Consider the following 57,671-nt stretch of genomic DNA (forward strand, 5'->3'; position numbering starts at 1 on the left):
ACTTTGTCTCTTCCGTAGAAAGCATACAGATACAAAGAGGTGTGGGCACCTCTACGAATGGGGCTGCTGCTTTTGGGGCGACTGTCAATATCCAGACGAGCATCCTGAATCCTCTGCCTTATGCCATTATTGATAACAGTTACGGCTCCTTTAATACCTGGAAGCATACGGTAAAAGCCGGCACCGGCCTCATCAACGAAAAGTTTGCTGTCGATGCCCGTCTCTCCAAAATTAGCTCCGACGGCTATATTGACCGTGCTTTTTCCGACCTTAAATCATTTTATGTATCAGGCGGCTACTATGGCGAACGCACCCTTATAAAAGCAAATGTATTTAGCGGGCAGGAGCAAACCTACCAGGCATGGTATGGCACCCCCGAAGAACTCCTTGAAACGGACCGAACTTATAATTACTATACGTACGAGAACGAAACTGATAACTATCAGCAGGACCATTACCAGTTGCTGCTGGCCCATGACCTACTTCCGGAGCTTACGCTCAACGGCGCGCTTCACTATACCCGCGGCCGGGGCTACTACGAACAGTACCGGGAAGATGATGATTTTGCCGATTACCCCCCCTTCGGCATTGATTCTCTGCTGATAGGCTCTGAACAAGACACCATTTACACCACCGACCTGATTCGCCGCCGCTGGCTCGATAACCACTTTTACGGCGCTACCTGGTCGGCCGATTATGAGCCTTCCGACCGCTGGCAGTTCGTGCTGGGAGGAGGCTGGAACCGCTACCTGGGCGACCACTTTGGCGAAATTATCTGGTCGCAATATGCAGGCCATAGCAATATCCGCGACCGTTACTACGACAATACCGCTGAAAAGAAAGACCTGAATGTATACCTGAAAAGTTTTTACCAGCTTACCGAACAGCTTCACCTCTTCCTCGACCTGCAGGAACGCCTGATAACTTATCAATATGCAGGCATTGACAACGACCTCCGTACGATAAGAGGAGACTTCAACTACCAATTCTTTAATCCGAAGGTGGGCTTCACCTATGCCTTTGGTCCTCTCGACCGACTTTATGCCTCCTATGCCAAAGGCAGCCGGGAGCCTGTCAGGAATGACTTTATAGACGCCCCGGAGGGAACCATACCCAAGGCAGAAAAGCTACATAATATCGAATTCGGCTATAGCAGAAGAAGTGAGCACTACGCCTTTACGGCTAACTACTACCTGATGAACTATAAAAATCAGCTTGTTTTGACTGGTGAGCTGAATGATGTGGGCTCCAGCATCCGCACTAACGTAGACGACAGCTACCGGACCGGGATTGAACTGCAGGCCGAACTCCGCCCGGAATCCTGGCTTGAAATTGCCGCTAATGCTACTTTTAGCCGCAACAGAATCAGGAACTTTACCGAAGTACTTTACAACTATCTGGCAGATGGCTCCAGCGAAATTATTTACAATGATTTTGAAGAAACCACCATCTCCTTCTCTCCTTCCATTGTAGCAGGAGGAATTATTAGTGTCCGCCCATGGCGGTGGCTCGAATTAAGTATGTTGCCAAAGTATGTGGGCAAACAGTACCTCGACAATACCCAGAGCAACTCCAGAGCCCTGGAGGCCTACTTTGTAAACGACATGCGGCTCACCGCCACCTTCCGCCCTGGATTTGTAAAAGAGCTGAATGCCGGTTTACTGGTCAACAACGTATTCAACCACCTGTACGAGTCAAACGGGTATACCTATGGTTATGGGTACGAAGGAGATGTTAGCTATTATAATTATTTTTATCCGCAGGCCGGAGCTAATTTCCTGCTAAACCTTTCCGTGAAGCTGTAAATTAGCCGGAAGATTGTAAAAAGCCTTTTGTTTCGACAAAAGGCTTTTTAAGTTTCCACTTTGAACTATTCAGCCAGACTTTGTACTTTTAAGATACGATAGTATATTGGAAGAACTTCAGGATTCCTTACAGATGGCAAAAAAATTTGTGCCCTTCAACGAACTCTCCATGTACCCGAATGTACTGGTAGTCGACTGCTTTCATCCCGATGGGCTGGTGCTCTCGCATTGGCGGGGGGCCCCTAAAATAGAAGAGGTACATGACGATACCAGCACAGGAATTGTTTTAAATGCCCTGGAGCAGCAATTGCCTGAGCTTGAACAGTACCAGTATGTTACCAATAACCATTTTGATATTGATGGCTTTTTAGGAGTATGGAGCCTTTGCAACCCATCATTGGCCCTGCAGCACCAACAGCTGCTCAGAAAAATGGCCCTTGTGGGCGACTTTAGGGAGCTAACTCTTGAAACAGCCGAAGATCATCTCGCTCTTCAGCTGGTCTGCTGGATAAACTATGTAGAAAAGGAACGCTTTTACGCCCCTTTTGCCTCTTATGCACCGGGAAAAAATGAAATCAGACTTTGTATAAGTAAGTATCAGTTCTTCCTGCAGCAATTCGAAAAGGCACTTAAAAATCCGGAGGATTACAAACACGACTGGCAGGAGGAGTATGAGCAGGTACTGGCGGGCATGGAAGCGCTCCGGCAGCCTAGCAGCCATATTGAATTACGGGAAAACATCCGCCTGCTGATAGTTCAAACACCTGAACCGCTCCATTACTACGCCCTCTTCAGCCAAAGCGCCGGGGCCGATATGGTTCTTTCCCTTTACAATAACCAGCGCTACGAACTGGAGTACAAGTACACTACCTGGATAGACTGTACCCGCAAATGCTTTCCCCGCATCGACCTGCAGCCACTGGCCAACCAGCTAAACCGACAGGAAGATTCCCCCTACCTCTGGCGAAGCGATAAAATCACCGATACCGGCCCCATTCTACGGCTAACGGAAGAAAAGCTATCGAAGGAACAGCGCTTCGACCATCCCCTTAACAGAACGATATACTCCTCCAGTATTGCCCCTGATGAGCTGATAAAGATCGTTCGCAGGTATTTCGAACAGGTTTATCAGGAGGTTCCGCTAAAGTCCCGCTGGAAGTGGGAGGAAATCCGGCAACTGAACCAGAATTTACAAATGAAGAACTGAGCTATGTCGAGCCACCACGTTGTTCGGGAGGCACAGGAGCCTGCGCTACTTATCCTCACTTCAAATACACTTTCTTTAACACAATTGGGCCCTTTGCTGGAATGGAGTCCTACACTGGTCGTTAATTCCGCAGCCTTTCAGGCTTTGAATACGCAGGGAATCAAAGCAGATGTGTTAGTAGCGGGCGCGGAGCAGCAGGCGCTGCTTAGCCAGGAAATTGAACAGCAGGCGCCCCTTCAGCTCATTAACCTTGCACCGGAGGAAGCACCTTTACTTCCCGCGCTCCGCTACCTGGCTGAAAAGCAGCACCGGGCGGTTAATATTTATGCAGAAGCTGAAGAAGAACTACAGGAGCTATTGTCATTGCTAAACAAGCAACAGCTTATAAAAGATGTAGTGGTAATTTACGGGCAGGAGCGGTACTGCCTTTGCCGTTCGGGCGCCTATACAAAATGGTATACGGCAGGGGAAACAGTACGCCTGCACCCCGAGAGTTCCTGCCAGTTTTCTACCAAAGGGCTGGAGCCACCGTTGGAGCAAAGTATTCTTACCGGAACAGAAAAATTCAGGACAAAAGCGGCTACCAGTATTCAAATAGAGGCAGATGGTCCTTTCTGGCTCATCGAAGAACTATAACAACTCTACTCGCGCCACCGCGCCTCTACCATCCGGGGCTTCCCCTGCAGGTCCTGGTGGATAGCAATATCACTAAACCCCTGCTTTTCCAGCATTTCTACCACTTCTTTGCCACAACTTTCATTGATTTCGAAGTAAAGCCTGCCTCCTTTTTTTAATTGTTTCCTGGCCAGGCAGGCAATGCACCGGTAAAACAGGAGCGGATCTTCATCTTCCACGAAGAGGGCGACTGCCGGCTCCCAGTCTAATACATTTGCCTTCATCAGGGAAGCTTCCTTCCGCATCACATAGGGAGGATTACTTACGATAATATCCAGCGAAGGAAGGGTTGTGGGGTAATCTTCAAGAATATTACATTCTATAAACTCGGCTTCAGCACCTAACCGGCGGGCGTTTTCCTCCGCCAGCAGCAGGGCATCGGCACTTACATCTATGGCATATACCTTCGGGCCAGGCAGTTCTAATGCGAGCGTTGTAGCAATACAGCCACTTCCTGTACCAATATCGAGCAGCTTTAAGTCTTGTTTACTCCCGTACTGGCCGCAAATAAGCTGTACCAGCTCCTCTGTTTCAGGTCGTGGGATAAGCACCGCACGATTAACTTTGAAGCTCCTGCCATAAAAAGGTGCCTCTCCCAGCACGTACTGTATAGGTTCTCCTTTTTCCAGTCGCCGCAAAACATCTTCAAGTTGCTCTTTCGCCTCCGGCACTAGTTGCAGGGGTGCATCCATTATAACATCCATTCTTTTCTTCCCAAACAAACCTTCCAATAGCCAGTAAGCCTGCGGACTCGCTTCTTCGGCCCCCACCGCAGACTGCAGGCGGTTCAATATTTGCTGGTAAACCGCTTTAACAGATGTTTTCTCCATATCAGGCATAAGTACAAAGGTAAAGATTCTTCCGAACTTAAAACCTGCCAGGCCCTCCTGCCCTGCACTGCCTTTAAATATTCTTTGATAAAAGAATGGCAAAACTGGGGTACAGATAAAAATTAAGCGTTATTAACGAAAACCTATGTAAAAATTTTAAAGCACCTTCATTAACTTTACACCATGGAGGCAGATGTACTTTTTATGCAACGGGCTTTGGATCTCGCCCGCAATGGCCTCGGCCGTGTAAGCCCAAACCCGATGGTGGGCTGTGTAATCGTGCACCAGGGCCGCATTATTGGGGAAGGATGGCACCAGCAATATGGAGGGCCTCATGCAGAGGTAAATGCCATCCGCAGCGTAACCGACCAGGATCTGCTTCCTGAAAGTACCGCCTACGTAAGCCTGGAGCCCTGTTCTCACTGGGGCAAAACGCCTCCCTGCGCCAATCTGCTTATTGAAAAAGGCATAAAGGAAGTGGTTGTATGCAACACCGATTCGAACCCTTTAGTGGCAGGCGGTGGCCTCCAGCTCTTAACAGAGGCAGGAACACTGGTGCGCTGGGGTATACTGGAGGAAGAAGGTCGCCTGCTGAACCGCCGCTTTTTTACTTTTATTGAAAAAAAGCGACCCTACATTATCCTGAAATGGGCTCAGACGGTCGATGGCTATATGGCCCGGCCTAACTTCGACAGCAAGTGGATCAGTAACCCTTCGGCCCGAAAGCTGGTGCACCAATGGCGCGCCGAAGAAGATGCCATTATGGTGGGTCGGCAAACGGTGCAGTATGATAACCCGCAGCTAAATGTGCGCAGCTGGCCGGTACAGGGGCAAAATCCGCTCCGCATCATTATCGACCGGCAGCTGCAGCTGGAGCGGCATTACCATGTATTTGACCGGCAGCAGCCTACCCGCTGTTATAATTTAAAAGAGAACGCCAGGGAAGAAAACCTGGCTTTCATCCGCCTCAACGAGGCACACTTTCTGGAAGAAATGATGCAGGACCTGCACCAGGGGGGAATACAATCTGTCATTGTCGAAGGTGGTCCCCAATTGCTGGAGCTCCTGCTGGCAAAGGGATTGTGGGACGAAAGCCGTATCTTTACCGCACCCAAAACCTTTGGCGAAGGTTTCTATGCCCCCCGGCCTAAAGGAAAACTATGGAAAAGCCAGCTCGTTTTCGAAGACCGGCTCGATGTTTTCCTGAACAGCTGAGAATTTAGGAGGGAGACTGAAGACGTGAGATAGGGGACAATGGACAATAGATTTATTTGCCTGTGAACCATAAATCAGGAGCTTCATAAAGCCCTGTTCTACATAACCACCTGGCATTAGCCACCACCGAACAACTATCAACAAATAACCAACAACGAAAAAATAAAATGGCTGAAAATTTAATCATATCAGAATCTGCAAATAAACAGGAACGTTACGAGAGCCTGATTCCGCAAATTGAAGCACTCATTACCGGCGAAACAGATGTAATTGCCAACCTTTCGAATATTGCCGCCGCCCTCCGGTACGGCATGGGCTTTTTTTGGGTAGGCTTTTACCTTGTAAAGGACGAGCAATTGGTGCTGGGGCCATTTCAGGGACCTGTTGCCTGTACGCGTATCAATAAAGGAAAGGGCGTTTGTGGTACTTCATGGGCCGAGAAACGAACTGTTTTAGTACCGGATGTGGATGCTTTCCCGGGGCATATCGCCTGCAGCTCAGACTCTAAATCGGAAATTGTGCTGCCAGCTTTTAAAAATGGAGAAGTTGCGCTCATTCTTGATGTGGATAGCGACCAGCTGAATGATTTTGATGAGCAGGATCAGCAGCAGCTGGAAAAGCTGATGCGGATAATTGAACGCTTTTTATAGTCTTCCTCTTCCTGCTACAGGAGCTTAATTGTAATAGGAGGACAAACATTTAGCGGGAAATCGGTATTTAGCTGTTTAGGAAGCTGCTATTGCGCAGCTCCTTAAACTATCCGGAAATATGCCACATACCCGCCCCCTCGAAAACATTCTTTTTGTTGCCATCCAGACTGTACCGCAGGCAGCACAGCTGAAAGACCTTAATCCTCGACTACAGCAGGCATGGCGACAAAAGGCCGTTCAGCTGGAAGCTGAAGAAGATAGCCCCGAAGCACTTTATGCTTCCCAGGCCGGCCTTTATGCCGAGTTTGGCAAGATCATCAATATCTCCGTCGGCTATTTTCACCGGCCGGAGCCGGAAGGGGACCTTGAGCTTAGGGTAAAAGCAATGAATGATGCAGAGGATGAAAGAAAAGTGCTGGAGGAGTTTATAAAACTATTGCAGGACCGTTTTGACCAGAATAGCCTCCGCCTGTGTGCCCATAACGGCAAAGAATTTGATTTTCCTTATCTCTGTCGGCGAATGCTGGTTCATTGTGTTCCTATTCCGCCGGTGCTCAGTTTTGCCGGCAAAAAGCCCTGGGAAGTCCCCCACCTCGATACGATGGAAATGTGGATGTTTGGTAACCGGAAATACCTGGTAGGACTGGAAACTCTCGCTGCTATCTTCGATATTCCGACGAATGAAAGCCAGCTTCGGGGCTCGGAAGTAAAGGATGTTTTTTATGAAGAGAAAGACCTGCAGCAAATCATTAGCCGGGGACAGCAGGATGTAATTACCACCGCACAGGTATTCATGCGCTACCGCTGTAGTCCGCTATTGAGCGACAAACAAATTGTACTGGTATAAAATATTAATCTCCTATTCCTACAAGATATTCAATTTGTTCCAGCACCTGCTTCCGGAGGGCAGGGGTAAAAGGTTGGTATTTATATCGCTCATACCAGCCAAGATAAAAACTATACAGCAGCTCGCCCTTCAGGTCTATTTCCTTTACACCAAAACCAAGCCCGTTAAAGATATGTCGGGTGGAGTCAATTCGCTCCTCTTCAATATCAGCGAGAAGGGTAGCCAGTTTACCATCCTTTTGTGCCTGCTTTCTTAAATAGAAGAGAAAATCATGGAGCGAACGATCGGCAAATACCATATCCACCAGCTTTTCCAGTCTTGCTTTATAGGATAATTTGGCAAATGATTCTATAATGCGGGTTGTTTTAACCTTTCGCCAGTACTCCACCATTCGGTACAGGAAATATTCTTCATCTTTAAAAAGACGATAAAACTCCGTGCTGCTCCGGCCTAAAGCCCGACTGAGCATCGCTGCCTCCATGTGTGGATTCCCTTCCTTCGAAAACAACTCTACACCTACTTTCAGCCAATCTTCCGACAGGCTTCCAGGCTCTTCCCGAACATTTTTCACCATCTTTTTATTTTGTGCAAAGCTACAGCTACCAGAGCTATTAATTAGCCTGAAGGCTATGGACTTTAAGCCTAAAACAGTAAATTATTCAAGTTAATTCTGCTAATTTTTACATTAATGCTTTTTAAGTGCTTTTATTATCAGAAGCTTATTGTTTCTTTTTTTCCTATTTGATTACATTCATGCTACTTTGAAGGGGCAAGTCCTATATTTGTAGTAACATTATAATATTATAATAGAAAAGAACACCTTCGAGCCATTCATGCATTTCCCTACCGACCTGCCCGACCGTCCACAGGAGCCTTTATTAGAAGTAAAGGGCCTGCAAACGCAGTTTCATACCAGGGCAGGGGTTGTTCGGGCGGTCGATGGAGTAAGTTTTACAGTTAATAAAGGCGAGGCTATTGGTATTGTTGGCGAGTCGGGCTCTGGCAAATCAGTCAGCGCTCTTTCCATCATGCGGCTCGTCGACCAGCCCGGCTCTATAGTTGGTGGCAGCATTAATTTTCACTCCAAACAATTGGGCGAGGTTGATCTGGTTCGCCTCCCATCGCCCCGGATGCGCCAGATCAGGGGAAATGAAATTTCCATGATCTTCCAGGAGCCGATGAGTTCGCTCAACCCGGTGTACACCTGCGGCGACCAGGTAATGGAGTCGATACTCCTTCACCAGCAGGTAAATGGTAAAGTGGCAAAAGAGCGGACGCTTGAGCTGTTCCGCAGAGTAAGACTACCTCAGCCGGAGCTGGCGTTTAACTCTTACCCGCACCAGCTATCAGGGGGGCAAAAGCAGCGGGTCATGATTGCCATGGCTCTCTCCTGCAACCCCCAGCTCCTTATTGCCGATGAGCCCACCACAGCCCTGGACGTAACGGTGCAGTCTAACATTCTGAAGTTATTTGCCGAATTCCGGCAGGAGCTGCAAACTTCGGTTATATTTATTACCCACGACCTGGGCGTAATTGCCGAGGTGGCCGACCGGGTGCTGGTAATGTACCAGGGAAAGATTGTGGAAGAAGGTCCTATCTGGGATATTTTCTCCAATCCGCAGCACCCCTATACCAAAGGTTTGCTCGCCTGCCGCCCAAGGCTTGACATGAAGCTGAAGGTACTGCCGACCGTATCGGATTTTATGGGGATGGATGCCGAAGGTGCACTTACAGAGAAAAAATCGCAAAAGTATAACTCTGTCGGCGAAGCCTTACTGTTTAATGTCCAGAGCCAGGCCGAAATTGAGCAGCATCAGCAGGCATTGCTTCAAAAGCCACCGATTATGGAAGTGCGAAACCTTAAAACCTATTTTACTGATGGCGGCAGCTGGTTTAGCCGCAAGCAGGAAATCGTTAAGGCGGTAGATGATGTGAGCTTTGAAGTGTACCCCGGCGAAACACTGGGGCTGGTAGGAGAATCGGGCTGCGGGAAAACCACGCTGGGCCGAAGTCTGCTGCGCTTAATTGAGCCCACTGCCGGCGATATTTATTTTGAAGGACAGCGCATTAATGAACTGAAGGAGAAGGAAATGCGCCGGCTCAGAAGCGAAATGCAAATTGTTTTCCAGGACCCCTACGCCTCTCTGAACCCGCGCCATACAATTGGAAGGGCCATCATGGAGCCTATGAAGATTCATGGCGTACTGGCAAACGAGCAGCAGCGCAAAGAAAAGGTGATGTACCTGCTGGAAAGAGTAAACCTGAAGCCCGACTATTTTAACCGATACCCACACGAATTTTCAGGCGGTCAGCGACAACGGATTTGCATTGCCCGAACATTAGCGCTGGAGCCGAAGTTTATTATTTGCGATGAGTCCGTATCAGCGCTCGATGTTTCCGTGCAGGCGCAGGTGCTAAACCTCCTGAATGAGCTAAAACAGGACTTCGGGCTCACCTATATTTTTATTTCCCACGACCTGTCGGTCATTAAGTTTATCGCTGACAGGGTGTTGGTAATGAATAACGGCCGGCTGGTAGAAGCCGGCTATCCTGAACAACTATATGAAAACCCTCAGGAAGCCTATACTAAAACCCTGATTGAGGCAATTCCTCATGGCCACCTGGAAGATATCCGGAAGGCCCAGCTGGCCCGCAAACTGGCCCAGCGAAAAATGGGAGGCTAAAATTTTTTATGATTATATGAGCAAAAAGAAAAAATTATCAAAAAAGGCTTCTTCAGTTCCCAAGGCAGAAGTAGCAACAATGAAGGAAAGAATTCAGCAACTGCTGGAAAAGAACCAAACCCGCCCCATCAGCACCAAGCACATTATCCAGAAGCTGGACCTGCAGACAAAGAATGCCAGAGCAACCATGGAGGCTGCCCTTCATAAACTGGTAAAGGCCGATGAGGTTGAATTAACGTCCGACGGCCGCTACCGCAGCACCGCACAACCCGACGAGATAACCGGCAAGGTCGATTTTGTGAATCCCCGCTTTGCCTATATCATCTCCGAAGAGCTGGAGCAGGATGCGATGGTCAATGCCAATAAGCTGAAATTCGCCCTCGATGGCGATACCGTGCGGGTTCGGCTGTATGGCAGCAAAAGCAGCGAAAAGCGGCTCGAAGGCGAGGTGATAGAAATTATTGAGCGCGCCCGCGAAGAGTTTGTGGGGCGCATCCAGCTTTCTCCCCGCTTTGCCTTTGTAATACCCGACAGCCGCAAAATGCACCACGACATTTTCGTTCCCAACGACCAGATTGCCGGGGCCAGGAACAACGAGAAAGTAATCGTCCGCATTACTGAATGGCCGGGCAAAAGCAAAAACCCCGAAGGTAAGGTGGTGCGGGTATTAGGGAAAGCCGGAGAAAACGAAGCAGAAATCCATTCGATTATGGCCGAGTTCGACCTGCCCTTCGAATTCCCGAAGGGTGTGGAAACACAGGCCAAACGCATCAGCGAAAATATTACCGACGAAGAAATAGCTAAACGCCGCGATTTCCGGCAGGTAACTACCCTTACCGTCGACCCGTTCGATGCCAAAGATTTTGACGACGCCCTTTCGCTTCGCCTGCTCGAGAACGGCCACTACGAAATAGGTATCCACATTGCTGATGTATCGCAGTATGTAGGGGTTGGCACCGTACTCGATAAAGAAGCCATTGAACGCGCTACCTCTGTGTACCTGGTCGACCGCACCATTCCAATGCTGCCCGAAAGGCTGTCGAACGAGCTTTGCTCCCTGCGGCCTAATGAAGATAAACTGACCTTTTCGGCTGTTTTCGAGATGGACCAGAATGCACAGATTATTTCTGAATGGTTTGGCCGCACCATTATCCACTCCGACCGCCGCTTTACTTACGAAGAAGCTCAGGAGCGGATAGAAAGTCTGCAGGGCGACTTTGCCCGGGAGCTGACTATTCTTAACACCCTGGCGCTAAAAATGCGGGCCGAGCGCTTTTCGCGCGGGGCCATCAATTTCGAAACCACCGAAGTAAAATTCAGGCTCGACGAAAAAGGAAAGCCACTGGAAGTTATTCCAAAGGTGCGAAAAGATGCCCATAAAATGATTGAGGAATGGATGCTGCTGACCAACAAGCGGGTGGCGGAGTTCATCTACAACAAGGGCAAATCACGAAAAACCAGCCCAACCTTCGTTTATCGTACCCACGATTCGCCCAAGGCAGAAAAATTAGAAGCCTTCTCGGTTTTTGCCCGTAAATTCGGCCACCAGCTCAGCACCGAAGAAGAAGCTATTTCGGCCTCCCTGAATAAGCTGCTAACCGATGTGGAAGGTAAGCCGGAGCAGAATGTGCTGGAGACCCTGGCCATCCGCAGTATGGCCAAAGCCAAGTATACGACGGAGCCTGACGGCCACTTTGGCCTGGCCTTTAAGCACTATACCCACTTTACCTCTCCCATCCGCCGCTATCCCGATATGATGGTGCACCGCCTGTTACAGCATTACCTCGACGGTGGCAAATCGGCCGGTAAGGAAAAGTATGAAAAGCTCTGCCAGCATAGCAGCGAGCGGGAGAAGCGTGCCGCCGATGCCGAACGTGCTTCCATTAAGTACAAGCAGGTTGAATTTATGCAACTGCAGGAAGATAAAGTATTCGAAGGCGTAGTATCCGGCGTAACTGAATGGGGCATATATGTAGAGATTGTAGAAACCAAATGCGAAGGCATGGTGCGCCTCTCGGACATGAAGGACGATTACTACGAATATGACGAGCAAAATTACCGGATCATTGGCAAAAGCAATAAAAAGATGATTACTTTGGGCGATAAAGTAAAGGTGCGGGTAACGAATACTGATATCGATCGCCGCACCATCGATCTGGAGTTTGCTAAAGAATAATATGAAGGACCCCTACCTCCACGGCCTGGTAGATACCATTAACAGGGAAATTGCCCATTACACTTTCGGTGAAGATCCGGCAGAGCTGTATGAGCCCATCCGTTATATGATGGCACTGGGCGGTAAGCGCCTCCGCCCGGTGCTTACCCTTTTAGGGCATTCACTCTGGAAAGAAGATACGGCAAACGCCCTTAAACCTGCGCTTGCCGTAGAGGTATTCCATAATTTCACACTCATGCACGACGATATTATGGACCAGGCGCCCCTCAGGCGCGGCGAGCCTACGGTGCATGAAAAGTGGAATGCCAATATTGCTATTTTGAGCGGCGATGTAATGCTGGTAAAGGCTTATGAATTGCTGTTAAATGCCCAGCCGGCTATTTTAAAAAGCGTACTGCAAAAATTTAACCAGTGCGCGGCCGAGGTATGTGAAGGGCAGCAGTTCGACATGAACTTCGAAAGCCGCCAGCAGGTAAGCCAGGAAGAGTACCTGAACATGATACGGTTAAAAACGGCCGTGCTGCTGGGCTTTAGCCTCGAGCTGGGCGCCATGCTGGCCGGTGCCTCTGAGGCTGAAAGTGCACAACTTTATCAGTTTGGCACCAACATAGGCATAGGCTTTCAGCTCCAGGACGACCTACTGGATGTATATGCCGATAAGGAAAAGTTTGGCAAACAGGTGGGGGGAGATATTCTTTCCAACAAAAAAACCTTTTTGCTGATTAATGCCCTTGAAAGAGCAGAAGGCGCCACCGCTACTCAGCTCCAAAGCTGGCTGCAAAAAACCAGCTATGAACCGGAAGAAAAAGTAGCTGCCATTACTGCTATTTATGAGCAATTAGGTATACGTGCACTTACCGAGGCCAAAATGAATGAATATTTTGAGCAGGCTTTTAGCCTCCTCGACCAACTCGAGCTGCCCGAAGAGCGAAAAAAGAGGCTCCTCAGCTTTACCCACCAACTTATAATGCGCGACAAATAATGACCACCCTTTTTCTTATTGTCTTTACTTCTGCCATTAGTATTATTGCCTGGCAAAAGCCTGCACTGCAGGAGAAGCTGCTCTTCCATCCCTACAGTGTAAAGCATCGGAGCGAGTACTTTCGTTTTATTACAGGAGGCTTTGTTCACAGCGGCTGGGTGCACCTTTTCTTTAATATGTTTACTCTCTACTTTTTCGGGGCCAACATAGAATATCTTTTTAATAGTATGTTTGGTCCCGAAGGATTTGCCTACCTGCTCACCCTATTCCTGATTGGCGTAATTGTATCGGATATTCCTACTTTTCTGAAATATAAAGACCGACCGCACTACCGCTCACTTGGCGCATCGGGTGGCGTAGCCTCCGTTATTTTCTGCAGCATCATGTTCTTTCCGGTAGAGCCACTCTGCCTCTATGGCATCCTGTGTATCCCGGGTTTTATCCTGGGGCCGCTTTTCCTGATTTACTCCTACTACCAGGGCAAGAAAATGGCCGACAATATTAACCACGATGCCCACTTCTATGGCGCACTCTTCGGCATTGCCTTCAGTATTTTTGTAGATGCAGGAGTAATTGGAAATTTCTTTCAGCAGGTTATTCATTATCAGTTTTAACCCGCTTCGCTTTCCGATCTTTCAGAAAGAGGCTACTGTTGCCATTCCGTTGTTTTTCGGCGTGCTCTGCACTAGGCAGGTAAACAATAAAGGTACTCCCGAGTCCCAGTTGACTCTTTAAGTTTATATACCCTCCCAGCCGTTCAACGATACTACTAACGATGTATAGGCCCAGTCCGCTGCCTGTTGACTTTTCATGGCCCCGGAAATACATTTCATAGATCCGGTCCCGAATGCTTTCGCTGATACCAGGGCCATTATCGGCTACCGACAGCATAATGCCCTGCGCCTGCGCCTTTACCTCTATGGTTATTTTCGGCTCATTATTATTGCGAAATTTAACGCTGTTATCGAGCAGGTAAAACAGGAGACTCCTTACCAGCTTCTCATCACTGTTAAAAGGCTCTTCAAGCTGAATTTTATTTTCCACCTTCAGCTGGTATTTATGGAAGTCTGCCTCAAAGGCACTGCACACCTGCTCCACGAGCGATCGCATACAAACAGGGCCTATGCTCAGGTCTTCCTGCTTAATTTTAGTGATGGCAATTAATTCATTTAACACAAATTCAAGGTGGCGGGTACGCTCCTCGAGCAGCCGGATATAATGGAGTGAAAAATCTTCTTTCACTTCAATGGCAGCGATATTCAACAGGCCGCTTAAGGTCGCTACCGGGCCACGTAAATTATGGCTGGCTTTGTACATAAAGGTCATCAGCTCCTGGTGCACCTTCTCCGAACGGAGCTCTGCCATTTTACGGTCAGTAACCGGATAGGCGATGGTCATATAACGGTGTACTCCATTAAACTCATCCTGCACCGGCACCACGGCCAGGTCCACCCAAAAAAGGCTGCCATCCTTTGCCTGGTTACATACCTCACCTCTCCATACTTCGCCACTTCGCACCGTTTTATACAGCCTCCTGAAAAAAGCGTCGGAATGGTAGCCGGACTTTATCATACTATGGCTATTCCCCAGCAGTTCTTCCCTGCTGTAGCCGCTTACTTCACAAAATTTAGAATTTACATCCAGGATAATACCATCGATGTCGGTTACCGACAGCAGCGCACTCCGGTCGAGGGCTTTTTTGTAGTGGATTAGCTCATTGTTAATGCGAAGGCGCTCCTTCTCGACCTTCACCAGGCGGGTAACATCACTGGCCATTACGAGCTTTGCAGGCTTTTGCTGGTACTCTATTGACTGCACCATCAGGTCGAGATACAGTATCTTACCACTGGAGGAAACAAACTGGCGCACCCCCTGGCCTTCATCTCCCTCCTTGCCTAGAAAACTCCAGGGAGTATGCTGCCTGTCCAAAGCAGGAATTTCTTCGGGTAAAACTTCTTGTGGGGCTGCAGAAAACTCAAATAGCTGAAGTGCAGATTGGTTCATAAAGAGCACCTTTTGCTCTTCGTTGCTAATCCACATGGGCTGCGGACTTTCTTCATACAATCTGCGGAAATTAGTTTCGCTTTTTTGCCACTGCCCTAAACTTTGCTCCATCTTCTCCTGGTAGCGCTGCAGTAAAAAAAACAGCAAAGCAGCCGTTACTATTATAAAGAAGAAGCCCTTCATCATCTCCACATCCAGGTAATCAGACGGGCCTGCAAGGCGATAGAGCAATTCGCCGGAGAGATAAACCCACAACAGCCCCAGGAGCGCAAATACAGCTACTATTTTTTTAGGGTCTGGTAGATCTATCTTCATATACGCTGGTTGCTGGGCTATACTTTTTCGGGACTGCCCCTCCTGCTAAGGGATACGGCCTGCTTATACAACAAAAAAATAGCTTCCCGCTTTTAAGTTACCTCAAAAAATTTATTCTCTAAATAATAAAACAATGTTATTTTACAGAATAACCTACTAGCCAGGCGGTTTCCGCTAGCTTTATAACTATGACTCCTGAAGTACTTTTATACTGTTGTGGGATTACAACATCCACAAATGAACTTTGTTATGAAAAGAAGCTATGCCGACTCCGGCAAAAAGAGAGGATAAAAGAAAAGCACAACATAGATGAACTATGCTGTGCTTCTAATATATGCTATCCTGCTCAGAGAGCAGCTGCCTTAAGCTTCTATTGGATCAACAGAAACGTATGAGCGGCCGTTGGTTGTCTTCTTGAAGGTTACAGTTCCAGTGGTTAGAGCAAAAAGGGTATGGTCTTTACCAATACCTACATTTTCGCCAGGATGGTGCTGTGTACCTCTCTGGCGTACAATAATGTTTCCGGCAATGGCATGCTGGCCACCGAAAATCTTTACACCAAGTCTTTTACTGTGCGACTCACGACCGTTACGGGAACTACCTGCGCCTTTCTTGTGTGCCATAGTATTAAATAGTTTTTTAGTTGTTAGTGATGAGTTGCTGGCTAAATTAAACCAACACCGCCAACTACTTTGAAATTTTTTCGATTAAAACTTTAGTAAATTCCTGGCGGTGACCATTCTTCTTTCTGTAGCCTTTTCTGCGCTTCTTCTTGAAGACTATTACCTTATCACCCTTCAGGTGTCCGAGTATTTTACCCGATACCTTGGCACCCGCTACTGCAGGGGCACCTACCTCGACATCCTGGCCATTGCCTATCAGCAATACCTGGTCGAATTCTACGGAAGCGCCTTCTTCGCCCTCCATCTTTGGAGCATAAACGAATTGGTCTTGCGTTACTTTGAACTGCTTTCCTAGTATGTCAACTATTGCGTACATTGAAATATTTATTATACGGTCTATGATTTATAGAACCGCAAAAGTAGAAAATATTTCACTAATATCAAAATCATGTAAGAATGCCTGTCCATCAAACCAAAATGGTGCCAAACTTATACACAGGCCGTTGTGAATAAAAAGTGGCAAAAAAAAATAGGCCTTTTCATTCTCTTACAGGCTGATATATAGAGGGTTACGAAAGTAGAACAAAACCAATATTTCAAAAAAAATTATTCATGTAACTTTCTGCTTAACAAGCAGTTAATATAGTGTACTTACACAAACGCTTAAAGCATGTGGATTACTTTAAAGGAAAAACAAGACGTTGTAAATGACCGTTAGTTTTTTAATATTTGTAAACACACCCCCACAAAATTCCAGGGGCCTTTTTCCGGATCGCTAGCTCTATTTGTTGCCATACAAACAGCCATCCGCTCCACGTAATATTTATTAATAAAATAAAAGGAAACATGAGCCGTAAAGCCGAAGCAGAAGAACCCATTCTGAAAGAAAATAAAGACCGCTTTGTTCTTTTTCCAATTCAGCATAACGACATCTGGGAGTTTTATAAAAAAGCAGAGGCAAGCTTCTGGACGGCCGAGGAAATTGACCTGAGCCAGGACATGAGCGACTGGGAAAATAATATGAATGACGGCGAGCGCCACTTCATCTCCCACGTACTCGCTTTCTTTGCCGCTTCCGACGGCATTGTAAATGAAAACCTGGCCGAAAATTTTGTATCGGAAGTGCAGTACACCGAAGCCAAATTCTTTTATGGTTTCCAGATTGCCATGGAGAACATCCACTCCGAAACCTACTCGCTCCTTATCGATACTTATGTTAAAGACGGCAAGGAAAAAGATCGCCTCTTCAAAGCTATCGAAACCATGCCCTGCGTGGCTAAAAAAGCCGAATGGGCCCTCCGCTGGATAGACGAAGGCTCTTTTGCCGAGCGCCTCGTGGCTTTTGCCGCAGTGGAAGGTATTTTCTTCAGCGGCTCTTTCTGCTCACTCTTCTGGCTTAAAAAACGTGGACTCATGCCGGGCCTTACCTTCTCTAACGAACTTATTTCGCGCGACGAAGGCCTGCACTGCGACTTTGCCTGCCACCTCTACACCAAGCACCTCAACCACCAGCTTCCTAAAGAAACCGTGGTGTCAATTATTAAAGATGCGGTGGAAATAGAAAAAGAATTTGTAACGGATGCATTGCCTGTGGGTCTGATTGGCATGAATGCCGAGCTTATGTGCCAGTACATTGAATTTGTGGCCGACCGTTTGCTCGGGGAGCTCGACTGCCCGAAACAATATGGCTCTAAAAACCCCTTCGACTTTATGGAGATGATTTCCCTGCAGGGAAAAACCAACTTCTTTGAGAAGAGGGTAGCCGAATACCAGAAAGCTGGTGTAATGAAGAATGAGGAAGACGGTGATAAGCCCAAGTTTTCCCTCGACGAAGATTTTTAGTCCCTGACGGGTAGTCCCCGATGGGTAGTCCAGGGGGCCGAAGGGCCACCTATGGAATTCCGGACTGGCAACCATTTTTTCGGCTTGCCGGAAGCCTGCACCTTCAGGTGTATATTTTAAAAGTACAAGACCAACACCTTAAAACCTTTACAAATGTTTGTTATAAAACGCGACGGAAGACGAGAATCGGTAAAGTTCGACAAAGTAACTGCCCGAGTGGAAAAACTGTGCTACGGGCTCGACACCCATTACGTTGATCCGGTAGATGTTGCCAAAAAGGTCATCAACGGCATTTATGATGGTGTAACCACTCAACAGCTCGACAACCTTGCTGCCGAAACAGCGGCCAGCATGACCACCCGCCACCCCGATTACGCCCTCCTGGCAGCTCGTATTGCCATTTCTAACCTGCATAAAACTACCAGCAAGTCCTTCACCAACACCATGAAGCGGCTCTACACCTATGTAGACCCTAAAACCGGTGAAAATGCTTCGCTCATCTCTAAGGAAACCTATGGCGTAATTAAAAAGCACGCGGCCCTGCTCGATTCTACCATTATTTACGACCGCGACTTTAGCTACGACTACTTCGGCTACAAAACGCTGGAGCGCTCGTACCTGATGAAGCTCGATGGTAAAATCGTGGAACGTCCGCAGCATATGCTCATGCGTGTTGCCATTGGTATACACGGCGAAGATATTGAGGCCGCCATTGAAACTTACCACCTGCTAAGCGAAAAGTGGTTTACCCACGCCACGCCTACGCTCTTTAACGCCGGTACGCCCAAGCCTCAGCTTTCGAGCTGTTTCCTGCTGACCATGAAGGAAGACAGCATCGACGGTATATACGATACCCTTAAGCAGTGTGCTAAAATCTCACAGTCTGCCGGTGGTATTGGCCTGAGCATGCATAACATTCGCGCAACAGGCTCTTATATTAAAGGCACCAACGGCACCTCCAATGGCCTGGTACCCATGATTCGCGTATTCAACGATACTGCCCGCTATGTAGACCAGGGCGGCGGTAAGCGTAAAGGCGCTTTTGCCATGTACCTCGAACCATGGCATGCCGATGTGTTCGACTTCCTGGAGCTGAAAAAGAACCACGGTAAAGAAGAAATGCGTGCCCGCGACCTCTTCTACGCCCTCTGGATTTCCGACCTCTTTATGAAGCGCGTGGAGAGCAATGAAATGTGGTCGCTCTTCTGCCCTAACGAAGCACCCGGCCTTGCCGACTGCTATGGCGATGAGTTTGAAAAGCTGTACGAAAAGTATGAGCGCGAAGGTCGCTATCGTAAGCAGGTAAAAGCGCAGGACCTGTGGTTCGAAATTCTTGAATCGCAAATCGAAACGGGCGTGCCATACATGCTGTATAAAGACCATGCCAACCGCAAGAGCAATCAGAAGAACCTCGGTACCATTAAGAGCTCTAACCTCTGTACCGAAATTATGGAGTACACCGCTCCGGACGAGGTAGCCGTATGTAACCTGGCTTCTATTGCCCTTCCGAAGTTTGTGACCGAAGGTGAAAATGGTAAGCTGTACTTCGACCATAAAAAGCTGTATGACATTACCTATGTAGCCACCAAAAACCTGAACAAGGTTATTGACATCAACTATTACCCGGTACCGGAAGCGCGCAACTCCAACATGCGCCACCGCCCCATTGGTTTAGGCGTACAGGGCTTAGCCGATGCCTTTATCATGCTGCGCATGCCATTCGAATCGGAAGAAGCCAAGCGCCTGAACGAGGACATCTTCGAAACAATTTATTATGCGGCCATGACGGCCTCCAAAGACCTGGCGATAAAAGAAGGACCTTACGAGACCTTCAAAGGCTCTCCGGTAAGCAAGGGCATTTTCCAGTTCGATATGTGGGGTGTAACACCTAAAAGCAATCGCTGGGACTGGACTGCATTGAAGCAGGAAGTTCGCAAGCATGGCGTTCGTAACTCTCTGCTGGTAGCGCCAATGCCAACGGCCTCTACTTCGCAGATACTGGGGAACAACGAATGCTTCGAGCCCTATACTACCAACATTTATACCCGCCGTACCCTTTCCGGTGAATTTATCGTGGTGAATAAGCACCTGATGAAAGACCTGATTAAGCTTGGCCTGTGGGATGACAACATGAAGAACCGTCTGATTGAAGCAAATGGCTCCATTCAGGGTATTCCTCAGATTCCGCAGAACATCAAGGATATTTACCGTACGGTTTGGGAAATTTCGCAGAAAACCATTCTTGAAATGGCCGCCGACCGTGGCGCGTATATCTGCCAGAGCCAGAGCCTCAATGTACACATTCAGGACCCGAACTTCGGAAAGCTTACGTCCATGCACTTCTACGCCTGGAAGAAGGGCCTCAAAACCGGTATGTACTACCTGCGTACCAAAGCAGCCGCTTCGGCCATACAGTTTACCGTGGAGAAGCAAAAGCAGCAGGAGCAGATTACTGCCGAACAACTCGACCAGAACCGCTCCGACATGGCCTGCTCTCTCGATAACCCCGACGCCTGCGAAGCCTGCGGAAGCTAAAACTTTGTCTTAGCCAACTATTTAGTTTACAAACGATGGATTAGCCCCTCTAAAAAGGGGCTTTTCTTTAAAACACAAATAACAATAGATAACAATGACATGTACTATAGATGATGCTGATGCTCACCTCTTTACGAAGGAAAGGCAGCCAGATGCCAATATTTTGGTGGGATTAATTATTCCTGATAGTGAGAAGCAATCAATAATCAAAGTAATTCAAGCCATAAAAGGAAAATACAATCTTAAAGGGAGACCGATCAAGTATAAAAATGGGGATACTGTAGAGAGATTCTTTTTAGATAATATTAAAAGACCAGATTTATACGAAAATCTAAAAACCAACCAATATACTATAAGAAAAGAGATAATAAAGGAAATATCTGGGTTTCCATTTCAAGTTGTTATTTCTTGGGATATCTGTTCAGGTGAAACAAATTTCACAAACCAAAGAAACAGAAACTTGGGTAGCAGCTTCTTAGATATACTCAATACTGCAGCACAATGTCTACCTAAGCACAAAAATGAATCTTTTGAAATAGTTTTAGATAGATTCCCTAAAGGAAGAGGAGGCTTAGAGTCGATCTTGGAAAGCACCTTTGCCACATGGAAAGAAACAGAACTAACAAGAAGCCTTAAGGAGACGTGCACACTTTTTAATTATGGAGTGACTCTTCAAAACGAGCTCCTTCAACTTACAGATATTATAGCAGGTACTTTCAGAGATCTTATACAAGATTCAATCAAAAACAAATCTCCCCGCTCATCAGACCATCTTCACTTACTCCCTAAGCTGGTGGGCTATCCAAATAGGATAGAAGACAAGGGAATATTTGGCCCTCCCCAATTCTGGCATATAATCAACAAAGCAATAACATCAGAATTACATAGAGACCTTATTCAACCCCAACCTTTACCTCCATTGTTTGAATAACTTTCTACCCCGGTCAGCAATGGTCGGGGTTTTTCTTTTTTATATTTAACTACAGCCACAGAAACGCCGCCCCCAGGCTCCTTACAGCTCCCCTCCTTTATCCAATAAGGCTTTTGTGTACCATCCCGACTCATATGGCAAACGTAAAGATGAAGGAGTGAATAATTTTACCTTTTATCTCTTTTTGTTGCACCTGAAGAAGCCTCGTGCAGCGTCCAATTATGTAAGCCATTCAAAAACAATAAGATATTAATCTCGTATATCCAGCTATATTGTATTTTTTCACGAAACCAAATCATTTTTAACCATGGACAGAAGAACAGACTATAACACTTACGGAACCGAGGCCACAGCGGCAATGCGCGGGGGCACTCCTTTTTTAAGGCGAATTTCATGGGGCGCCATTATTGCAGGTACACTGGTTGCCCTTGTTACCATGATGCTGCTTAACCTGTTAGGTATAGGTATTGGCTTTGGCTCCATTAATCCTGTAGAAGAAGCAAATCCTTTTGCAGGACTTGGAATTGGCACCCTCATCTGGTGGATCGTTAGTAACCTCATTGCCATTTTTGCCGGTGGTTATGTAGCAGGCCGAATGGCAGGCGTTCCTAAAGGCTCTACCAGTACCATGCACGGAATTTTATCATGGTGCCTGTACACCCTTGTTTCCTTCTGGATACTGACCACAGCTGTAGGCAGCCTAATCAGCGGAGTAGGAAGTGTTGTATCAAACACCATATCGGCTGCGAGTTCCGGTATTGAGGCAGTAGCTGATAATAACAGCCAAAATACTAATAATCAGAACAGCCAGAACCAAAGCAATTTAATCAGCTTTAATGAAATTAAGCAGGAAGTAGACCAGCTACTGAGCAGCCGCGAAAATGTGGCGCTGGTACCGGACTCTATTGAGCAGTCTGTTACCAATACGGTACAGAATGTCCGTCAGAACCTGAACACTGATGTAAATATTTCTACTCAGGATATTAAAGCAATTGCTCAGCAGGTATTCTTCGACAACGGACAACTTGCCATGAATGTAGAACGCCAGGAGGTTGTAAATGCCGTTGCCAGCCAGACGAACCTTAGCGAAGAAGAAGCCAGCGATGTGGCCGATGTAATGATAGAAAAGTATGAAGTAGCAAAGCAGGAAGTAGACCAGTTTACCGACCAGGTAGCACAGGAAGCTGAAGAAACCGGTGCTCAAATTGCCGAAGCCGCCTCAAGCGCTGCCATCTGGACCTTTGTAGCCCTTGCCTTAGGTGCGGTAGTTGCCGGAGTAGGTGGCCGTACAGGTAAACCTCACGACCCTATTATTGTGGGCGCCGAAGCTGTTGACAGAAGAGTTTAAGTATTCATAAACATAAACCCTTCTTACGCAGAGGAAAGTAACTACTTTCTTCTGCGTATTTTTTTGTTTTAGCAGAACAGGTCGGCGTTTGTATCCTTTCATGTCCGGATATTTTAGTAAACTGCGGCACTTTTTCTCCCCGGAAAGCCTGTTCAGCCATTGATATAAAACCGCTCTTATGAAAGAAAAGCAGTCGATTTACACACTCCAGTTTATTCTTCTTTGCCTGAGCACCTTTCTTTTCTTTTCCAGCTTTAACCTTATTATTCCGGAACTTCCTAACTACCTCCAAAGCATGGGAGGCGGGGAGTACATCGGTTTAATCATAGGGCTGTTTACCTTGACTGCAGGTATCTCCCGCCCTTTTAGCGGAAAGCTGGCGGATACCATCGGCCGAATCCCGGTCATGATTTTCGGTGCAACTGTGTGTTTCATCATGGGCTTTATGTACCCGCTGGCCAATACTGTAGCAGCCCTGCTGGCCATTCGCCTGCTGCATGGCTTCTCCACCGGCTTTACCCCTACAGGCACCTCTGCCTATGTAGCCGACGTGGTGCCCGCCAGCCGCCGTGGCGAGGCTATGGGCATGATTGGCCTCTCTAGTAGTTTAGGCATGGCCTGCGGACCGGCCATAGGAAGCACACTGGCGAATGTTGCCTCAATCGAAATAATGTTTTATGCCTCCTCGGGAGCCGCCATTTTATCGGTGCTTATTCTTTCAGGCATGAAGGAGAGCCTTGCAGAGCGGCAGCCTTTTCACCCTTCGCTGCTAAAGCTGCGGTTAAAGGAAATTTTTGAACCTGCCGTGCTTGCCCCATGTGTAGTACTGCTTTTTACCACCTTTTCGTTCGGCGCTATCCTTACCCTCAGCCCTGAGGTAAGCGATAACCTGGGCCTTGAAAACAGGGGTATATTTTTTATGTTTTTTACCATTGCCTCGGTCGCGGTTCGCTTTTTTGCCGGAAAAGTTTCCGATACCTATGGCCGTATTCCTGTACTCAGGGTCGGCGCCGCATTGCTGGTAGTAAGCATGCTCCTCGTAGGATTTGCCCAGAATACGGTTATGTTTTTAGCCGGCGGGGTGTTGTTTGGCTTGTCTACCGGAGTAAGCTCCCCAACAGTTTTTGCCTGGACGATTGACCTGAGCCACGATAAATTCCGGGGCAGGGGACTTGCAACCATGTATATTTCGCTGGAGCTGGGTATAGGACTGGGAGCTCTTTTCTCAGGCTGGATCTACGGAGGCAATCCAGACAACTTTGCCTATGCTTTCGGAATTGGCGCTTTGCTGGCTGCTGCTGCCTTTGTTTATCTTCTTACAGGTGCCCGGCGGAAGCAGCCCTCTGCTGCCTAAACCCTTCCGCTTTATCTATTGCCAAACTTTCTGTATTTTTAGCATAATTGCAGCTGTTCCTGAAGAAAAGCTTTTCCCGTCAGGAACAGTTCAAAGCTACACAGCCCGCTTATTTAACTGACCCAATGCTCATGGAACATTATCTCTGCACCACCTGCGGAACCCAGTATGCCCCCTCTTACGAGCCGCCCGCCCGCTGCCTGATTTGTGAAGACGAAAGGCAGTATGTAAACTGGGAAGGGCAGTCATGGACTTCCGTTACTGAACTGGTGGAATCGCGGCAGATCACCATCAGGCAGCTGGAGCCCAACTTATATGGAATATCCACAGAGCCTGCTTTTGCCATTGGCCAGCGGGCCCTCCTGCTCCGCTCGCCCCAGGGCAATATTTTATGGGACTGCCTCTCATTCATAGACGATGCCACCCATCGTTTTATTGACCAGCTCGGAGGTTTGAAAGCTATCGCCATTTCGCACCCGCATTTCTATGGGGCCATGGTCGAATGGAGTCAGGCTTTCGGAAGCATTCCTGTTTACCTGCATGCAGATGACCGGGACTGGGTAATGCGGCCGGCCAATGAAATTCAGTTTTGGGAGGGAGAGGAACTGCCTTTGTGGGAAGGAATAAAGATCATCCGGTGCGGGGGCCATTTCCCCGGAAGCTGTGTACTGGAATACCCGCAAAGCGCTGGCGGGCGGGGTGCGCTTTTTACCGGCGATACTTTACAGGTAACCATGGACCGCCGTTATGTAAGCTTTATGCGCAGCTACCCCAACCTTCTCCCTCTCTCCGCATCCAGGGTAATGCACATTCATCGTTCTTTACAGGAAGTAAACTTCGACAGGATATACGGCGGCTGGCTCGACCGGAATATATTATCAGGGGCGAAAAATGCATTTGAGCTGTCGGTACAGCGTTATTTACGGGCTATCACAGAATAGCAGGAAAGGCATTAAAAAACCCCTGCCCATTACAGGCAGAGGTCTCTCATCATCATAAACCACAATCTTTAATAATCATATTCTCTCACAGAAGGCACCAGGAAAGTAAGTGATACCATAACTGCCTGGTTTTTGTATGCTTCCGTTTCGCCATCTTCAAAATTAGCGGCATCGGTAAAGCCCCGGGTATAGCGAAGGTCTATCAAGAAACTACCTGCTTCGGTATCCAGCATAATACCTCCACCAAAGCCAAGACCCAGTTCCAGGCGATTGGCATCTAAATCCCACTCTTCGTCTCCCTCAACACCAAAAACAATTTTTTCATCTATCGGATCAAGGTTTAACCTGCCTTCTTCGCGGAATTTACCTCCGAGGAAATACCCAAGGCTCGGGCCTGCATTGATGTAACCTTTAAGAATATCGCCAAAGGTCAGGCGAAACAAAACGGGTAGCTTTAAATAATCGAAACGCACGTTTCTTTCACCTCCGGTAGCATATTCTACCAGGTACCCCTGCTGGGTATAAATTAACTCAGGAGCAATGGCAAAAATTTCACTCATCCGGAACTGGCTTGCCAGCCCTATATTAAATCCAGGCCTCCAGGGTTCTTCTGCATCCCCAAAATCAGTATCTTGACTCACCGTTGTTACGTTAAAGCCGGCCCGTGCACCAAACTGCGCCTGCGCCATTACACCTGCCGAAGCAAGCACCATTACTATAAGGGTTAAAAAAGTTTTTCTCATTGCGTAAAAATTTAAGTTAAAACATCATCTGCAAAAAGTGTGAGAAATCTGCCTATAGAACGTTGGATCCACCTAAAGGTTGTAAGCAGCCTCCATGTTTTTTGGTAAGGCCTGGCTGTAAAGCCCCCTTCGGCACAGGCCATTGCTAAGTTAAAAAGGCTCAAAAAAGCTGCTCCAAAACAATTACCTATTGGTTAAGGCAGTTTATTCACCAGCAAAACCCACTTTCCCGCTCCTTTCTTCACCATCTTTTCCCTACTCCCTAACCCTGCCACTAAAGGCAGGGCCCGCTTTTGCACAGCCCCGCCTACCCTCTCATAAAGAAGAGTAAACCAGCACTGGAACCTCACCTGAATTAAGCAGCGGTCCTGTCAAAGCTCTCCTCTTCATCCCCTGATTTTTGCCTCCACCTGAGACTGGGCGGTTTTGGATTCCAAGTCTGATCATTCAGGAGAAAGGGCTTTTATTTTTTCTAAAAACTGCTTTTAATGCTCTCAAGCAGCAACTTTTTATCCACAACTCGTATACTAAAGGAGCACTCTTCTGCGAGCATCATTTTTTAACCTTTTACAATTATTTATTCATGGAAGATCTTCTAAAGAAGTTTATATATACTGGCGTAGGACTGCTATCGCTTACCACTATAAAGATTTAAAGAAATTATCGACGAGCTGGTGAAAGACAGCAAAATTTCGTCGGAAGAAGGACGGCGTATTGTTGACGATTTTATCAGCAAGACAAGCGCTCAACGCAAAGAATTTGAAGAAGAAATAAAAATACTGGCCGCTAAATTTGGAGTAGACTATGGCTCTACTACTCAAGGCGAAATAGAAGATTTAAAAGCCCGGGTGAGCCATCTGGAACAAAAGATGAACGGCAACAAAGAAAAAATGCCCCTAGCGACTCCCTCTCCTCAGGACCAGCAGGATACAGTCGTTGAAAAAGTAGCAAATAACGGGCGGGTAAGCCTGGCCGATGAGGTGCTAACTCCGGAGAAAAAAATGGAAGCTGAACAGCAGCGACTTAAGCAAAGGCAGGAAGACCGCCCTGCTGCTCAAAGAGTCGAAGAAGATACTCAAAAAGCAAACCTAAGCCAGCCACCCCTGACTCCTGATAAAAAAATGGAGCAGGACAGAAAAAATATTTCAAAAAACATAGACTAAACCATTATTATTTCTAATTATTCTACAACGTATTACCGAAAACATGTGTCTTTATGGCAGAACCCCTTAAACATGCGAGCCCTCTACCCTCTGCTATTCTTTTTAGCGCTTCCGCTCCTGAACGGTTGCACTACTGACTCTATGGCCGAGCTTGACAATTCAGATGCAGGCTACGACTACGTGTTTAAATTTACCGAAACAGAAAATACCAACTGGACTGCAGACTTTGCCGATTACCCGGCAGATCAGGAGGAGATGTTCCAGCTTCGCTCCGGCTCTTCTCCCTTACCCAAAGAAAGCGGGCAGACAAAGCCTTCCCTTATGCTGAGTGGCCATAACTACAGCGATGATCTGTTCATGTACCTCTACAGAAAAGTCGAAGACCTTAAACCAAACACTCCCTACCTGATATCCTTTAATGTTGAACTGGCATCCAATGCCCCCAGGAATTCTGTAGGTATAGGCGGCAGCCCGGGTGCTTCGGTTTACCTGAAGGCGGGGGCCATCGCTTACCCCCCTGCCAGAGAAAAAGAAATGGTAGGAGGCACTCCTTACTGGCTGGTAAACTTCGACAAAGGAAACCAGGCCCAGGAAGGAAAAGACATGACAGTTTTAGGCCATATCGGGACAAACCTGAATGATTTTACCTATACCCTCATTGATCGGAGCAGCACCGTACCATTTTCCGTTACTACCAATGAAAAAGGGGAACTTTGGCTCCTGTTGGGTATCGATTCCGGCTTTGAAGGAGAAACTACTCTTTACTTTACCAAATTCCGGCTAAAGGTAGAGCAGGATGTTAGTTCCATGGCAGGCGTCCCTGTGGCTGGTAAAGCAGAAAAAATCCGGTAATATTTTTTATCCCTACCTTTTTACCTTCGCGGCAGTTAGTACAGCCGATTATACCCTTGGTGGAATTCGACACTCCCGACTTTTTTTACCCGAAAGGGCTAAATAAGCACGTCAACTCCTGCTTTATTGGAAGCTTATCTTGCTAAATGTAAGCGAAAATGCTTATAATTGTATTTTGCTTCTAAAGCCATATTCTTTTGACTGTTCAAGCTCTTAAACTTTTAGGCAGCAGGCTCCGGCACCGCCTCTTCTATGGGCGCCTCTTTCAGAAGAAGCTTGTACTCCACTGTGCTTTTGCCATTGCTGTGGGCCTGCTCTTGTATGAAACTTATGTTTCTTACAGTAGCCTCGAAGAATTTACAGCGGAATATGCAGATATTACCGCCTCCTATGAGGTACTGAAAAAGACAGAAGAGCTGATTTCATTGATGAAGGAGATGGAAGCCAGCGAGAGGGGCTACCTTATTACGCAGGATAATTCCTTTCTGGATGCTTATTATAAATCCCGCGAGCTGAGTCCTCAACAACTCCTCGACCTGGAGCAGGTGGCGAATACCAATCTTGAACACCGCGCGCACCTCGATCAGATTCGGAAATTACTGCAGGAGGTACATCTTACCTACGACCACCTGATTAACCTGAGCCGCTATAAAAGCCCACAGGAAGCTATACAATCCTTACGCGAAAAAAAAGGTAAAGTACTGATGGACAGCCTCCGGAAGGAAATCAGGCGGTTTGAAGAGAAAAACCGCTCACTCCTGTGGGAACGAAAACTCCAGTCCGACCAGGCCAAAGCGAAAATCAAGACCAACAGTGTCTTCGGAAACCTTATCAGCATAAGCCTGCTCTGCTTAACTTTTGTATTCCTGAGAAAACAGCTTAAAAAGGAAGAGCAGCAAAGCAGATTGCTGGAAAGTGAAGTGCAAAAGCGCACGGAAGAGCTTCATGTAGCCAACGAGGAGCTATTGGCAGGAAATGAAGAACTGAACTCCTACCTCGATAACATCCATGCTACCCAGCAGGAGCTCGAGCAGCAGCAGGAAAAATTACAACAGGCGTATGCCGCACTGGAGGAAGAAAATGACCGGAAGAGTGCTGAACTACAGGAAGCCCGCGAATTACAACTGGCCCTGCTCCCCCACGATCCCCCGGCTTTCCCCCACCTCGACCTGAAGCTTTACCTTTCCAGTGCCTCGGAAGTGGGCGGCGACTACTACGATTATGAAATAGATGAAAAAGGAAATATTACCTTTGCCATAGGTGATGTTACCGGCCACGGATTAAAGGCAGGCATATTGGTAGCGACTGCAAAGAGCTATTTTCAGAACCTGTGCGTCCAGCCTGGCGCTGTAATTATGCAGGCCATTTCCAGGGGCATTAAAAACCTGAAGCTTCGGGGAATGTACATGGGCCTCGCCATCATCAAACAATCCGGAAAGACATTTAAAATAACAGCCGCAGGCATGCCACCTATACTGGTTTACCGGAGCGCAAGCCAGTCGGTCGAGCAGGTAAGGCTTACAGGTATTTTCCTGGGGTTTCATGAGAAACAGCAATACAAAGAAGAGGAAGTAGTTCTCGAAACCGGAGATATACTCCTTTCCATGACCGATGGCCTTATCGAATGCTTTAATGATGAAAAAGAAAGTCTGGGCATTGCACGCATGGCAGAATACCTCTGCCAAGTGGCCCACCTGCCTTCCGAAGATATTGTCAATGCACTCGTCAAATATGGAGAAAGCTGGGCAAAAGACACCACCATCCGCGATGATGTTTCCATTATTGCCATTAAAATGAAGTAAGAAACTTTCCTTTCCCGGCTGCCCCTGTCCTTATCTTATCCTCAGCTGCCTTTTGGCAGGGCCTTATCACGTACAAAAATGGCGAGTATGGCCGACATCACAAGGCCTGCCGTTAAAGAGCCTAAAACCGCCCGCAGCAAAAAGCTATCCAGCGCATACTCCTCCGCGGCCACCTGTTGCGCCACCTCCACATCAATTCCCTGGGCCAGTTGTTTTGCTTCCGCATGGGCCTGCATAGCTTCCAGATAGCCGGGAAAAACCATTTGCTGGAAGAGCCACTGTCCCAGCGGGTTGAGCAAAGCCACCACCAGGGTAACAAACACACCTGTCTTAAATGCATCGCCATAGGTAAATTCCCCATCATCCTCACGCTTAGCCTCCCGCATGGCATAATACAGAAGAAGAAGAGGTACTACGAGCGACAGGAGTGTCGCCAGTGGATGATAATCGATATAGTCGGCATGGAGGCCTGCCCAGTATTCCAGGCAAATCCAGATAAAGGTAAATAGAACAATGAGAACTCCGTATTTCAGGGCAATTTTAAACATATTTATGTGTCGTTGAGAGAAAATGAACCATAGTACTATAAAATGATTAGGCCCCTCAATGTTTGCCCGGCCTCCCACTTTGTCTGTACAAACAGGGCCGGGAAGCATCACCTCCTCCTTGCTGCTCCTCTCATAAGTGCTCTGTTCTGGCAGGTTTCGGTATTCAGGCACGGTTTTTATGGATGTTAAGCAGGCAGGAGCCAGCAAAGCTGATTATTATTTAAGGGCATAATTTGCTATTTTCCTGCCGCTCTTTATCTGAAAAGGCAGATTTTTTAATAATTCTGCCTTATTTTAGAGCGAAAGAAAAGTCTAATTAATTTTTACCTAATTTTTAATATATCATTTATGATTAAAAAAATAGTTTGGACCAGCCTGTTCTGGATAAGCGCTCTTCCGCTGCTTGCCCAGCCCGACCGCTGGCAGCAGCGTGTTGAGTACGACATGGATGTCGACTTTAACGTTAATACCAACCAGTATACCGGCGACCAAAAGCTTGTTTACTACAATAACTCCCCCGACACCCTCCATCAGGTATTTTACCACCTGTACCTGAATGCTTTTCAGCCGGGTAGCATGATGGACGTACGCTCCCGCACCATAGCCGACCCCGACCGCCGGGTGGGTGACCGCATCTTTAAACTGGAGGAGGATGAGATTGGCTACATTAATGTAAACTCACTGAAGCAGAACGGGAAGAAGGTGGATTATGAAACCAATGGCACTATTCTAGAGGTAGACCTGGCAAAGCCTATACTACCCGGGCAAAAAGCAACTTTCGATATGGAGTTTGATGCACAGGTACCAGAGCAAATCCGCCGTACCGGTCGCGACAATGCTGAAGGCGTCCGCTATACCATGACGCAGTGGTACCCAAAAATGGCCGAGTATGATTATGAAGGCTGGCACTCAAACCCTTACATTGGCCGTGAGTTCCATGGCGTGTGGGGCGATTATGATGTAAAAATCTCCATCGACTCTTCTTATCTTGTCGCTGGCTCAGGTTATTTACAAAACCCGCAGGAAATTGGCCACGGCTATGCTACTTCAGGCAAGGCAGTTAAGCGCCCGAAGAGCGAAAAGCTCACCTGGCACTTTGTGGCGCCCAACGTACATGACTTTGCCTGGGCAGCCGACCCCGATTATGTACATGAAACCGCTCAGGTACCTGGCGGCCCGCTACTGCACTTCGTTTACCAGCCAGGCGCTAAAACAACTAAGAACTGGAAAGAACTGCAGCCTTACGCTGTTAAGGCCTTCCAGATTATGAACGAGCAGTTCGGAGAATATCCTTACGATCAGTACTCTATTATTCAGGGAGGCGATGGTGGTATGGAGTATGCCATGGCCACCATGATTACCGGCGAAAGAAGCCTCGAAAGCCTCGTAGGCGTTACTGTACACGAGGCAGTACATAGCTGGTATCAGCATGTGCTGGCGACAAACGAGTCGCTCTACCCCTGGATGGACGAAGGCTTTACCACCTATGCCTCCGACTACATCATGAACATCCTGTTCAACCAGGGGCAGGAAAATCCTCACCTTGGCAGCTACGCAGGCTATGTAAACCTGGTAAAGAGCGGACTGCAGGAGCCATTAACCACGCATGCCGACCATTATATTACGAATCGCGCCTACGGCATCTCTTCTTATTCTAAAGGAGCCCTGCTGCTCAGCCAGCTGAATTATATTTTAGGCGAAGAGGTGTTAATGGAAGGCATGCGCCGCTATTACGATACCTGGAAGTTTAAGCACCCCAACCCAACGGATTTCAAGCGGGTAATGGAAAAAACTTCCGGCCTGGAGCTGGACTGGCTCTTTAACCAGTGGATTGGCACCACCAACACCATCGACTATGGCATTACTGGTGTATCGGGCAATAACGAGCAAACCCAGGTTACCCTGGAGCGGATTGGCGAAATACCGATGCCAATCGACCTGGTAGTCACCTACGAAGATGGCAGCAAAGAGCTATACTACATCCCTCTAAGAATTATGCGTGGAGAGAAAGAGGAAGACCTGGGACTTGAGCGCACGGTAAAAGAGGATTGGCCCTGGGTTTTCCCTGAATACAAACTCACTATCGGGCGTGGTGTAAACGAAATTGAATCGATTGAGATTGACCCCACCCTGCGTATGGCCGATGTGGAACGAGCCAATAATATTTGGCCAGCCAATACCGATACTTCCTTCCAGGCAGAAACAGCTGCTGAATAGACATTTTAATAGTAAAGATGGTTAAAGGGTGCTCAGGAGAGCACCCTTTTTTTGTCAGTCCTGCTGCTTTTGGTACTGATGCAGGTTGGCTACAGGCTTCCGAAGCTGAAAGATTAGCCAATGGATCCGGGCCTGATTATTACCCCCACTCACCTCTACTGCTTTTCTGGTTGTAGGCAAATACAGAACAGAAAACCTCAGAGGCCATATTGGGCAGCTGAGTTGACTACTAATTATGAGTAAAGCACTATACCCGTCGCCCCTGAATAATGGATTCGACTACCTCGGGGTTAAGCAGCGTGGAGGTATCGCCAAGGCTGCTGGTTTCTCCTTCGGCCACTTTCCGTAAGATGCGGCGCATAATTTTACCGGATCGGGTCTTGGGCAGGTCGTCCACAACCTGTATCTTGTCCGGCCTTGCCACTTTTCCTATCTGCTTTATTACCTCTTCGTGGATTTCCTGCCGCAGCTTATCTTCATCTTCACATCCTTCCGCACAAATAACATAGGCATAAATACCCTGCCCCTTAATTTCGTGCGGAAAACCTACCACAGCCGACTCTACCACCTGCGGATGTTCATCGATGGCATTTTCAATTTCGGCCGTACCAAAGCGGTGGCCCGATACATTGATTACATCGTCGACCCGGCCAATAACCCTGTACATGCCTTTTTCATCACGGCGAGCGCCATCGCCGGTAAAGTAGTAGCCTTTATAAACGCCAAAGTAGGTCCTCCGACAACGTTCATGGTCGCCGTAGGTGGTACGAATCATGCCTGGCCACGGAAACTTTATGGCTAAGTAGCCCTCTACTCCATTTTCTTTTATTTCATTGCCATCGCCATCGAGCAAAACCGGCTGCACGCCCGGCAACGGATAAGTGGCAAAGCTAGGCTTGAGCGGCGTAAGACCCGCGAGGGGCGAAATCATGATGCCGCCTGTCTCCGTCTGCCACCAGGTATCGACAATAGGCAAATCTTTACGCCCTACATTATTGCGGTACCAATGCCATGCTTCCTCATTAATAGGTTCCCCTACTGAGCCCAGCACCTTAAGAGAACTCAGGTCGTGCTTCTTCACATAATCGATATTATGCGTCATAAGAGCTCGAATGGCGGTAGGGGCGGTATAGAAAATATTTATTTTATGCTTTTCAACAATTTGCCAGAACCTGCCGGCATCCGGCCAGGTTGGAACGCCCTCGAACATAACGGTTGTGGCACCGGCAAGTAACGGCCCGTATAAAATATAGCTATGGCCGGTTATCCAGCCAATGTCGGCCGTACACCAGTACACCTCACTGTCTTTATTCTGAAACACATTCCGGAAAGTATATTCAGCATATACCATATAGCCACCGCAGGTATGAACTACCCCTTTTGGTTTTCCGGTAGAGCCACTGGTGTAGAGGATAAACAGCATATCTTCGGCGTCCATAATTTGCAGCTCACTTTCCTTTCCGGCCGACCGCAGCGCCTCATGGTACCAGATATCACGGCCCTCTTCCATTTTTACCTTACAGTGGGTGTACTGCACCACCAGCACCTTATCTACTGTGCTGCAACTCTCCAGGGCCTCATCGACCGTTTCTTTCACGCTCAGCTCCTTGGCTCCCCTATACATACCGTCAGAAGTAATAACAAAGCTACAGCCGGCATCATTAATACGGTCGGCAATCGCATTAGAGGAAAAGCCACCAAACACCACCGAGTGTATTGCACCAACACGCGCGCAGGCCAGCACTGCAAAAGCCAGCTCAGGAATCATGGGCATATATATACATACCCTGTCGCCTTTTTGCACCCCATTATTGGTAAGCACATTGGCCATACGACATACCTCCTTATGGAGCTGCTTATATGTATAGGTTTTTGCCTGGCCATTTGGGTCATTCGGTTCCCAGATTAAAGCACGCTTATCGCCCCGGGTAGCCAGGTGCCGGTCAAGGCAGTTTTCCACGATATTGAGCTTCGCTCCTTTAAACCATTCGACTTTGGGTTCCTGAAAATTCCACTCCAACACTTTGTCCCACTCTTTATGCCAGGTAAATTTTTTGGCTTTATCAGCCCAGAACTCTTCCGGCTTCCGGATGCTTAGGTCATATTCCTGCTGATACTCTTCGAAGGATTGTATGCGGTCGGTCATAGCAAAAAGTTTTTAGTGTCTAAAAAAGTAAAACACATTTTGAGGTGTTTGTACCTTTTATTTTACTAAAAATTTAAGAGAAATAAAAAAATTAGGCCCAAAGGAGGCACACCCAAAACCAAAATGCTAGTAATCAGTCACTTGCAAAAACAATTTACACCTTTATGCCAGTAACTCAGCAACTACCGCTATTAAAGCGCCAGCCAAACTAGCGATGAGCTTATGGAGGTTAAAATTATGCTCCGGGCTATTCTCAATAAAAATGGTCGTAGAAATGTGAAGGAAGCTCCCCGCCACCAGCGGATAAATAATACCTGTAAACATTTGCCAGCCTTCTTCCTGCCCCATCATAAAATGGCTCAGAAACAACCCAACAGGGCTTGCCAGCGCAAAAATAGTTAGCATACCAATTGCCTTCTTTCCGGAGCCCAACTGGTGCAGCAGCAGCGACATAAGTGCAAAAGCAGCGGGCATTTTATGCAGCACCACGCCTGCAAGCAATGCGTCGGTATCGTGGAGATGCCCTCCCTCGCCGGGGTGGGCCAGTAGTGCCCCATCTAAAAGAGCATGGATACAGAGTGCAATAAGTAAGGTAAAAGGTGTAAAATGGTGGCTGTGCGAGTGGCTCTTCTCCTGCTCCAGGCCGTGCAGGTGCCCGTGCTCCACTCCGGAGGTAAAATACTCCAGAAACATCTGCAGGAAGAAACCTATGAGCACATACAGCCCCACCCGGCCCGGATTCTCCGCCCCGCCCAGTATTTCGGGCAGAAAATGAATTACTGTAATAGAAAACAGATAAGCACCTGCAAAAACCAGCAACAGCTTAAAAGTACGCTCGCGAATGTTCCCAACCCTGAGCACCAGCAGGCCGCCCACCATGGCACTGGCAAATAAGATGAGGGCATACATTAGCATGTGGCAAGTTCGGGCTTATTGTGTAGCACAAATATCATCCGGTCGGACTGCTCCCGCTCGTAGGGGTTTAGCTCATAATCGCCAAAAGTTTCCACCAGCTCCAGCCCTGCCAGTCGAAAATATTCCAGAAAGCGCTCCCTGCGAATAGCTTTTACCCTTTCCTGAAAATGAAAGGCCTTTCCGTTATCAGTAAAGCGGATGTCCTTCACAATATAATTGTCTTTGCTCAGGTGTTTGGTGATGTGGAACTCAATTCCTTCAATTAGCTTCACCTCTTCCGGCACCAGCTGGTGCACCACCTTATATGGGTTGAGGAAGTCAATAAGCAATTTACCATTGGACTTTAAAGCTTTAGCGGCAGCACAGATGGCATCCTGGTTTTCGGCTTCGGTTTCGAAGTAGCCAAAGGAAGTAAAAAGGTTAAATATATAGTCGAAATACTGCTCCTTATACACCTTCCGCATATCGTGTACCTCAAAGTGCAGTCGTTCGTTGGCAAACCGGCGGGCATGCTCAATGCTTTGCGGACTCAGGTCGAGCCCCACCACATCCAGGCCCCGGCTGTTCAGGTAAATAGAGTGGCGGCCTTTTCCGCAGGCCAGGTCAAGAATTTTGTCGTCGGCTGCCGGACGGAAATAAGCAATTAGCTGGTCAATAAAATGCTCCGCTTCTTCGTAGTCGCGATGCTTGTATAAAATATGATAGTAGGGAGAATCAAACCATTCTCCAAACCATTCTTTATCCTCCATTTTTTGTATAGTATCGATGCAATCTGTGGCGGCCGGCTTACGTCTGCCCCACTTTTCAGTTGCTTTTAATTACAATTATATCAGGATTATTCCCCCACCACCTTTATTTTCTCTTCCACCTCCGGCGAAGCATAGGTTTGTAAGGCTCCTTTTTCATCATTATATATAAGATAAACCTCAATATCCTCTTCCTCCCGGTCAATTTCAATCGCTTTTTCTGTTCCAAGTACCATAAAAGCGGTGGCATAAGCATCGGCCGTCATACAGTCTTCCGCAAAAACAGAGGCACTGAGCAGAGAGTGGCGAACCGGGTAACCTGTTACCGGGCTAATAGTATGTGAATACCGAACCCCGTCGACCTCGTAGTAATTACGGTAGTTTCCGGAAGTGGCAATCGCCTGGTTAACCAGCGGAATAATAGCGAGGGCCGACTGCTGCTGCTCAGGGTCGAGGGTTGGGTAATTAACGCCCACCACCCAGGGAACGCCTCTTTCACTAAGGCCGTGGGCGTATACTTCTCCACCAATTTCGACAAAAAGGTTTTCAATGCCACGGTCCATGAGGTAATCGGCCACTACATCTACCCCGTAACCTTTGGCAATGGCGCTAAAGTCGAGCTTCATACCCTTTACCATTTTACATACGGCTACCGAATCGAAAAATATACTGTCGTAGTTTACCAGCTGGAGCAGAGAATCTACCTTGGCTTTCGACGGTACACGCCCCTCTTCAGGACCAAAACCCCAAGCATTTACCAGCGGACCAATGGTAGGATCGAAGGCCCCTTCCGTTTTTTCAAAAATTTCTTTACTACGTTTTAACACCGGGTAAAAAAAAGGCGATTCAAATTTCAGCAGGGCTTCACGATTGAAGCGACTTATCTCCGACTCCGGAATATAAGTAGAGAGAGATAGGTTGAATACCTCCAGCAGTGAATCGATTTGAAACTGGAAATTCTGGCCGTCCTCCTCTATATACTTTATAGAATAGGTAGTGCCCATAGTTCTTCCGGTCAGTTCCACCTGCTCACCTTCTACTTTTACCACCTCTGCATCGGGGGGAGCAGAATAGCGGCGGTAAGCCCATACAGCCACCATGGCTACAATTAAAACAGCCGAATAAATGATGTTTTTTTTACGATGATCCATCCCGTTTTGCATAGTTGTTGCAAGTTAAATGCTTTCTGCCGACTTCACTAAACGGAAAGGCAATATTTACATTTTATTCCACACCAAACATGGCTATTTTACCGCATCCGGAAATTATAATACTGCTATATTTGTTTTAATTAGATGGAGAAGGAGACATTAGTCATAAGACAGGATAGGGTTGCAAGAAAAATCGCTGCCTGCTATATTCTATCTTCACTCATTCTTTTATTCTATCATTTCTCAAGACCCAAGACTGTAATATGAGAGAAGACTATTTACGCGCCGACGATGAACACATGCACGCCGGCGAAAAAGATATAGAAAAAGCTCTGCGCCCCCTTTCCTTTGGTGACTTTACCGGACAGGAAAAGGTGTTGGAAAACCTGAAGATATTTGTATTGGCAGCCAAAAGACGAGAGGAGCCTCTGGACCATGTGCTGCTGCATGGCCCTCCGGGTTTGGGCAAAACTACCTTGTCGTACATTATTGCCAATGAACTGTCGGCCAGTATAAAAAGCACCTCTGGCCCTGTGCTCGACAAGCCAGGCGATCTTGCCGGCCTCCTCACCAACCTGGAAACGGGCGATGTTCTCTTTATCGATGAAATTCACCGGCTAAACCCCGTGGTGGAAGAGTATTTGTACTCGGCCATGGAGGATTATAAGATTGACATTATGCTCGATAGTGGCCCTAATGCCCGTACCGTTCAGATAAGCCTCAATCCTTTTACCCTCATTGGCGCAACCACCAGAGCCGGCTTGCTGACTTCTCCTTTACGGGCCCGCTTCAGTATTAATGCACGCCTGGAATATTACGATGCTAAGCTGCTTACTTCCATTGTTAAGCGCTCCGCAGACATTCTGAATACACCCATTGAGGATAATGCCGCTTTCGAAATTGCCCGCCGGAGCCGTGGCACCCCAAGGATTGCCAACAACCTGCTGCGCCGTACCCGCGATTTTGCCCAGATCAAAGGTACCGGCACTATAACCAAGGCGATTGCACAAATGGCCCTCGATGCCCTCGATGTTGATGAGCATGGCCTCGACGATATGGATAACCGCATCCTGAGCACCATCATTGAAAAGTTTAAGGGCGGACCGGTAGGTTTATCGACCATTGCCACCGCCGTGGGCGAGGAAGCCGAAACCATTGAGGAGGTGTATGAGCCCTTCCTGATACAGGAGGGCTACATTAAACGGACCAGCCGTGGCCGCCAGGCAACGGAGCAGGCTTACCGGCACCTGGGCATTGTACCCCCGGCGCAATCGGGTAGTTTGTTTTAATAATTAACAGTTTTTCTACACAACACAAAGCTATAGTACTTCTGCCCCGGCAGGCTTTACTATAGTTTTTTTATTTTTCAATCTTCTGCCACTTTTTCTCAACCAAGACCAACAAATACATTACCCCATTTCACTATTCCCTCAGCTGCAGGACATTGAACGCCACCAACGACTCTATCCTCACTTTTATCCCCAACCATTGAAGGCCTGTATTTTATCAGCCATGTTAAAACATAAGAAATAAATTTGTTTAACAAAATTACATATTTTATAAACAACAAAATATCTTTATTATATTTGTGACATACAAAGTAAAACAACAAGCTCTATGACCTCTCTTTATCAACTAGTGTATACCAGCCTCCGAAACCCTTCCTGCAACGAGCAGGAAATTGAAAAAATACTGGATGCCTGCCGGAAGAATAATCCTTCAAAAAATGTTACCGGCATTTTACTACACTCCGAGAACCATTTTATCCAGTACCTGGAAGGCGACAAGGACATTATTAAGTTGTATGATTTAATCAAAGACGACAATCGCCACCGACGACCGGTGCTACTGAGTTATGGCCCCCTGAAGGAGCGGGTATTTCCTTCCTGGCACATGGGCTATAAGAGTCTTAACAAGGAAAGAATTAACTTTTTAACTGCCGGCGATCAGCGCGAAAAGGAAGTTTTCCAGTCCATCATTAAAGGAGAGCAGCAAAGTGGCAGTGGTGCCATCAATCTGCTCGTAAAGTTTTTTCATAAAGGATAGGAAGCTAAAAGCCGGCGCAAATAAGTTATCCGGCTTTTCTTTTTTTTGGATAAGCCTGTTTAATGTTGACATTACCAGGCATGCTTTTTTAAGATGGCTCAGCCATAGGCCACCTTCCCTGAACAAAACCACTAAAGAAGGACTTAACATTCAATGAACTTTATCATCCCCGGTCTTCGAAACTCCGGACCTGACCACTGGCAAAGCATCTGGGAAAAAAGATATCCTGAGCAGTTTAAACGCATTGAGCAGGATAACTGGCAAAAGCCTGATTGCAGCACATGGATTCAGCGGATTGAAGAGGTGCTCCGGCATGCAAGGCCGGAGGAAGCTATTCTGGTAGGTCACAGCGTTGGTTGTGCCGCTATTGTTCATTGGTTCAGGCAGTATGGCCGCCCCATTAAGGGAGCTCTGCTGGTGGCGCCCAGCGATGTTGACCGGCCTGACTATCCTTCCTACATTACAGGTTTTGCTCCCATACCGCTGGAGCCGCTACCTTTTAAAAGCATTGTGGTGGCCAGCACCAACGACCATGTAGTACGCCTGAAGAGAGCCCGTTATTTTGCTGAATGCTGGGGCAGCGAGCCCGTAGAGTTAAAAGGAGCCGGCCATATTGAGCCAAAATCAGGCTACGGCGAATGGCCGGAGGGGTTGGAATTGCTGAAACGACTAAGCTGATTCTTTTCCGAACCTGGAATCAAAAATATGCTTAACCCAGGCTTAGCTTAAAAAGGCAACCGACAACATACAGAGAGGTCTTAATAAGGACCTTTCAATCGCTATCTTCCGGATCGGCAAACCCTTCCGCAGCATAGTTTACGCCTTCTCTTCTGTCAGCTCCTTATACCGGAAACAGTTTGTGGTGTGGTCCATGACAAGGCCCGTGGCCTGCATATGTGCATACATAATAGTGCTGCCCACGAATTTAAAACCGCGCTTCTTAAGGTTTTTGCTCAGCGCATCGCTCTCGGGGGAGGTAGCGGGCACCTGCTCCCGGCTTTTCCAGCGGTTAATAAGCGGCTTTCCGTCCACGAACTCCCAGATGTAGTGGCTGAAGCTGCCGAACTCCTGCTGCACCTCTAAGAAGCGCTGAGCGTTATTGACGGCCGCCCGTATTTTTAGCTGGTTCCGAATGATAGCCGTATCCTGCAGGAGGCGCTGAATATCCTCTTCCGTAAAGCGGGCTACTTTTTCGGCCTCGAAACCGGAAAAAGCATGGCGATAACCCTCACGCCGTTTCAGCACTGTAGCCCAGTTCAGACCTGCCTGTGCACTCTCCAGCACCAGAAATTCAAAATGCTTTTGGTCGTCATATACCGGCACACCCCACTCCTGGTCGTGGTAGCGGACATATTCTTCAAAATACCCTTCGGCCCAGGCACAACGACTTTGGTTATGTTCTTCCATAAGGGCAAGATAGTGGTTTTTAGTTGTTCGTTGATAGTTGTTGGTTTTTAGTGGCTTGTGCCTGTTGCTTAGTAGTAATGGCCACAAAGCTTTCCTTATGAAAGCAATATCTCCAATGGAAACTGTCATTGGGAGCGGAGTACAGCGTATCGCGGCAATCTCTCGCCCATATGCACCATCTCCTTTGAAGGCTCCCTTTCATTTAGATAGAGAATGCCACAGGCTCCTGCATCAGCTAGGCGCCCCACCTTCGCAAAGACAGCGGTTTAAGAATTCGCCTGTCTGCTGCACCTCCTGATTCCTGATTCCTGATTCCTTCTTCCCTGCTCCTACACCCAAATTCCATTGTCCCAGGCCTATCGTCTCACATCTACTATCTCAAACCTGAACTAAGGGCAGCTGCATTTTTGTTATCTTTGCCTTATGAAAGCATCTGCCACCGCCAAGCATACTGCCCTAATCAAACAAAAAGCCCTTGAGCTGGGCTTTAGCCATTGTGGCGTGGCCAAGGCGGCTTTTCTGAAAGAAGAAGCGCCCCGCCTGGAAGCATGGCTTAAACAGAATTACCATGGCCAGATGCACTATATGGCCAACCACTTCGATAAACGACTCGACCCAACCCAACTGGTCCCAGGGGCAAAATCGGTGGTAAGCCTTACCTATAACTATTTTCCGAAGCAGGATTTTACCCAATCCAGCCACTACAAAATTGCGAAGTACGCCTATGGCACCGATTACCATTTTGTGGTAAAAGAAAAGCTGCGCGAGCTCCTCCAGTATATTCAGGAAGAAATAGGAGAAGTGGAGGGGCGGGCTTTTGTAGACTCGGCCCCGGTTATGGAGCGGCAGTGGGCACAGAAGAGCGGCATTGGCTGGCTGGGTAAAAACAGCCTGCTACTGAACAAACAACAGGGAAGTTTCTTTTTTCTGTCGGAATTAATCATCGACCTGGCACTGGAGCCGGATGTTCCCCTGGCGAAGGACTACTGCGGCAGCTGCACCCGCTGTATCGATGCCTGCCCAACCGACGCCATTACGCAGGCAGGGGTGGTTGACGGCAGCCGTTGCATCAGCTATTTTACCATAGAGCTTAAAGAAGCTATTCCGGCTGAAGTTAAAGGAAAGTTCGCGAACTGGGTGTTTGGCTGCGATATTTGCCAGGATGTATGCCCCTGGAACCGCTTTTCCAAACCCCACCAGGAGCCTGATTTTGATCCCCACCCGGATATGGCGACTATGAGCAGGAATGACTGGGAGGAAATTACGCGCGAGGTGTTTAATACCTTGTTCAGGAAATCTGCCCTGAAGCGGACAAAGTATGAAGGCTTTCAGCGGAATGTTGCATTCGTAAAGCAGCAGGAGAAAAAAGAGGTTTAGAGCAGCCCAAAAGTTAAAGGCTGCCGGTGGCAGCCTTAGATGGAAAATTTTTACGGGCTACTGGCCCGCCAGTCCCTGGAAAGACCTGTTCAGCACTTCTTCGTACAGATCGCTGAATTTTGCGTAACACCAAACCTTCAGTTGCTCCACATCGTTTGGCATTAGCATGTTAATGGCTTTCCTCAACTCCTTCTCGAACAGCTCCTGACTGAAGCTGACTTTTCCAAGAATGGTTTTGATGTATTCAAGCATAACACTTAAAAATTTTAGAAGATTAAAAAGTTATTGCATCACGGTAATTCTTCAACACAGCTGAATTTACAAAATTCTCTTCTCAGAATCAAGTATTTAAATAAATTTGCAGTTTCAGCGTTGATTGAATAGCAATATCAAAACGAAAAAGATGGCCCTGAGGTATACGTTTTTCCTGATTTTTTTTCTGAACTTTCCTTTCCTGCTTTCCGCCCAGGAAGTCAGCATCAGCCTCGGCCCTGAGGAGATAGCCCTTAATGAGGCTTTTACCATTACCCTCTCTGTTAAAAACGATAAACTCCGCACCTACAGCTCTTTTCCCACTATTCCGGGCTTTGCAAAAAGAGGCACCTCTTCCTCCAGTTCTACCAACATTATTAATGGAAAGGTAAGCTCCGAGCAAAGGGTTACCCAAACCTATGCACCGCAGCAGGAGGGCACATTTACACTGTCGCCATTTGTTATGTCCGTTAACGGTCAGGATGTTCGTTCAGAGGGAACGACCATTACAGTAGGTCCACCCCGCCAGCAAAGCCGCTCCCAACAGCGCAACAACCCATTTAGCCGCGATCCCTTCGACCAGTTCTTTGGTAATGATGACCAGGAAGAGCAAGAATTTGTAGAGGTGGAAGATGATGCCTTCCTGGCCCTTACAGTTGATAAAGAAGAGGTGTATGTAGGCGAAGGCTTTACCGCAACCCTTGCCTTTTATATCAGTACCGAAAACCAGGCACCACTTAGCTTTTACGACTTAGGCAACCAGCTGGGAGAAATTGTAGAAAAGCTCAAGCCGACCAATAGCTGGGAAGAAAACTTCGAAATTGTGAATGTGGAGCGTGAAGATGTCCGCATCAATGGCAAAACCTATGCCCGCTACAAGCTGCACCAGGCCCGTTACTATCCGCTCAATGATGATCCGGTGGTATTTCCGCCCGTCGGGCTTAAAATGCTTAAATATAAACTAGCCAAGCGTCCTTCATTTTTCGGTCGCCGTAAGCAGGAAGCTTATAAAACCTATTATACTGAAGCAAAAGAAGTGGAGGTAAAGGAGCTCCCCCCCCACCCGCTGAAGGAGTCAGTGGCAGTAGGCGATTATCAGCTGCGCGAGCAAATCAGCGATGAGCAGCTCGAAACCGGCAGCAGTTTTAGCTATTCATTTACCATCGTGGGGCAGGGAAATATCTCTGCCATCCGCCCTCCTGAAATACCCGATAGCGACTCTCTGACTTTTTATGAACCAAACGTAACGCAGGATATGCGGAAGGATGAGGGTACTGTTATTGGTGTAAAGCAGTTCAGCTATTACGGCATTCCTAACGAGCCCGGCACCTATCAGTTGGGTGACTATGTGCAATGGATTTATTTTAATTCCCGCCTGGGTAATTACGACACCCTCCGGTCCGACATCAGCATACGGGTAGAAGGAGAAAGCAGAAAGAACGAAAATATACTGTCGAAAGATCCGGGCATCTTTTATAATCAGATGGAGGCAGAAAGCAACCAGCTGATTAGCCTGAATGATGAAGATAACCTGGAGCTCTTTGTCTATATCTTTGTTTTACTTATGTTAGCGGCCACTGCTTTTATCATCTTTAAGAAGTAGGGAAAATTGAGACAAAGGACAATGGATTTAAGATATATGACACAGGGCGTAAGGTGTAGGATTTAACCGCCGTTATTGCGGGCGCTGCCTCAGTGGGACTGCCCCAGTGGAATTACGAAGCAATCTCTATGAAAGTGAAAGGGAGCTGCAAAAAGGGAACAGAGATAATAAAAATATTCGGGAGATTACTTCTCCCGGCTAGGCGCCCCTGGCCAGGCGCCCCCGGCTCGCATTGACACCCACCATTGGGGAACATCGCACAACCAACACCGGACACGAGCCTCTAACCACCAGGCACTAAAAACGAACAACGACCAACCAACAACGAAAATCCTATGTCCAATACCTTCGGCAATTTATTTCGTATAACTACTTTCGGGGAATCGCATGGAAAGGCGCTGGGCGCAACAATCGATGGCTGCCCTGCCGGCCTGGCTATCAGTGAGGAGCAAATTCAGCAGGAACTCGACCGCCGTAAACCCGGCCAAAGCCGTATTACTACCCAGCGCCGGGAGTCCGATACAGTCGAAATTCTTTCCGGCGTTTTTGAAGGAGTCACCACCGGAACACCTATTGGCCTGCTCATCCGCAACCAGGACCAGCGAAGCAAAGATTACTCCCACATTGCCGATAAATACCGTCCTTCTCATGCTGATTATACTTATCAGCAAAAGTATGGCCTGCGCGACTACCGGGGGGGCGGACGTTCCTCTGCCCGCGAAACCGCCGCAAGGGTAGCAGCCGGCGCAGTTGCCCGACAACTTTTAATTACGAAAGGCATAAAGGTGCAGGCCTATGTATCTGCAGTAGGTGAGCTGGCGCTGTCCAAATCCTACCACGAACTGGACCTGAGCCAGACCGACAGCAATATCGTTCGCTGCCCCGACCCTTCCATGGCCGAAAAAATGATTGACTATATCGACGAAGTGCGTAAAGCACGCGATACGGTCGGCGGCATTATTACAGGAGTTATTAGTGGTGTTCCGGCAGGGCTTGGGGAACCGGTATTCAACAAGCTACATGCAGCTCTAGGGGCAGCTATGCTGGGTATTAATGCCGTAAAAGGTTTCGAATATGGCAGCGGTTTTGATGGAGTACACCTGCGGGGCTCCCAGCATAACGACCTTTTTCACACCGATGAGGAAGGAAACATCCGTACCAAAACTAATTACAGTGGCGGAATACAGGGCGGCATTTCTAATGGAGAAGATATTTATTTTAAGGTTGCGTTTAAACCGGTAGCCACTATCATGCAGGATCAGGAAAGTGTTGATACCAGCGGCCGTCCTGCAATAGTTAGCGGCAAGGGCCGTCACGATCCCTGTGTGCTGCCACGGGCCGTACCCATTGTAGAAGCCATGGCTGCCCTTACTGTGGCCGACTTTTACCTTCTTAGCCGAACAAACCAAGTTTAAAAGCCGGATTTTTATATATTTGTAATCCTTTGAATAGAAACGCCCTAAAAATTTAACCGGAAGCGAAGCCACATGAAGAAAATTCCTTTGCATATCCAGATTGTTCTGGGACTCATCCTTGGTCTTGTATATGGTGTACTAAGTATCATGTTCGGCTGGTCGGCAGATTTCGCCGTCGACTGGATCAAACCCATCGGGATCATCTTTATCAATGCCCTTAAAATGATTGCCGTACCACTGGTGCTGGCATCGCTGATTGTGGGTGTGGCCAATCTGGGCGATATTTCAAAGCTTTCGCGCATAGGTGGCAAAACCATTGGCATTTACCTGTGCACCACGCTTATTGCCACTGTAATTGGTCTTATCATTGTAAACATCATCCAGCCCGGCAAAATCCTTCCTTCCGAAACCAGGGATGAGCTACTTGAACTTTACAAAGCCGATGCCGGCAGCCGGGAAGGTAGTGCAGCCGCCCTCCGGGACCAGAGCCCTCTGCAACCCCTGGTGGATATTGTACCGGAAAACTTTTTCTTGGCCGCAACTGATAATGCGGCCATGCTGCAGGTGGTGTTTTTTGCTCTTATTGTAGGCATTGCCTTACTGAGGATTCCGCGCGAAAAAGGAGAAACAGTAATAAGGTTCTTCGATGGCATGAACGATGTCATTATCAAGATAGTGGAGTTTATTATGCTCATTGCTCCTTATGGTGTCTTTGCCCTCATGGCTGCGCTCATTGTGGAGCTGGCTGGCGATAACCCGGAGCGGGCATGGGAGCTGCTTACAGCCCTGGGTGCTTATTCGGGCACTGTTCTTTTAGGCCTGGCTGCGATGATTTTTATCGTTTACCCTTCCATTTTCAAGCTTTTTACTAAGGTAAAATACAAGAACTTTTTTAAAGGTATACGCCCTGCACAACTGCTGGCCTTTAGTACCTCTTCCAGCTCTGCCACCCTGCCTGTTACCATGCGGCAGTTAGAAAATGAACTGAATGTAAGTGAAGAGGTGAGTTCATTTGTGCTGCCCCTTGGCGCTACCATTAATATGGATGGTACCAGCCTTTACCAAAGTGTGGCTGCCGTGTTTATTGCCCAGGCGCTTGGCCTTGGCCTTTCTATAGGCGACCAGGCCATGATTGTAATGACCGCCACCCTTGCCTCCATTGGCTCGGCAGGGGTACCGGGTGCAGGCCTGGTAATGCTCATTATTGTACTGGAATCCATTGGCGTTCCCTCTGCCGGTATTGCTCTTATTATTGCCCCCGACCGTATTCTGGACATGGTCCGGACCGTTGTTAACGTAACCGGCGATGCCACCGTAGCCATGGTCGTAGCCAGCACGGAAGGTGAAAACCCTCACCGCCCTGCTCACCTCGACGAGGACACCAGCGTACTGGCAGGGAAGGAAGCATAAATGACTTTAACCCTCTTAACAGCCGGCCGGATTTCCTGCCGGCTTTTTTGTTTTTAGCCCCTTTTGAACGACCTTTACCAAAAGGCACAAAAGGAACGATTTATTTGTGCAGTTGTTAAAAAAGAAAGACAATCATAGCAATGAATACAACAAGCACCCCACAAAATACGCGTTATGTTACGCTTTACCTGGAGTCAAATCCAAACCCGAATTCTCTTAAGTTTGTAGCCAACTTCATGCTCGTACCAGAAGGTGAAAGCTTCGACTACCCGAATGTTGAAAGTGCAGAAAATTCGCCCCTGGCGCAAATGCTTTTTGGCTTCGATTTTGTCGACAGGGTGTTCATCATGAGCAACTTTGTTACCGTAACAAAAAAAGAGTCAGTTGAATGGGCCGAAATTCAGGCAGAACTGAAGCAGGCCATCTACAAATACATGCAGGAAAATAACTTTGCCGTAAAACCAGAGGCAGCGCCTACCAACCAACAGGCAAGCGAAAACGATACGGAAACAGTAAAGAAAATCAAAGGTATTCTGGATGAGTATATCCGCCCTGCTGTTGAGTCGGACGGTGGCGCCATACAGTTCCACAGCTTTAACGATGGCGTGGTAAAGGTGTTGCTCCAGGGCTCCTGCAGTGGTTGCCCTTCTTCTACTATTACTCTAAAAGCAGGCATTGAAAACCTGCTCAAGCGTATGCTACCCGAGGTAAAAACAGTAGAGGCTGAAGGCGTTTAAAATATTTGTACCTAAGCATAAAAAAAGCACCCGCTCGTGGTGCTTTTTTTATGCTTAACAGAATACGGTAGCTTCTAATACCGGAAAATGTAACGAACAGTCAGGCCTAGTTCGGCACCCCAAAAGCCTGCAAAAGGAGTAAACTCAAACACCGGTTTCCAGTCTAGCGATACGTTGAGCGGAATTTCCCTATCCTGAATAGTATATTCCGCACCAAGGATTCCATCAATCCCTATTAAAACACCAGATCCGTCGCTATCGTACCTTCTGTCGTAGTAGCGGCTCCCGGTAAAACCGATATGCCCGCCACCACCATAATAAAAGCGGAGGCCGGGCTCATCAAAAGCCGGCATATGTCTTTCGTACAAACCGGTTACTTTTAAAGCACCCCAGCTACTGTGTAGTATTCCTTCCACTGCATTTCTATCTTCAAAAAAATGCTTGATACTCGCGCCGTAAAAAGCTGAAAGGCGCACCCCGGCAGAGGTTTCATAAGCAATTTCTCTTTGTGCCAGCGCCTGTTCCGGCATTAACGTAACAGCTAAAAGACAGCTAAAAATAGCTAAAATCAGTTTTCTCATAAACATCTTGTTTTTAAATAGTTGGGCAGACAAAGATGCTAAGTTTTTAGAGTTCACCAAAGTTTTTAGCCTTCAATGAGCATTTATTTTCTGCGCCTTTTTTTATCGCGGAACTATTAAGCATGCAGAAAGTTATATTTTTAAAAGACTGCAAAAAGCGATGGCTTTACTTATTTTTTACCTGCTGCTTGCCCTGGTTGTTTCCTTTCTTTGCTCTATTCTGGAAGCTTCATTGCTTAGCTTTACGCCCTCCTATATCGAATCCATCAGAAAGGAAAAGCCCGGCCTCAGCAAAAATCTTAGGCAGCTGAAAGATAATATTGATCGACCTCTGGCGGCTATTCTGTCGCTGAATACCATTGCCCACACCGTTGGGGCAGCCGGAGTAGGTGCACAGGCCGCCATTGTGTTTAATGATGTCGGCACCGGCATCATTTCCGGTGTCCTTACGCTTCTTATCCTTGTTTTTTCAGAAATTATTCCTAAAACACTGGGAGCACGCTACTGGCGGCAGCTCAGCTTTTTTACCGCTAAAACACTCCGCATTCTTATATGGGCGCTCTATCCACTTGTGCTGCTCTCTAACCTTATTACCAAAATGATGGGCGGCAACCCCCATGGAATGGCAGTTAGCCGCGAAGAGGTTTCCGCCATGGCCGATATGGGCCACAAAGAGGGTGTTTTTGCAGAAAGCGAGACCAAAGTGATTAAGAACCTCATTGCCTTTAGGGAGGTAAAGGCAAAAGATATTATGACACCCCGCACCGTGGTGGTGGCCGCCCGGCAGGACATGAGCCTGGAGGAGCTTAGCCGGCACAAAGACTTTATGCGCTTCTCCCGCATTCCCATATATAAAGAAGAGCGTGATAATGTAATCGGGTATATTCACAAGCACGAGCTGCTCGAGAAAATGGCCATGGACCAGCACCAGATGAAGGTAAGCGAAATTGCCCGCGATATGCTCATTGTCCCTCACACCACTACGCTTCCACAGCTCTTCCAGAAATTAATGGAAACCCGGGAGCAAATTGCCCTGGCTGTAGATGAATATGGAGGCATGGCCGGCGTAGTAACCATAGAAGATGTACTGGAAACCCTGTTAGGTGTAGAAATTGTCGATGAATTTGACAGCCGCCACGACATGCAGGAGTACGCCAGGCAAAAGTGGCGGCAACGGGCAAAAGAGCTAGGTATTTTACCAGATAAAGAACCTCCTATTGACCCGGGGAAGGATCAGTTTATCAATAAAGAAGGAATACACACGAAAAAATAACAGGTATATACTGAAGTATCAATTTTTAACTAAACGCGAAACCACCTATGAGCCTGAACAAGGAATATGCACAAATGGTACAGGAGCAGGTTCGCTCCTATCCTTTTCTCCTTCCCCTACAATGTGGTATCGAGTTTAAAAGCCTGCCAAAAAAGAAAAGCCGCTGGATGAGCGAATATACCTACCTTCAGCAAATGGCAGAAGAGCAGCAATGGAACAGGCTGCCGGAATTATGGGAGCCCCTGCACGATCCGGACACAGCAGTTATCGTAACCGATCCGCTGGAAAAAATCATCTGGGTAAATAAGGGCTTCAGCAGAATGACCGGCTATAACAGCAAAGAAGTAAAAGGTCGAAAACCCGATTTTTTACAGGGTGCAGAAACAAGTCCTGAAGATGTAAGAGAGGTGCGAAGGCGACTGGAGGAGAGGAAAGCTTACCAGGGTTCTCTTCTCAACTACCGCAAAAGTGGCGAAGCCTACTACTGTCATATTTCCGTTACTCCTCTCTTCAACAGGCAGCAGGAACTGGTAAATTTTCTGGCAGTGGAAAAGGAAGCTTACAGCCGCTAAAGTTAAGCCCCACCTACGATACCGCTTAAGCCCTGGCAAATACCTGCTCCGGCTTGTTTGCCTTCTTCAAAAAGGATACACACTCTTCAGTTGACGGAAACAGCTCTACCTTGTAGCCGGTAAGTGCAACAAAAGCTTTCATCAGGTACTGCATCCCGGTTTTCTGCACAACACGACCTGAAGACAAGACACCGGCAGCAAGATTTTTCGGCATCTCCTTCTTTACCCTTGGAAAGGCATTTATCACTACCCATCCTCTGGCATTAAAGCTTACATTGCCGATTTCCCGCTGGTCAATAATAACACGGTTGATGCGTTGCGACACCCCCATATCAATAGCCTGTGTCCAGAAGGATTTATATTGCTCATCTGTAAAATCTCCTCTGAATCTCATCAGAATAATTCTGTTCTCACTATCAAATTGTAACTCGTAATTTTGTTGGGAGGCGATGGTAACCATTTTGACTTTATTTAGGTGGAGCTAAACATGAACTGTCGGACAGTAAAGCAATATATAATTTAATTCCTGAAAAAATAGTATTTACAGAATTATTAATTGCTACAGGCGGCATTAACGATACAAATAACTTGTTCGCCAGCGGCTGTAAAGGTGCAGAAAATGAATAATTTACCTCATACTTAAACAGTTTATTCCTGCATCTCGTTTAAATAAAGAAGCAACAACAGCAAGCCCTCATTCATGAGCGATAAATTTACCATCATTAACCTCCTGAATAAACTGGCCGTCGAGCAGAAACTTACCTGGCGCATTAAAAGCGTGTATGCGAACGGTAAGGATAATAATCTGTTAGAAATCCTGATTATGACGATGCCGGACCAGCGACACAGGGGAAAAATTACCTTCCAGGCCGATAGTGGTCAGGTACAAAAGGTGCAGTACAGGGGCTTTTCAAACAGCATAGCAGGAAACATTGTGGATATGTTACTGGATGTTATTAACTTTGAAAAGCAACGTAAAGCAGCCCGGAGTACCCAGAAGACCCTATGCTAAAAAAGCTTTTTAAGCCTGTCGATATTGCTCCCCTTATCTTTTTAAGGGTAGTAATCGGCTCTCTCATGACCATTGAAATGCTGGGCGAGCTGCTGACAGATTACAGCGACGACTTCTTTCATCCGACTTTTCATTTCTCTTACCAGTTTTTTCAGTGGCTGGAGCCATGGCCATCTTTCTGGATGCACCTTCATTTCCTGTTTAACATCCTGATGGGTATTTTTGTAACCATTGGCCTGTTTTACCGCTGGAGTGCCCTCCTGCTCTTCCTTGGCAGCAGCTCAGCCTTCCTGATGGAAAAGTCGGTGTACATTAACCACACCTACCTTTACTGCCTTACCGCCTTTTTAATGATTTTTCTGCCGGCAAACCGCGCCTGGTCTTTAGATGTAAAGCGGAAGCCTGAGCTGTTACAAAGCTACACTCCTGCCTGGACGGTCTGGATACTGGTTTTTCAGATTAGCGTGGTTTACTTCTTCGCCGGACTGGCTAAGGTCAACCCCGACTGGCTGGCAGCTAAGCCACTAATGTACTGGCTTCCCGCCCGGAGCCATTTCTACGTTATTGGTCCTTTGCTGGAGCAGAAATGGCTCGCCTACCTGATGAGCTGGGGTGGCGCAGCCTTTGATTTGCTGATTGTCCCCCTGATGCTGTGGCGTAAAACGCGCCGCTGGGCTTTTGTAGTGGCTGTCTTCTTTCACCTAACCAATGTTTCTATCTTTGGCATTGGCACCTTTCCCTGGTACAGCATTGCCATGACAGCCTTCTTTTTCCCGCCCCGGACCTTTCGCCGTCTTCCCTGGCTGCGCCAGCATTTACCCCCGTTCGATAAAGAGCACCCTGCGTCTACCTATCGTCCCGCTTATAAGAAGATAACGGTTACTTTACTGGCTGCTTATGTAATAGTGCAACTGGCCGTACCGGCACGACAGTACTTTTACGAGGGCAACACCAGCTGGACGGAAGATGGCCATAACTTTAGCTGGCATATGATGCTTCGCTCTAAAACCGGCTTTGTCCGTTATAAGGTTGTTTTACCTGAAAAAGGAGAAGAGCATAGGGTAAAAATATTTGATTATGTTACCCGAAACCAATACCATAGCATGATTGGCAAACCGGATATGATACTCGAACTGGCTCACCACATTGCCGATGAGTACAGGGAAAAAGGTTATGAGGAGGTGGAGGTATATGCTGACTGTCAGCTAAAGTTCAATGGCCGGCCTTTACAGGCTTTTACCGATACCACAGTTAACCTGGCAAAGGAAGAGAGAAAGCTTGGGCCTTACCACTGGATTTTACCCTTTGCAGAAGAGGAAAACTAACTCATGGAAAGCCTGGTTCTCCTTTTCGGCTGCCTTGGTATTGGCGTTCTCTTCAGGCAAACCCGCCTGCTGCCCGAAAATGCTTACCTCTCGCTGAATGGCCTTATCATTTACGCTGCCCTACCGGCCCTTATCCTCCATAAAATTCCGCTTATCCCTTTTTCGGCAGAAATGGTATACCCTATTGCCATGCCCTGGCTTGTTTTTGGGCTGGCTATTCCCTTTTTCATTCTGCTGGGCAAAAGGTTAAAATGGAGCCGGCAAAGTACAGGCTGCCTTATTTTATGCTGCGGACTGGGCAACACCTCTTTTATAGGGATACCGGTAATGCAACTGCTTTGGGGAGAGGCCGGGGTACAGGTGGCCATCCTGGCCGACCAACCGGGCTCTTTTGCCGCCCTGGCGACCGCGGGTATTTTAGTCGCTTCTTACTTCTCGGGTGGACAGGCCACGCCTGGAGAGCTGGCAGGTCGGGTACTACGCTTTCCTCCTTTTCTGGCTTTTATGCTGGCGCTGCTGCTCATGTTGATCGATGGGCAAATTCCGGAGCCCTTCACTTTTACCCTGGCGCGATTAGGCAGCCTGGTAGTGCCGCTGGCGCTGGTATCGGTAGGCCTGCAGCTGAGCCCTTCCGCCCCAGGAAAAGACTTACCCAAACTGGCATGGGGCCTGGGCTTTAAGTTGATACTGGCCCCCTTCATTATTTATGTATTATACATCCTGATGCTGGACCAGCACAGCCTGCTAGGCAAGGGGAGTGTTATGGAAGCGGCCATGGGCCCAATGATTACAGCGGCCATTGTAGCCACCAATTTTAAGCTGGACCCTCCGCTGGTCGGCAGGGTAGTAGGCATCGGTATACCTCTCTCCTTCGGGAGCCTGTTTTTCTGGTACATGCTGCTTTCCTTTGGAGGGTAGAGGAGGCTTATTCGCACTCCGCAGGCTTTGCACCGCAGTCAAACCCTGCTCCTGTTACCTTTCCAAGGCTATTCTGATGGTGCCTGCAGCATAAGGCGCTACTTCATGAGGATTAAAGTAGAAGATGACGGAATCCTTTTTCAGCTCAAAGTTTTCCGGCAGGTAAAACTGATTGTTGGAAAACCAGTAGCCGGCCTCCTCCAGGTTTGCCTCTGCCGGAATCTCCTGATCTTCCCGGAACTGCACCTCCGCCGCTACCGTCCACTCCTTAAGCCGGGCCGGACCAAACAGCTCGTCCATCGTCAGCAGTTTTACTGTAGCAGGGTCGAAATTCAGGTATCTGAGTGTTTCAACCGGGTGTGCCCCTCCCATAAATATGGATCCACTGTACCTGATGCCAAAGAGCGTATCGGTATTGACATATACTTCGGCCGAGCGGGTGAGGGACCATGACTGTTCATAGTCTTGGTTCTGCCCCTGCGTAAGCCGGTAAGCTTCTATAAATCCATTGGCCACTTCGTTCAAATTGTTAAACTTCTCTTCCTCCATAAAGGCCCGGGTCATTTCCTTCATAATCTGCTGCTGAATGCGCTGCTGAGCTGGATTGCTGGTATCGTTGAGGATAGGAGCACTGAGATACACACTGGCACAGGGAGTACCACCACCGCAGGGGTTGCTCTGCATTTCCACCATCTTTGTCTGGTAAGACAGTTCAGTGGCAACAGGGGCTTTACCCTCCTCTATCCTTTCCTCAGTGGTTACTTCCCTGCTGTTGCATTGCCACAACAGAACACCAAGCAGCAGCATGGTGAACAAGCTTAAAATGGTACGCATATGGTAAAAGGTTAAAAAGCCCTCCGAAGAGGGCTTTTAGGTATATTGTGTAGCTGGCAGGCTTATTTACCTCCGTCCTTTTTAAATAAGTCCTTCAGCACGCCCTTACTTTTCTTTTTGAGGGAATCTTCCAGTTGCTGCTGGCGTTTTTCCAGCTCCTTCTTCGCCTCTTCCTCGGCCTGGCGGCGCTTCTCTTCCAGTTCGGCTTTCGCTCTTTCTTCGGCTTCCCTGCGCTTTGTCTCCAGCTCGGCTTTTGCTTTATCGGTTTCGGCCTGTAGCTTTTCCTGTACAGCCTCTTTAACGGTTTCTTTAGCGGTTTCGACTACGCCTCCTTTACCCGGCCCGGCGCCGAGCAGATTCACCGCAGGGTTTTCATAAGTACCGCCAACACCCACTTTCAGGTTTAAAGTTGAAGAACCTACCCCACTACCCGCACCTATCTTCGATAAGAGGCTATTCACGGCTTGCCCGGCGGCTCCGGCAGGTACTTCCAGGGCAAAGTCATAATCCAGGGCACCATCAATGCCCTGGCGGCCATCGACCGTTATATTGATATTGCCTACTTCAAAATCGAAGGGCTCAACCACCACATACCCGTCATCGACCTTCGCCTTTAGTAAAATATCCTTTAGCTGTACTGCGGTGGCATTATTCGCCAGATTGGTAAAGTCCATCACGGCCGAAAGTACTTTGGAGTCTTCGAGGGTAGCATCAATAAGTTCTATAATACCTTTACCGGTAAGGGTGCCCATGAGCGGAACCATATCCTGCCCTAGAATACCCTGCAGGGCAAACTTGGTGGAGAACTCCCCGTCCAGCTTCTCGGCAATAGGCGCCAGGGCCTGAACGGTAACAAAGTTTTCATAAGCACGGCTGATGGATAAATTATCAATGACGAAGTCCATATCAAAAACCGGCCTCTGCAGGTCGCGGGGATCGTAAAGGCCGTTCAGGCCAAACTGCCCGCCCAGGGTATTAAAGCTCAGGTCGCGCATGGCCACCATACCATCTTCTACCGCCAGGGTACCGGTAACATTTTCGAGCGTCAGGTTATCGTATACCAGCTCCGAAATAGTTGAGGTAAAGGTCAGGTCGAGGTTTTTCGGTATTTCCACCACCGTCATAGGAGCGGAAGCGGTATCGGCAGGATCAACGGCTTCCTCATCCGTCATCCACTCATTAAGGTTTACATGCCGCGACACCATGCTAAATTCCCCCTGCAGCACCTCATCATCTTTAAGTGCATAGCCGATGTAATTATTCACAAAACCGGTTAACTGCATATCGGTGCTGCCAATCTGTCCATTGAAGTTCTCGAGCTTCATGCGCTGCGGGTTAAACTCCATGGCGGCAGTAGAAACAATAAAATCGTAAGGAAGATCGGCACTGCTGTAACGGAAGTCCTTTACCAAAACGGTACCTCTGGTAGGCAGCTCTTCGAAGCGGCCGGCCTCCACCGAGCTCATTTGCCCCTTCGTTTCTATATCGGCCACTATACGACCGGCTATTTCCATATCTTCAAGTGGAATAATTTTACCGATAGTGGTAAGGTCGAGGGCACCCTGCAGAGCCATATTCCAGGTGTAATTCTCCAGGTCTTCCAGCATCAGTTGCCCGGTTACGCGGTCCTCATCTACCAGCATACTAAAAGCGGGTACCTTTATAAAAGTATTGGAGAGGTCACCGGTCTTATTTTCTACCGTGGCAGTAAAATTAAAATCCTGTATAGGCACCTCGTAATCAACAGACTTGATAAAACCCTCTTCCAGACTCATGGCAGCCTTTATTTCCGGAAACTTCTGCTGAAGGCTGTCATAAATACCATCGGCCTTTACATTAAGAGCAAAAAGGCCTTTCATATCAAGGGCTTCCAGCTTCAGCACCTGGTCAAGTTCGGCAAGGTTCAGGCGGGCATCAATATCGGCAGCCACATTAAGAGGCACCAGCGAACGAAGCTCAAACTCGCCCTGCACCGGGTTATTGCCCACCTTCATGTTAAGATCTTCAATATTGACGTAGAGGTTATCAGTATTGCCGTCTTTGGCCTCCACCAGCATTTTTACATTGATATCTTCTACAGCGGTTGGGAGGTCTTCATACTTAAAGCGGGCATCGTTTACCTGCAGGGCTACACGGTAGCCGGGCATGGTGCTATCGACCTCGCTGTACACCCCTTTAAGATATCCATTAAAATCTATATCGCCACTGGCTTCAATTTCTTCAAATTCTTCATTATACATACCGGGTACCAGCGACAACAGGCTTTTAAAGTCATTGTCTTTAGCAGCAAACTGCATATCGAAAATAATGGGGTCGTTGGGCATGGCAATAAATCCCTCAAAGCCAACGGCAAAATCGTTCAGGCGGGCAGTATTTTCGAGGAAGGTAAACTTCATCTCGGGCAGGTTCATGTTCATCCGCACATCGGCCTCCAGGCGTTTATCGGTAATGTATTCCACCCCATCGAAGGTAAGAGAGCCTTGTTCGGCAAGGGTATAGGTATCCATTTCGAATATATCCTGGGTAAAGTCTCCGCTACCGGTGTGGCTTACATTTTCCAGGTCGATACGAATAGGAATGCTCAGGTCCTGGTACACAATTCGACCATTGCTGATTTCCCAGTGGTCAATACCAATATTAAAAGCCGTTGGAGCAGCATCGGCCGTGGCCGGAAGGTTTTCTTCTTCAATGGCAATATCGTAGTTAGCGGAGCCGTCTTCCAGCACCAGAATCTGCACCAGCGGGTTCTCCAGCTCCAGCGCTTTAATCTGCATCTGGCCTCCTCCCACAACGCTGAAAAGGTCCAGCACAATTTCGAAACGGTCGGCTGCCAGTAAGGTATCGCCGGCAAAAGGCTCCCGGCCCACGATGCTGAAATCATCAAGTGTGGCCGTCATATTCGGGAAGTTAGCCAACAGGCTCAGTCCTATATCATCGGCATTGTAATTGACCTCCGCATTAATGGATTTCGCCAGCTGCTCATCGACTTTCCGAAAAATGTCATCCTTGAAGAAAACAGGAATTAAAATTAGAAGCAGCAGTATGACACCCAGTATACTGCCTATAATAATGAGTGCTTTTTTCATCTTATTCAGAAATTAATTCTTCTACAATTAATAGTATAAAAACAGTGCCAGACTGTGTGATTGTAAAGTGATGTACGCACAATTTTAAACAAAAAACAAATTATTTTGCAATATATCTGCAGGCGGCCGGGTGTAATTTACTAGCCCCGCTTTTTATGCAGGTAGTGCTCCGCAGGCTGAACCTTTTTGGGGCTGCATTGCAGAAAAGAGGAGTGAAGATGAAATTGGATTTTATGAATGGAGCCAGCAGTTAAAAGTCTTATCACCTGGCTGAATTTTAATTATTCTGGAGAGACGAAGAGCAAAAGCATCATTTTAAACACTGGCCCAAAAAAATTAACTACACTTACTTGAACAAAAAGCCCGCGGCACCTGTTCGGCAGGGCTTTTGAAAGGTATCAATGCAAATCTGCTGAAGAAGAAGCTGCTGCTTCCTTCATTTTAAAGATGAAGTAACCCATGAACCAAACAGGCGTTTTAGGCAAGAAAGGGCCTCAGCTTTTCTTCGGTCAATGGTTTAACAATATAGCCGGAAACATCAAAATCAGCAATTCTATCCCGGTCCCTCTTACTATC

General features: G+C 47.7%; 51 protein-coding genes (2 of these 51 cut by a window edge). 33 read left to right on the forward strand and 18 right to left on the reverse strand.

Annotated elements, in window-relative coordinates; genetic code table 11:
* The 3 genes from F752_RS0102145 to F752_RS25135 all read left to right on the forward strand — a co-directional run.
* Nucleotides 1-1,805, forward strand: partial view of a TonB-dependent receptor gene (locus tag F752_RS0102145; RefSeq protein ID WP_017730079.1) — the 3' portion only. 592 nt of this gene lie to the left of the window's left edge; 1,805 of the gene's 2,397 nt are visible here — the last part of the coding sequence; its start codon lies off the left edge, out of view; the stop codon is at nt 1,803-1,805.
* A gap of 133 nt (nt 1,806-1,938) precedes the next feature.
* On the forward strand, nt 1,939-3,012 hold the full coding sequence (locus tag F752_RS0102150) for a DUF6687 family protein (protein WP_040664015.1): 1,074 nt from the start codon (nt 1,939-1,941) through the stop codon (nt 3,010-3,012).
* 3 nt (nt 3,013-3,015) lie between these two features.
* Complete coding sequence (locus F752_RS25135; protein ID WP_017730081.1) at nt 3,016-3,648, forward strand: hypothetical protein; 633 nt, start codon at nt 3,016-3,018, stop codon at nt 3,646-3,648.
* A gap of 5 nt (nt 3,649-3,653) precedes the next feature.
* On the opposite strand, the gene prmC is transcribed toward F752_RS25135, so the two are convergent.
* Nucleotides 3,654-4,517, reverse strand: coding sequence for a peptide chain release factor N(5)-glutamine methyltransferase (gene prmC / locus F752_RS0102160; protein ID WP_040664021.1), 864 nt, complete (start codon nt 4,515-4,517; stop codon nt 3,654-3,656).
* Between the two features lie 183 nt (nt 4,518-4,700).
* Here prmC and ribD point away from each other — a divergent pair, with 183 nt between their 5' ends.
* The 3 genes from ribD to F752_RS0102175 all read left to right on the forward strand — a co-directional run bounded on the left by ribD (nt 4,701) and on the right by F752_RS0102175 (nt 7,229).
* Entirely contained in the window at nt 4,701-5,732 is a 1,032-nt protein-coding gene (ribD, locus tag F752_RS0102165) for a bifunctional diaminohydroxyphosphoribosylaminopyrimidine deaminase/5-amino-6-(5-phosphoribosylamino)uracil reductase RibD (protein ID WP_017730083.1), read from the forward strand.
* Nucleotides 5,733-5,899: 167 nt separating this feature from the next.
* Entirely contained in the window at nt 5,900-6,382 is a 483-nt protein-coding gene (locus F752_RS0102170; RefSeq protein WP_017730084.1) for a GAF domain-containing protein, read from the forward strand.
* A gap of 118 nt (nt 6,383-6,500) precedes the next feature.
* Nucleotides 6,501-7,229, forward strand: coding sequence for a ribonuclease H-like domain-containing protein (locus F752_RS0102175; RefSeq protein ID WP_017730085.1), 729 nt, complete (start codon nt 6,501-6,503; stop codon nt 7,227-7,229).
* Between the two features lie 4 nt (nt 7,230-7,233).
* On the opposite strand, the gene F752_RS0102180 is transcribed toward F752_RS0102175, so the two are convergent.
* The gene (locus F752_RS0102180) at nt 7,234-7,803 is read right to left on the reverse strand and encodes a TetR/AcrR family transcriptional regulator (protein ID WP_017730086.1); all 570 of its coding nucleotides are present in this window, start codon (nt 7,801-7,803) and stop codon (nt 7,234-7,236) included.
* Between the two features lie 259 nt (nt 7,804-8,062).
* On the opposite strand from F752_RS0102180, the gene F752_RS0102185 reads away from it, so the two are divergent.
* From F752_RS0102185 to F752_RS0102200, 4 genes are read left to right on the forward strand one after another with little or no spacing between them, the layout of a single operon-like run.
* Complete coding sequence (locus tag F752_RS0102185; protein WP_017730087.1) at nt 8,063-9,913, forward strand: ABC transporter ATP-binding protein; 1,851 nt, start codon at nt 8,063-8,065, stop codon at nt 9,911-9,913.
* 16 nt (nt 9,914-9,929) lie between these two features.
* Entirely contained in the window at nt 9,930-12,089 is a 2,160-nt protein-coding gene (rnr, locus tag F752_RS0102190) for a ribonuclease R (protein WP_026135459.1), read from the forward strand.
* Between the two features lies 1 nt (nt 12,090).
* Nucleotides 12,091-13,071, forward strand: coding sequence for a polyprenyl synthetase family protein (locus F752_RS0102195; RefSeq protein ID WP_017730089.1), 981 nt, complete (start codon nt 12,091-12,093; stop codon nt 13,069-13,071).
* Entirely contained in the window at nt 13,071-13,685 is a 615-nt protein-coding gene (locus F752_RS0102200; protein ID WP_017730090.1) for a rhomboid family intramembrane serine protease, read from the forward strand. The genes F752_RS0102195 and F752_RS0102200 overlap by 1 nt, the downstream gene beginning before the upstream one ends.
* Here F752_RS0102200 and F752_RS0102205 read toward each other — a convergent pair.
* The 3 genes from F752_RS0102205 to rplU form a co-directional block, all read right to left on the reverse strand.
* On the reverse strand, nt 13,666-15,390 hold the full coding sequence (locus F752_RS0102205; RefSeq protein ID WP_017730091.1) for a PAS domain-containing sensor histidine kinase: 1,725 nt from the start codon (nt 15,388-15,390) through the stop codon (nt 13,666-13,668). The two genes, F752_RS0102200 and F752_RS0102205, sit on opposite strands and share 20 nt — an antisense overlap.
* 362 nt (nt 15,391-15,752) lie before the next feature.
* Complete coding sequence (gene rpmA / locus F752_RS0102210) at nt 15,753-16,013, reverse strand: 50S ribosomal protein L27 (RefSeq protein ID WP_017730092.1); 261 nt, start codon at nt 16,011-16,013, stop codon at nt 15,753-15,755.
* Between the two features lie 64 nt (nt 16,014-16,077).
* Nucleotides 16,078-16,389, reverse strand: a complete 312-nt coding sequence (gene rplU, locus F752_RS0102215) for a 50S ribosomal protein L21 (RefSeq protein WP_026135460.1) — start codon at nt 16,387-16,389, stop codon at nt 16,078-16,080.
* A 470-nt stretch (nt 16,390-16,859) separates the two neighbouring features.
* Here rplU and F752_RS0102220 point away from each other — a divergent pair, with 470 nt between their 5' ends.
* The 6 genes from F752_RS0102220 to F752_RS0102245 all read left to right on the forward strand — a co-directional run bounded on the left by F752_RS0102220 (nt 16,860) and on the right by F752_RS0102245 (nt 24,964).
* A complete protein-coding gene (locus F752_RS0102220) occupies nt 16,860-17,855 on the forward strand; it encodes a ribonucleoside-diphosphate reductase small subunit (RefSeq protein ID WP_017730095.1) in 996 nt (331 codons plus the stop codon).
* Between the two features lie 153 nt (nt 17,856-18,008).
* Nucleotides 18,009-20,390 carry a ribonucleoside-diphosphate reductase subunit alpha gene (locus F752_RS0102225; RefSeq protein WP_017730096.1) on the forward strand — a complete coding sequence of 794 codons (2,382 nt, stop codon included), beginning with the start codon at nt 18,009-18,011 and terminating at the stop codon, nt 20,388-20,390.
* 94 nt (nt 20,391-20,484) lie between these two features.
* Nucleotides 20,485-21,321: a hypothetical protein gene (locus F752_RS0102230; protein WP_017730097.1), complete on the forward strand. Its 837-nt coding sequence runs from the start codon at nt 20,485-20,487 to the stop codon at nt 21,319-21,321.
* A gap of 307 nt (nt 21,322-21,628) precedes the next feature.
* Nucleotides 21,629-22,669 carry a hypothetical protein gene (locus tag F752_RS0102235; RefSeq protein WP_017730098.1) on the forward strand — a complete coding sequence of 347 codons (1,041 nt, stop codon included), beginning with the start codon at nt 21,629-21,631 and terminating at the stop codon, nt 22,667-22,669.
* A gap of 178 nt (nt 22,670-22,847) precedes the next feature.
* Complete coding sequence (locus F752_RS23330; RefSeq protein ID WP_017730099.1) at nt 22,848-24,023, forward strand: MFS transporter; 1,176 nt, start codon at nt 22,848-22,850, stop codon at nt 24,021-24,023.
* A gap of 131 nt (nt 24,024-24,154) precedes the next feature.
* Nucleotides 24,155-24,964 (forward strand): MBL fold metallo-hydrolase, encoded by an 810-nt coding sequence (locus F752_RS0102245; protein WP_026135461.1) that lies wholly within the window; start codon nt 24,155-24,157, stop codon nt 24,962-24,964.
* 68 nt (nt 24,965-25,032) lie between these two features.
* Here F752_RS0102245 and F752_RS0102250 read toward each other — a convergent pair whose 3' ends face one another.
* On the reverse strand, nt 25,033-25,707 hold the full coding sequence (locus tag F752_RS0102250) for a porin family protein (protein ID WP_017730101.1): 675 nt from the start codon (nt 25,705-25,707) through the stop codon (nt 25,033-25,035).
* Nucleotides 25,708-26,381: 674 nt separating this feature from the next.
* Here F752_RS0102250 and F752_RS0102265 point away from each other — a divergent pair.
* The 3 genes from F752_RS0102265 (at nt 26,382) to F752_RS0102275 (ending at nt 29,524) form a co-directional block, all read left to right on the forward strand.
* Nucleotides 26,382-26,870 carry a hypothetical protein gene (locus F752_RS0102265; protein WP_017730104.1) on the forward strand — a complete coding sequence of 163 codons (489 nt, stop codon included), beginning with the start codon at nt 26,382-26,384 and terminating at the stop codon, nt 26,868-26,870.
* Between the two features lie 72 nt (nt 26,871-26,942).
* A complete protein-coding gene (locus tag F752_RS23335) occupies nt 26,943-27,722 on the forward strand; it encodes a hypothetical protein (protein ID WP_017730105.1) in 780 nt (259 codons plus the stop codon).
* A 197-nt stretch (nt 27,723-27,919) separates the two neighbouring features.
* Nucleotides 27,920-29,524, forward strand: coding sequence for a SpoIIE family protein phosphatase (locus F752_RS0102275; RefSeq protein WP_017730106.1), 1,605 nt, complete (start codon nt 27,920-27,922; stop codon nt 29,522-29,524).
* A gap of 41 nt (nt 29,525-29,565) precedes the next feature.
* Here the strand turns inward: F752_RS0102275 and F752_RS0102280 are convergent, their stop codons facing one another.
* Nucleotides 29,566-30,072 (reverse strand): DUF4199 domain-containing protein, encoded by a 507-nt coding sequence (locus F752_RS0102280; RefSeq protein ID WP_160164071.1) that lies wholly within the window; start codon nt 30,070-30,072, stop codon nt 29,566-29,568.
* 348 nt (nt 30,073-30,420) lie between these two features.
* Between F752_RS0102280 and F752_RS0102285 the strand changes: the two genes are divergently transcribed.
* Nucleotides 30,421-32,289 (forward strand): M1 family metallopeptidase, encoded by a 1,869-nt coding sequence (locus F752_RS0102285; RefSeq protein ID WP_017730108.1) that lies wholly within the window; start codon nt 30,421-30,423, stop codon nt 32,287-32,289.
* 247 nt (nt 32,290-32,536) lie between these two features.
* On the opposite strand, the gene acs is transcribed toward F752_RS0102285, so the two are convergent.
* The 4 genes from acs to F752_RS0102305 all read right to left on the reverse strand — a co-directional run bounded on the left by acs (nt 32,537) and on the right by F752_RS0102305 (nt 37,247).
* A complete protein-coding gene (acs, locus tag F752_RS0102290; RefSeq protein WP_017730109.1) occupies nt 32,537-34,435 on the reverse strand; it encodes an acetate--CoA ligase in 1,899 nt (632 codons plus the stop codon).
* 162 nt (nt 34,436-34,597) lie between these two features.
* On the reverse strand, nt 34,598-35,350 hold the full coding sequence (locus tag F752_RS0102295) for a ZIP family metal transporter (RefSeq protein WP_026135463.1): 753 nt from the start codon (nt 35,348-35,350) through the stop codon (nt 34,598-34,600).
* The gene (locus F752_RS0102300; protein WP_017730111.1) at nt 35,344-36,099 is read right to left on the reverse strand and encodes an SAM-dependent methyltransferase; all 756 of its coding nucleotides are present in this window, start codon (nt 36,097-36,099) and stop codon (nt 35,344-35,346) included. The genes F752_RS0102295 and F752_RS0102300 overlap by 7 nt, the downstream gene beginning before the upstream one ends.
* Before the next feature lie 86 nt (nt 36,100-36,185).
* Nucleotides 36,186-37,247 (reverse strand): FAD:protein FMN transferase, encoded by a 1,062-nt coding sequence (locus F752_RS0102305; RefSeq protein WP_017730112.1) that lies wholly within the window; start codon nt 37,245-37,247, stop codon nt 36,186-36,188.
* 263 nt (nt 37,248-37,510) lie between these two features.
* On the opposite strand from F752_RS0102305, the gene ruvB reads away from it, so the two are divergent.
* The 3 genes from ruvB to F752_RS0102325 all read left to right on the forward strand — a co-directional run bounded on the left by ruvB (nt 37,511) and on the right by F752_RS0102325 (nt 39,971).
* The gene (gene ruvB / locus F752_RS0102310; RefSeq protein ID WP_017730113.1) at nt 37,511-38,536 is read left to right on the forward strand and encodes a Holliday junction branch migration DNA helicase RuvB; all 1,026 of its coding nucleotides are present in this window, start codon (nt 37,511-37,513) and stop codon (nt 38,534-38,536) included.
* A 328-nt stretch (nt 38,537-38,864) separates the two neighbouring features.
* The gene (locus F752_RS0102320; RefSeq protein WP_017730115.1) at nt 38,865-39,293 is read left to right on the forward strand and encodes a BLUF domain-containing protein; all 429 of its coding nucleotides are present in this window, start codon (nt 38,865-38,867) and stop codon (nt 39,291-39,293) included.
* A 153-nt stretch (nt 39,294-39,446) separates the two neighbouring features.
* Entirely contained in the window at nt 39,447-39,971 is a 525-nt protein-coding gene (locus F752_RS0102325; RefSeq protein ID WP_017730116.1) for an RBBP9/YdeN family alpha/beta hydrolase, read from the forward strand.
* A gap of 138 nt (nt 39,972-40,109) precedes the next feature.
* On the opposite strand, the gene F752_RS0102330 is transcribed toward F752_RS0102325, so the two are convergent.
* Complete coding sequence (locus F752_RS0102330) at nt 40,110-40,700, reverse strand: DNA-3-methyladenine glycosylase I (protein ID WP_017730117.1); 591 nt, start codon at nt 40,698-40,700, stop codon at nt 40,110-40,112.
* 423 nt (nt 40,701-41,123) lie between these two features.
* On the opposite strand from F752_RS0102330, the gene queG reads away from it, so the two are divergent.
* The gene (queG, locus tag F752_RS0102335; protein WP_017730118.1) at nt 41,124-42,077 is read left to right on the forward strand and encodes a tRNA epoxyqueuosine(34) reductase QueG; all 954 of its coding nucleotides are present in this window, start codon (nt 41,124-41,126) and stop codon (nt 42,075-42,077) included.
* 57 nt (nt 42,078-42,134) lie between these two features.
* On the opposite strand, the gene F752_RS0102340 is transcribed toward queG, so the two are convergent.
* The gene (locus F752_RS0102340) at nt 42,135-42,329 is read right to left on the reverse strand and encodes a hypothetical protein (RefSeq protein WP_017730119.1); all 195 of its coding nucleotides are present in this window, start codon (nt 42,327-42,329) and stop codon (nt 42,135-42,137) included.
* Between the two features lie 151 nt (nt 42,330-42,480).
* Between F752_RS0102340 and F752_RS0102345 the strand changes: the two genes are divergently transcribed.
* The 4 genes from F752_RS0102345 (at nt 42,481) to F752_RS0102360 (ending at nt 47,494) form a co-directional block, all read left to right on the forward strand.
* Nucleotides 42,481-43,932, forward strand: coding sequence for a BatD family protein (locus tag F752_RS0102345; RefSeq protein ID WP_017730120.1), 1,452 nt, complete (start codon nt 42,481-42,483; stop codon nt 43,930-43,932).
* 335 nt (nt 43,933-44,267) lie between these two features.
* The gene (gene aroC, locus F752_RS0102350; protein WP_017730121.1) at nt 44,268-45,347 is read left to right on the forward strand and encodes a chorismate synthase; all 1,080 of its coding nucleotides are present in this window, start codon (nt 44,268-44,270) and stop codon (nt 45,345-45,347) included.
* A gap of 72 nt (nt 45,348-45,419) precedes the next feature.
* On the forward strand, nt 45,420-46,757 hold the full coding sequence (locus F752_RS0102355; protein WP_017730122.1) for a dicarboxylate/amino acid:cation symporter: 1,338 nt from the start codon (nt 45,420-45,422) through the stop codon (nt 46,755-46,757).
* Nucleotides 46,758-46,897: 140 nt separating this feature from the next.
* Nucleotides 46,898-47,494 (forward strand): NifU family protein, encoded by a 597-nt coding sequence (locus tag F752_RS0102360; RefSeq protein ID WP_017730123.1) that lies wholly within the window; start codon nt 46,898-46,900, stop codon nt 47,492-47,494.
* Nucleotides 47,495-47,568: 74 nt separating this feature from the next.
* Here the strand turns inward: F752_RS0102360 and F752_RS0102365 are convergent, their stop codons facing one another.
* Complete coding sequence (locus F752_RS0102365; RefSeq protein WP_040664027.1) at nt 47,569-48,075, reverse strand: hypothetical protein; 507 nt, start codon at nt 48,073-48,075, stop codon at nt 47,569-47,571.
* Between the two features lie 160 nt (nt 48,076-48,235).
* Here F752_RS0102365 and F752_RS0102370 point away from each other — a divergent pair, with 160 nt between their 5' ends.
* Nucleotides 48,236-49,348: a hemolysin family protein gene (locus tag F752_RS0102370; protein WP_017730125.1), complete on the forward strand. Its 1,113-nt coding sequence runs from the start codon at nt 48,236-48,238 to the stop codon at nt 49,346-49,348.
* 47 nt (nt 49,349-49,395) lie between these two features.
* Nucleotides 49,396-49,920 carry a PAS domain-containing protein gene (locus F752_RS25140; protein ID WP_017730126.1) on the forward strand — a complete coding sequence of 175 codons (525 nt, stop codon included), beginning with the start codon at nt 49,396-49,398 and terminating at the stop codon, nt 49,918-49,920.
* 25 nt (nt 49,921-49,945) lie between these two features.
* Here the strand turns inward: F752_RS25140 and F752_RS0102380 are convergent, their stop codons facing one another.
* Entirely contained in the window at nt 49,946-50,380 is a 435-nt protein-coding gene (locus F752_RS0102380; protein ID WP_040663993.1) for a hypothetical protein, read from the reverse strand.
* A gap of 240 nt (nt 50,381-50,620) precedes the next feature.
* Between F752_RS0102380 and F752_RS0102385 the strand changes: the two genes are divergently transcribed.
* Genes F752_RS0102385 through F752_RS0102395 form a run of 3 tightly spaced genes read left to right on the forward strand, consistent with a single transcriptional unit; the run spans nt 50,621 to nt 53,175 of the window.
* Complete coding sequence (locus tag F752_RS0102385; RefSeq protein WP_017730128.1) at nt 50,621-50,932, forward strand: hypothetical protein; 312 nt, start codon at nt 50,621-50,623, stop codon at nt 50,930-50,932.
* Nucleotides 50,926-52,257: an HTTM domain-containing protein gene (locus tag F752_RS0102390; RefSeq protein WP_017730129.1), complete on the forward strand. Its 1,332-nt coding sequence runs from the start codon at nt 50,926-50,928 to the stop codon at nt 52,255-52,257. Before F752_RS0102385 ends, F752_RS0102390 begins: the two co-directional genes overlap by 7 nt.
* 3 nt (nt 52,258-52,260) lie before the next feature.
* Nucleotides 52,261-53,175 (forward strand): AEC family transporter, encoded by a 915-nt coding sequence (locus tag F752_RS0102395; RefSeq protein WP_017730130.1) that lies wholly within the window; start codon nt 52,261-52,263, stop codon nt 53,173-53,175.
* Between the two features lie 54 nt (nt 53,176-53,229).
* Here F752_RS0102395 and F752_RS0102400 read toward each other — a convergent pair whose 3' ends face one another.
* From F752_RS0102400 to F752_RS0102415, 3 genes are all read right to left on the reverse strand, one after another.
* Nucleotides 53,230-54,009, reverse strand: a complete 780-nt coding sequence (locus tag F752_RS0102400; RefSeq protein WP_017730131.1) for a DUF3298 and DUF4163 domain-containing protein — start codon at nt 54,007-54,009, stop codon at nt 53,230-53,232.
* A 62-nt stretch (nt 54,010-54,071) separates the two neighbouring features.
* Nucleotides 54,072-57,095 carry an AsmA family protein gene (locus F752_RS0102405; protein WP_017730132.1) on the reverse strand — a complete coding sequence of 1,008 codons (3,024 nt, stop codon included), beginning with the start codon at nt 57,093-57,095 and terminating at the stop codon, nt 54,072-54,074.
* 477 nt (nt 57,096-57,572) lie between these two features.
* A protein-coding gene (locus F752_RS0102415; protein WP_026135466.1) for a response regulator crosses the window boundary here: on the reverse strand, nt 57,573-57,671 show its end. 300 nt of this gene lie beyond the right edge of the window; 99 of the gene's 399 nt are visible here — the last part of the coding sequence; its start codon lies off the right edge, out of view — the gene reads right to left on this strand; it ends in the stop codon at nt 57,573-57,575.

Origin of the sequence: Nafulsella turpanensis ZLM-10 (assembly GCF_000346615.1) — a bacterium.
Classification (GTDB): domain Bacteria; phylum Bacteroidota; class Bacteroidia; order Cytophagales; family Cyclobacteriaceae; genus Nafulsella; species Nafulsella turpanensis.

Excerpts from the sequence above, each read along its gene's own strand:
- queG (WP_017730118.1), top strand. The coding sequence starts at position 41,124 with ATGAAAGCATCTGCCACCGCCAAGCATACTGCCCTAATCAAACAAAAA.
- F752_RS0102395 (WP_017730130.1), top strand. The coding sequence starts at position 52,261 with ATGGAAAGCCTGGTTCTCCTTTTCGGCTGCCTTGGTATTGGCGTTCTC.
- aroC (WP_017730121.1), top strand. The coding sequence starts at position 44,268 with ATGTCCAATACCTTCGGCAATTTATTTCGTATAACTACTTTCGGGGAA.
- F752_RS0102225 (WP_017730096.1), top strand. The coding sequence starts at position 18,009 with ATGTTTGTTATAAAACGCGACGGAAGACGAGAATCGGTAAAGTTCGAC.
- F752_RS0102305 (WP_017730112.1), bottom strand. The coding sequence starts at position 37,247 with ATGGATCATCGTAAAAAAAACATCATTTATTCGGCTGTTTTAATTGTA.
- F752_RS0102400 (WP_017730131.1), bottom strand. The coding sequence starts at position 54,009 with ATGCGTACCATTTTAAGCTTGTTCACCATGCTGCTGCTTGGTGTTCTG.
- F752_RS0102405 (WP_017730132.1), bottom strand. The coding sequence starts at position 57,095 with ATGAAAAAAGCACTCATTATTATAGGCAGTATACTGGGTGTCATACTG.
- F752_RS0102385 (WP_017730128.1), top strand. The coding sequence starts at position 50,621 with ATGAGCGATAAATTTACCATCATTAACCTCCTGAATAAACTGGCCGTC.
- F752_RS0102235 (WP_017730098.1), top strand. The coding sequence starts at position 21,629 with ATGGACAGAAGAACAGACTATAACACTTACGGAACCGAGGCCACAGCG.
- F752_RS0102200 (WP_017730090.1), top strand. The coding sequence starts at position 13,071 with ATGACCACCCTTTTTCTTATTGTCTTTACTTCTGCCATTAGTATTATT.
- prmC (WP_040664021.1), bottom strand. The coding sequence starts at position 4,517 with ATGGAGAAAACATCTGTTAAAGCGGTTTACCAGCAAATATTGAACCGC.
- F752_RS25140 (WP_017730126.1), top strand. The coding sequence starts at position 49,396 with ATGAGCCTGAACAAGGAATATGCACAAATGGTACAGGAGCAGGTTCGC.
- F752_RS0102325 (WP_017730116.1), top strand. The coding sequence starts at position 39,447 with ATGAACTTTATCATCCCCGGTCTTCGAAACTCCGGACCTGACCACTGG.
- F752_RS25135 (WP_017730081.1), top strand. The coding sequence starts at position 3,016 with ATGTCGAGCCACCACGTTGTTCGGGAGGCACAGGAGCCTGCGCTACTT.
- rnr (WP_026135459.1), top strand. The coding sequence starts at position 9,930 with ATGAGCAAAAAGAAAAAATTATCAAAAAAGGCTTCTTCAGTTCCCAAG.
- F752_RS0102185 (WP_017730087.1), top strand. The coding sequence starts at position 8,063 with ATGCATTTCCCTACCGACCTGCCCGACCGTCCACAGGAGCCTTTATTA.
- acs (WP_017730109.1), bottom strand. The coding sequence starts at position 34,435 with ATGACCGACCGCATACAATCCTTCGAAGAGTATCAGCAGGAATATGAC.
- F752_RS0102355 (WP_017730122.1), top strand. The coding sequence starts at position 45,420 with ATGAAGAAAATTCCTTTGCATATCCAGATTGTTCTGGGACTCATCCTT.
- F752_RS0102245 (WP_026135461.1), top strand. The coding sequence starts at position 24,155 with ATGGAACATTATCTCTGCACCACCTGCGGAACCCAGTATGCCCCCTCT.
- F752_RS0102150 (WP_040664015.1), top strand. The coding sequence starts at position 1,939 with ATGGCAAAAAAATTTGTGCCCTTCAACGAACTCTCCATGTACCCGAAT.
- F752_RS0102345 (WP_017730120.1), top strand. The coding sequence starts at position 42,481 with ATGGCCCTGAGGTATACGTTTTTCCTGATTTTTTTTCTGAACTTTCCT.
- rpmA (WP_017730092.1), bottom strand. The coding sequence starts at position 16,013 with ATGGCACACAAGAAAGGCGCAGGTAGTTCCCGTAACGGTCGTGAGTCG.
- rplU (WP_026135460.1), bottom strand. The coding sequence starts at position 16,389 with ATGTACGCAATAGTTGACATACTAGGAAAGCAGTTCAAAGTAACGCAA.
- F752_RS0102340 (WP_017730119.1), bottom strand. The coding sequence starts at position 42,329 with ATGCTTGAATACATCAAAACCATTCTTGGAAAAGTCAGCTTCAGTCAG.
- F752_RS0102380 (WP_040663993.1), bottom strand. The coding sequence starts at position 50,380 with ATGGTTACCATCGCCTCCCAACAAAATTACGAGTTACAATTTGATAGT.
- F752_RS0102175 (WP_017730085.1), top strand. The coding sequence starts at position 6,501 with ATGCCACATACCCGCCCCCTCGAAAACATTCTTTTTGTTGCCATCCAG.
- F752_RS0102205 (WP_017730091.1), bottom strand. The coding sequence starts at position 15,390 with ATGAAGATAGATCTACCAGACCCTAAAAAAATAGTAGCTGTATTTGCG.
- ribD (WP_017730083.1), top strand. The coding sequence starts at position 4,701 with ATGGAGGCAGATGTACTTTTTATGCAACGGGCTTTGGATCTCGCCCGC.
- F752_RS0102370 (WP_017730125.1), top strand. The coding sequence starts at position 48,236 with ATGGCTTTACTTATTTTTTACCTGCTGCTTGCCCTGGTTGTTTCCTTT.
- F752_RS23335 (WP_017730105.1), top strand. The coding sequence starts at position 26,943 with ATGCGAGCCCTCTACCCTCTGCTATTCTTTTTAGCGCTTCCGCTCCTG.
- F752_RS0102250 (WP_017730101.1), bottom strand. The coding sequence starts at position 25,707 with ATGAGAAAAACTTTTTTAACCCTTATAGTAATGGTGCTTGCTTCGGCA.
- F752_RS0102180 (WP_017730086.1), bottom strand. The coding sequence starts at position 7,803 with ATGGTGAAAAATGTTCGGGAAGAGCCTGGAAGCCTGTCGGAAGATTGG.
- F752_RS0102280 (WP_160164071.1), bottom strand. The coding sequence starts at position 30,072 with ATGTTTAAAATTGCCCTGAAATACGGAGTTCTCATTGTTCTATTTACC.
- F752_RS0102230 (WP_017730097.1), top strand. The coding sequence starts at position 20,485 with ATGACATGTACTATAGATGATGCTGATGCTCACCTCTTTACGAAGGAA.
- F752_RS0102170 (WP_017730084.1), top strand. The coding sequence starts at position 5,900 with ATGGCTGAAAATTTAATCATATCAGAATCTGCAAATAAACAGGAACGT.
- F752_RS0102365 (WP_040664027.1), bottom strand. The coding sequence starts at position 48,075 with ATGAGAAAACTGATTTTAGCTATTTTTAGCTGTCTTTTAGCTGTTACG.
- F752_RS0102360 (WP_017730123.1), top strand. The coding sequence starts at position 46,898 with ATGAATACAACAAGCACCCCACAAAATACGCGTTATGTTACGCTTTAC.
- F752_RS0102320 (WP_017730115.1), top strand. The coding sequence starts at position 38,865 with ATGACCTCTCTTTATCAACTAGTGTATACCAGCCTCCGAAACCCTTCC.
- F752_RS0102220 (WP_017730095.1), top strand. The coding sequence starts at position 16,860 with ATGAGCCGTAAAGCCGAAGCAGAAGAACCCATTCTGAAAGAAAATAAA.
- F752_RS0102330 (WP_017730117.1), bottom strand. The coding sequence starts at position 40,700 with ATGGAAGAACATAACCAAAGTCGTTGTGCCTGGGCCGAAGGGTATTTT.
- F752_RS0102295 (WP_026135463.1), bottom strand. The coding sequence starts at position 35,350 with ATGCTAATGTATGCCCTCATCTTATTTGCCAGTGCCATGGTGGGCGGC.
- ruvB (WP_017730113.1), top strand. The coding sequence starts at position 37,511 with ATGAGAGAAGACTATTTACGCGCCGACGATGAACACATGCACGCCGGC.
- F752_RS0102390 (WP_017730129.1), top strand. The coding sequence starts at position 50,926 with ATGCTAAAAAAGCTTTTTAAGCCTGTCGATATTGCTCCCCTTATCTTT.
- F752_RS23330 (WP_017730099.1), top strand. The coding sequence starts at position 22,848 with ATGAAAGAAAAGCAGTCGATTTACACACTCCAGTTTATTCTTCTTTGC.
- F752_RS0102195 (WP_017730089.1), top strand. The coding sequence starts at position 12,091 with ATGAAGGACCCCTACCTCCACGGCCTGGTAGATACCATTAACAGGGAA.
- F752_RS0102285 (WP_017730108.1), top strand. The coding sequence starts at position 30,421 with ATGATTAAAAAAATAGTTTGGACCAGCCTGTTCTGGATAAGCGCTCTT.
- F752_RS0102300 (WP_017730111.1), bottom strand. The coding sequence starts at position 36,099 with ATGGAGGATAAAGAATGGTTTGGAGAATGGTTTGATTCTCCCTACTAT.